The following is a 57,671-nucleotide window of genomic DNA, read 5'->3' as shown; positions in this document are numbered from 1 at the left end:
ATACTCACGAATGTTAAGCTATTGTGAATCGATTGATGTGAGAGAGAGAAAGCAGTTATTTTTTAAATTGATTATTTTGGCTATTTACTTTATTTTTAGTTTCTTCAACACCGGGACCTGCATTGCCTTTTACGCTTGCTGCGCTAATGCCAGCTCTCGAAGGATTCTTTTTCATTTTTGCCATTTCACATCACCTCCAATGTTAGGTTATCCAAATCATTTATTTTTACTGTGCTTTTCTATGGAAAATTAAATTTAAAAAATTTTCAATTTTCGATGGTGAAATGATTGATTAAATTTTTTAAATATTTTATTATTGTATATAACAACAACATACTCATTCTTCAGATATTTTTTTTTAGGAAAAATGAATGAGTATTCATTCAAAATTGAAGGAGGAAATAAAGTTGATCCAACAAATTAAAAAAGCTGCTGTCCTTGGGTCAGGAGTCATGGGTTCAGGTATTGCGGCTCATTTAGCTAATATTGGAATACCGACACTACTATTAGATATTGTTCCTCGCGAATTAACAGATGCTGAAAAAGCAAAAGGGCTAACCCTTGAAGATAAGCAAGTCCGCAACAAAATCAGTGAAGCTGGAAAACAAAAATTATTAAAGCAAAAACCAGCACCGCTAACCTCCAAAAAGAATATCGCACTAATTGAAGCAGGTAACTTTGAGGATGATATGGAGCGTTTAAAAGAGGTTGACTGGATCATTGAAGTAGTTGTTGAAAACCTTGATGTAAAGAAAGAAGTGTTCTCAAAAGTTGACCAATATCGCCGTCTTGGAAGCATTGTAAGCTCGAACACATCAGGAATTTCGGTTGAAGCAATGGCAGAAGGGCGTTCTGAAGATTTCAGAAAGCATTTCCTAGGTACACATTTCTTTAATCCTCCGCGTTACTTAAAATTATTAGAAGTGATTCCAACATCTGCGACCGATGCTAAAGTCCTTACATATATGAAGGAGTTTGGTGAGGATGTACTTGGAAAAGGTGTTGTAGAAGCGAAGGATACACCCAATTTTATTGCAAACAGAATAGGTACCTATGGCTTGTTAGTAACTGTACAAGAAATGCTTAAAGGAGGATACAGCGTTGGTGAAGTAGACTCAATTACTGGTCCTTTAATTGGCAGGCCGTCAAGTGCTACATTTAGGACATTGGATGTTGTTGGATTAGATACATTCGCACATGTAGCTAAAAACGTATATGACCAAGTTGAAGGAAAGGAAAAAGACGTATTTGAAATCCCAGATTTTATCCAAAAAATGCTTGATAAAGGCTGGCTAGGCAGTAAATCTGGCCAAGGTTTTTTCTTAAAGCAAGGGAAGGAAATTTTAGAGCTTGATCCAGAAACTTTAGAATACGGGCCTCGTAAAAAGTTGAAAACACAAGCAGTTGAACTTGCAAAACAGCAAAAAGGGACTGTTAATAAAATGAAAGCGCTTGTATATGCGGACGATTGTGCAGGCAAATTACTATGGAATGTATTAAGTCCGGCACTGCTTTATTCCGCTGAGTTATTTGGCGAAATTGCGGACGATATAGTGGCGATTGATGAAGCAATGAAATGGGGATTCGGCTGGCAGATGGGCCCATTTGAAACATGGGATGCAATCGGCGTTGAGCAATCGGTTGAAAAAATGAAGTCTGAAGGAGCAGAAATTCCTTTATGGATTCAAGAAATGATCGACAATGGAATCCATTCTTTCTATAAAGAGGAAGAAGGGAACCTTTACTTCTATAGCAATGGTGAATATCAACAAATGAAGCAAAACATGAAAGTGATTAACCTTAAACAGATTAAGCAGCAAAAGGGAGTAATTAAGAAAAATACAGGGGCTAGCTTAATTGATCTTGGCGATGACGTCGCTATCTTGGAATTTCATTCAAAAAGCAATGCGATAGGTCTTGATATTATTCAAATGATAAACTTTTCCATTGACGAGGTCGAAAAGAATTATAAAGGACTTGTGATTTCTAACCAAGGCAAAAACTTCTGTGTCGGTGCAAATATCGGCATGATGTTAATGGAAGCACAAGATGATAATTTCTATGAGCTAGACATGGTCATTCGTCAATTCCAAAATGCGATGATGAAAATTAAGTACAGCTCGAAACCAGTTGTTGCTGCACCATTCGGTATGACGCTAGGCGGAGGAGCAGAGGTTTGCTTAAGCGCGGCTCATATCCAGGCTTCAAGTGAGACATATATGGGATTAGTTGAAGCAGGAGTCGGCCTGATACCTGGGGGAGCAGGAAATAAATCATTGTATCTAAAACATTTAGCAGGACTGCCGGCGGGTGTTACATTTGACCTTCAAAATGTAGCAAATAAAGTTTTTGAGACGATTGCAATGGCAAAGGTATCAACTTCTGGCGCAGAAGCACGTGATAATAATTTCCTAGGAGCTGCAGATGGCATCAGTATAAACGGTGATCACTTAATATATGATGCGAAGCAAGCTGTATTATCGCTAGCTGATAGAGGCTACAGAGCACCTGCAAGAAGTCAATTTCCAGTCGTTGGAGAGACAGGTTATGCGGCATTATTATTAGGCGCACAAGCAATGCATTTGTCAGGCTATATTTCTGATCATGACTTAAAAATAGCAAAAGAACTTGCTTATGTCATTGCAGGCGGAAAAGTGCCTCATGGAACTGTAGTGGATGAGCAATACATGTTAGACCTGGAAAGGGAAGCATTCTTAAGGCTTATTGCAGAACCAAAATCTCAGCAACGTATGCAGCATATGCTTTTAAAAGGAAAACCACTCCGTAACTAATAGATTAATAGATTAAGGGAAACAGAAAACTTAACAAAATAAAGGAGAGGGAACGAGATGAGAGAAGCGGTAATCGTCGCAGGTGCCCGTACACCGGTCGGAAAAGCGAAAAAAGGTTCACTCGCTAACGTCAGACCTGATGATTTAGGAGCACTAGTAGTAAAAGAAACATTAAAACGAGCAGGAAATTATGAAGGAAATATAGATGACTTAATTATTGGCTGTGCAATGCCTGAAGCAGAGCAAGGCTTGAATATGGCAAGAAATATTGGTGCACTAGCTGGTCTGCCTCATACAGTCCCGGCGATTACAATTAACAGATACTGTTCATCAGGTCTGCAATCGATTGCCAATGCTGCTGAGAAAATCATGATTGGCCATGCAGATACAATCATTGCTGGCGGAGCAGAATCTATGAGCTTAGTACCGATGATGGGCCATGTTGTACGCCCAAATGTAAAATTAGCAGAATCTGCACCTGAATATTATATGGGCATGGGCCATACAGCTGAAGAAGTTGCGAAAAAATATGGCATTTCCAGAGAAGACCAGGATGCATTTGCTGTACGCAGCCATCAAAAAGCTGCCAAGGCAATTAGTGAAGGCAAATTTGAAGATGAGATTGTGCCAGTAGATGTGACTTTGCGAAATATTGGTGCGGACAATAAAGTGATGGAAAAAATCTTCCAATTTAGTCAAGATGAAGGTGTGCGTGCAGATTCTTCAGTTGAAACATTAGCAAAGCTGAGACCTGCATTCAATATTAAAGGCTCTGTAACTGCTGGAAACTCTTCGCAAACAAGCGATGGTGCGGCTGCAGTGATGGTTATGGATAGAGAGAAAGCCGAGTCAGCAGGCTTGCAGCCGTTAGTGAAATTTAGATCTTTTGCTGTCGGTGGTGTGCCTCCTGAAGTGATGGGCATTGGTCCAATCGTTGCGATTCCAAAAGCATTAAAGCTTGCAGGATTAGAGCAATCGGATATCGGATTATTTGAATTGAATGAAGCTTTTGCTTCTCAGTCAATACAAATCATTCGTGAATTAGGACTCGATGAAGAAAAAGTAAATGTGAATGGCGGCGCCATTGCTTTAGGTCATCCGCTTGGGTGTACAGGAGCAAAGCTAACATTATCGTTGATCCATGAAATGAAGCGGAGAAACCAACAATTTGGTGTTGTCACGATGTGTATTGGTGGAGGAATGGGCGCAGCCGGCGTATTTGAATTACTGTAAACTGCATGCCTTGTATCTGCTTAAGTTGGAAAGTAATAAGAAATTTCATAATTTTAAAAAATGGAGGAAAATAACATGTCAAACCAAACTGAAAAGTTTATTAAGGGTGGGAGCTTTTTAATCGAAGATATTTCATATGAACAAATGTATACGCCAGAGGATTTTACTGAAGAACAAATCATGATTGCAAAAACAACAGAGGATTATGTTACAAACGAGGTTGTCCCTCAAGTGGAATATTTAGAGCAGCATGAATTTGATCGTTCTGTTAAATTATTGAAAAAGGCAGGCGATCTTGGGTTGCTTGGCACAGATGTACCTGAGGAATATGGCGGACTAGGCTTAGACAAGGTCAGCTCAGCATTAATTGCCGAAAAGATGGCAAGGGTAGGAGGCTTCTCCATTTCTCATGGTGCACACGTAGGAATTGGTTCACTGCCAATCGTTTTATTTGGCAACGAAGAGCAAAAACAAAAATACTTGCCGCTGCTTGCAACCGGTGAAAAGCTTGCAGCCTATGCGCTAACTGAGCCAAGCTCAGGATCTGATGCACTAGGAGCGAAAACAACAGCCAAATTAAACGCTGAGGGTACACACTATATTTTAAATGGTGAAAAACAATGGATTACAAATGCTGGATTTGCGGATGTATTCGTTGTTTACGCAAAAGTAGACGGTGATAAATTTACAGCTTTTATTGTAGAAAGAGAATTCCCAGGTGTATCTACTGGAGCAGAAGAAAAGAAAATGGGTATTAAGAGCTCTTCCACGCGTACATTAATTTTAGAAGATGCTGAAATACCAAAAGAGAATCTGCTAGGTGAGCTTGGACGCGGTCACGTGATTGCGTTTAATATTTTAAATATCGGTCGTTATAAGTTAGGTGTAGGTGCAGTTGGCGGATCAAAACATGCATTTAAATTAGGTGTTGAGTATGCGAATCAACGTCAACAATTTAAAACACCAATTTCTCAGTTTAACTTAACTAAAGAAAAATTTGGTACAATGGCTTCTAAAATTTATGCGGCTGAAAGTTCTGTATACCGCACTGTAGGATTATTCGATGAGCGTATGAGCCTCCTTTCAAATGAAGAAGTGAAAGACGGTAAAGAAGTCGCAAAATCGATTGCTGAATATGCTATTGAGTGTTCTTTGAATAAGTTCTTCTCTACTGAAGTATTAGACTATGTAGTTGATGAAGCTGTGCAAATTCATGGCGGTTATGGTTTCATGGCTGAATATGAAGTGGAAAGATCTTATCGTGATTCCCGTATTAACCGCATATTTGAAGGAACTAATGAAATCAATCGACTTCTAGTGCCAGGCACATATTTGCGCAAGGCGTTCAAAGGTGAACTCCCGCTATTTGAAAAAGCGCAAGGCCTGCAGGAAGAGCTAATGATGATGATGCCAGAAGAGCCTGGCGATGAGCCTTTAGCACAAGAAAAATATTTAGTGAAAAATGCGAAGAAAATTGCGCTATTAGCAGCAGGATTAGGTGCTCAAAAATATGGTAAAGCACTGGATAGCGAACAAGAAATCCTTGTGAACATTGCTGACCTTGTATCTTACGCCTACTCAATGGAATCTGTTATTCTGCGTACCGAAAAAGCCATTGCCAAAGATGGAGCAGAAAAAGCCAATCAGAAACTTCTATATACGCAAATTTTCTGTCAAGAAGCATTCAATCAAATTGAGCTTATCGCAAAAGAAACGCTTGTGGCAGTTGAAGATGGTGATGCACTTCGCATGATGATGTCAGCTCTTCGCAAATTTACTCGTCATACACCAATCAACGTAATTGCGAAAAAACGCGAAGCAGCTGAGAAAATTATCGAAGCTGAGCGTTATGTATTATAATTAATTAAAATGCTCCCTTCGATTAAGAAGGGAGCTTTTATTATATCGGGAAAATTTCTGTCGATTAAATTATGTTCTTTTTTAAATAAGAATTATTATAATTATTATTATGAAAAAGAACAAAAATGTGGTATTCTAGTGCAGAGCAATAGTATTAAATTATCTGGATATGATAAAATAGGGTGGTGAAAAACATGGCGCTTACTTTTTATTGGTATCCGAAATGCGGAACTTGTCGAAAAGCTAAAAAGTGGCTGGACGAGCAACAAATTTCTTATGAAGACATACATATTGTCGAAAATCCGCCATCTCGTGAAAAATTAGAAGAGATCTATAAAAACAGCGGATTAGAATTAAAAAAATTCTTTAATACAAGTGGGCAAAAATATCGCGAACTTGGCTTAAAGGATAAAGTAAAGACTGCATCTGAAGATGAGCTATTAGACTTGCTATCTACTGACGGGATGTTAATCAAACGTCCATTAACAACAGATGGCGCGAAGGTAACAGTTGGCTTCAAAGAAGATGAGTTTGAAAAAGTATGGAAGTAATTATGATGTGACCAAGTCCGTCATAGACCCAAAGAAGGTCGATCAATCGATCATAAAATAAAAATTCCTTAATGGAGGTATGAGTAATGAACACACCTAAAGAATTACGTTATTCTGAAGAGCATGAGTGGGTAAAAACAGAAGGAGATAAAGTCCGCATTGGTATTACAGACTTTGCACAATCTGAACTTGGCGATATCGTTTTTGTTGAACTACCTGAAGTTGGCGATGAAGTAACTGCTGACGAGCCTTTTGGAAGCGTTGAATCTGTAAAAACAGTATCTGAGCTTTATGCCCCAATCAGTGGAAAAATCGTTGAAATCAACGAAGAACTAAGCGACAGCCCTGAGTTTGTTAACGAATCTCCATACGAAAAAGCATGGATGATCGTTGTTGAGCCATCTGATTCAAGCGAAATGGACAACCTAATGTCAGCTGAGCAATACGAAGAAATGGTAAAAGAAGACTAAAATAGTCTGCAAGAAGGCCTGAGCTATGAGTGCCGTAGCTTAGGCCTTTTTTATGTGGAAAAGTAGAAGTTGTCCCCACAAATAGGCAGCATGTGCATATATTTGTGGGTAAAGTGGCCATAATCTATATTCGTGCGGACTTGTCCCCAGGAAGAAAAAGTGAGATCAAGCCATATCCACAGGATAGTAAAGAATTTGTGGGTACGGATAACCTAGTTAAAGATCAAGTTATGAACAACAACTGAAACTTAAAGAGAGGAAAAGTCTGAAAAAATAGTAATAGAATGAAAACTTGAAACCAAAAAAGCGGTAAAGCGGAAAAAGTGTTTATAGAATGCAAAACTGAAACCAAAAAAGCGGAATAAGCAGAGAAACTGGTCATAGAATGCAAAACTGGAACCAAAAAAACGGAAAAGGCAGAGAAACTGGTTACAGAGTGCAATGGTGATACCAAATTTTGAATCCTCAAATGAACCTAAAATCGACTGCTTTATTACTCAGCAAATCAAATCAATCTTTAGGCAAGCCAACAAATAAAACAGCGGACTTATCAACCACATTTATGCAGGAGTTCAACACCGTTCAGGCGAATAATGAATATAGTAAGGAAAAGAATATCTGGAAATAATAAATAGTTCAAAATGTATCACTATACTACATTCGTTTAGGTGATGAAAATGACAAGAGAGCTGACGGAAAAGGTAATCATTGTTGAAGGGAAATCAGATAAACGGAAGGTCAAAAGCATAATAAGAGAACCTGTGGAAATCATTTGCACGAATGGTACAATTGGATTATCTAAGCTAGACGAATTGATTGACACGTTAATTGATAAAGATGTATATATATTGGTGGATGCAGACTCAGCTGGCGACAAGCTGCGCCGGCAATTTAAGCGGGAGCTCCCAGAGGCCGAGCATTTATATATAGATAAAATGTATCGAGAGGTAGCGACAGCACCAGAACACCATTTAGCAACGGTCTTAATCGGAGCAGATATTGATATTTATACCGAGTATTTAGATAGAGGATGATTTTATGCACGAGTGGTCACAACAGAAATTAAATGAAGTCATAGAAAGGAAACAATCAGCATTATTTTACTTATATACGCCAATGTGTGGAACTTGTCAGGTAGCAAGCAAAATGCTAGCTGTAGCTGAAGAGCTGCTGCCTGATGTTACGATGGGCAAAGCGGATTTGAATTTCCTTCCTGAAGTAGCCGAAAACTTTGAAATTGAAAGTGTACCATGCTTAATAATGTTAAAGGAAGGAATGCCTATAGAAAAAATCTACGCTTTTCAATCTGTCCCTTATTTATTGGATAAAATAAAAACGAACCAATTGGCATAGTGAGTGTCAGAAAGTCAGTTAATTTAATGGCTTACTGACTCTTTTTTTATTTTTATGCAGTCCTCAGCCACTAGAAAAAACTTATATTCATGTAATTCTGACAATCTCTGTAAAACAGGGATTAATATATGAGTCGAAATGAACGCGATCATGACATATTTCTCGGGAAATGAAAAAAATGCTGGTGAAATATTGCCTTGTCTTCTGATTTTTTAAAAGAAAAGTCGAAAGAAAGTGGCAGGAAAAAAGAACATTTCCTCAGAATTATTCATATAAAAAAGAAAGCTGTGGTGACGAAAATAGAGAAGCTAACTGCCGAATTTAATCAATCGTTACAGAATAACGCCCATATTCATCAGCTTGTACAGCATTCCTTAACGATTTTAATCGAAACAAATGGGGTAAAGAAGTCGTTGGCACTTACTACAAAACAGAAATTAGTCATCAATCAAAAGCCTCCTAATACCCATGATGTTTATTTAAGAGGACAGGATGATGAAATTCAATCTATTCTATTAGGTAGTAAAAGTTTAAAAAAGGCTGTTGAAAATAAAGAAATAGAGCTTAAAGCGTCCTTTCGCCATATATTGCTATTGGATTCAATTTTTTTGTTAAATCGGCGGAGATAATAATTTTGAAAATTTAAATAAATATGTTGACTTTCTAGTATTTATTTTGGTAATATCAGGCTATGCAATAAACATAAAACTAAATATTCTTATCCAGAGCGGCGGAGGGACTGGCCCTATGAAGCCCGGCAACCGGTTATTACACGGTGCTAATTCCAGCAGAGTAGTTTAACTCTGAAAGATAAGAAGAGATGATACAGGCCCTCTTCTTGGTAAAGAGGGTCTTTCGTCGTCTTTTCTTTTCAACACAAAAAAGGAGAGATGTTCAATGTCAGAGAAACAAAAGAGCTTACGATTTGAAACAATTGGTGTACACGGCGGTTTACAGCCTGATCCGGTCACTGGCGCAAGAGCAGTTCCGATTTATCAAAATAATGCGTATCAGTTCCAAAACACCGAGCATGCCGCAGACTTATTTGGTTTAAAAGAAACAGGATATATTTATTCCAGAATCCATAATCCGACAGTTACTGTTTTTGAAGAGAGAATCGCACTGCTAGAAGGCGGTTCAGGTGCGTTGGCAGTATCGAGCGGGCAGGCTGCTATCTATTTATCATTGCTAAATATTGCGCAGGCTGGAGATGAAATTGTTGCTGCGTCTAACCTATATGGAGGAACATATAATTTATTTACAGTGACTCTCCCTAAATATGGGATAAAAGTAAAGCTAGTAAACCCAAGTGATCCAGAAAATTTCCGTGAAGCTATTACAGATAAAACTAGAGCGGTCTTTGCAGAGACAATTGGAAACCCTAGCTTAAAGGTTTTAGATATTGAAGCTGTTGCAAAAATAGCGCATGAGAACGGAATCCCGCTTGTTGTCGATAATACTTTTGCAACACCATATTTGTGCAGGCCGATAGAACATGGCGCTGATATTGTTGTTCATTCAGCTACAAAATGGCTGCTAGGAAATGGAACAACGATGGGCGGGGTAATTGTAGACGGTGGTAAATTTGATTGGAATTCACCTAAATTCCCGGGCTTAAGCGAACCTGATTCAAGCTACCATGATATTGTTTATAGTGAGGCTCTTGGACCAGTAGCATATATTACAAAGGCAAGGGTGCAGTTATTGCGTGATTTAGGACCGGCATTAAGTGCGCAAAGTGCTTTCCAATTTACATTAGGGTTAGAAACATTGCATGTCAGAATAAAGGAGCATGTAGCTAATACAAAGCGTATCGTTGATTACTTACATTCACATCCGGCGATAAACTGGGTTCTATATCCTGGAGATGATCAACACCCTGATAAAGCACTGGCTGAAAAATATCTTCCTAAAGGAGCCGGCTCAGTCGTTGTATTTGGCATTGAAGGCGGTCGTGCTGCTGGTGCAAAATTGATCAATAGCCTGGAATTATGGGCACATGTAGCTAATGTAGGCGATGCGAAAAGCTTAATTATTCATCCAGCAAGTACAACTCATCAGCAGCTAGATGAAGAAGGTCTAAAAACAGCCGGTGTATCTGAGAATTTAATCCGCCTGTCAATCGGAATAGAAAATGCCGAAGATTTAATAGAAGACCTTGAGCAGGCAATTGAAACTGCGACAGGGCAGACGTCTTTAAAAGCTGAGGTTTAAGCATCCTTATATGGGAAAACATTGTAATTGACACTCTCTTCTTTTCCATGATAATATAGCACAGATATACAAAGTTAAAGAATAATAGCATAATAGATGACTCTTATTAAGAGAGGTGGAGGGACGTGCCCTATGAAGCCCGGCAACCGTCATTTTTATTTTGAAATGGTGCCAATTCACTCAAAGCTGATGCTTTGATAAATGAGAGAAAGGATTTCAAGAATACATACCTTTCTGTTCATTTCAGAAAGGTATTTTTGTTTTTTGGAAACGATAAAAGAAAACTTTGACTAGTGCTTTTTGGATAGAAGAGGTGAATAACTAATTGATTTCAATAAAAAATGCAAAGAAAATTTTCTCCACTAAAAAAGGTCAAGTGCGAGCTGTTGATGATGTCAATCTTGATATTAGTGAAGGTGAAATATTTGGTGTCATCGGTTATAGCGGTGCAGGAAAAAGTACATTAATTAGAATGCTTAATGGCTTGGAGCTGCCGACAGAAGGAAATGTAATTGTAGCAGATAATGAAGTATCAACGATTAAAGGTAGTAAGTTAAGAAAGGCAAGACAAGAAATCAGCATGATTTTCCAACATTTTAATCTTCTTTGGTCAAGAACGGTGAAAGAAAATATTGCTTTTCCGCTTGAAATAGCTGGTGTATCAAAAAATGAAAGAATAAAAAGAGTGGACGAACTGATTAAGCTTGTTGGATTAGAAGGCAGAGAAGATGCTTACCCTGCTCAATTAAGCGGTGGACAAAAGCAGCGGGTGGGCATTGCGAGAGCGCTTGCAAACAATCCGAAGGTATTGCTGTGTGATGAAGCGACATCAGCGCTTGACCCGCAAACGACGGACAGCATTCTCGAATTACTCGTTGATATCAATGAAAGATTGGGCTTGACAATTGTCCTAATTACACATGAAATGCATGTCATTCGAAAAATATGCCACCGTGTAGCTGTGATGGAAGGCGGAAAAATTGTAGAAATCGGTCAAGTTTTGGATGTGTTCCAGAAACCGCAGGCTGAGATTACAAAACGTTTTGTTCAGCAAGTGACAGAACCTGAAGAAACGAAGGAAACTGTGCAGCAATTATTGAGCTTATACCCTAACGGCCAGATTGTTCAATTAGGCTTTGTTGGCGGTTCTGCTGAACAGCCATTAATAACAAATTTAATTCGAAACCATAATGTAACGGTCAATGTCCTGCAAGGTAAAATATCACAAACACAAAGTGGATCCTATGGAACATTGTTCATTCATTTAGATGGGGAAAAGGAAGAGGTCGCTAAAGCAATCGATTTCATTCATTCTCAAAAGGTTGGCGTGGAGGTGATTTCCCATGCTTAATGAATGGCTGCCAAATGTAGACTGGGAGAGAATGTGGGAAGCAACAAGAGAAACATTGTATATGACAAGTATTTCAGTTGTAGCAACGTTTGTTTTAGGAATTATTTTAGGATTATTATTATTCCTAACTTCAAAAGATAATATATGGGAAAATGCGTTAATCAATAAAATCATTGCGGCATTTGTCAATGTATTCAGATCCATTCCATTCTTGATTTTAATCGTCCTTCTCATTCCTTTTACCAAATTAATTCTTGGAACGATGATTGGAGAAAACGCAGCATTGCCAGCGCTAATTATCGGAGCTGCTCCGTTTTATGCAAGAATGGTGGAAATCGGCTTACGTGAAATTGATAAAGGTGTCATTGAAGCAGCAAAGTCGATGGGCGCAAAAACAAGCACGATCATTTGGAAGGTATTAATTCCTGAATCGATGCCGGCTCTTGTATCTGGGATTACAGTAACCGCTATTGCATTAGTTGGCTATACCGCAATGGCTGGTGTCATTGGCGCTGGCGGACTTGGTAATCTAGCCTATTTAGAAGGATTCCAAAGAAGCCGTACAGATGTAACAATTGTAGCTACAATTGTTATCCTTGTTATCGTTTTTATTATCCAATTTATTGGAGATTATATAACATCAAAACTAGACAAACGATAGGAGAGATTTACGATGAAAAAATGGTTATCCACACTGTTGATTGTTGCTATTGCGCTTGTTATCGCAGCCTGCGGTACTTCTAATGAAGATGAGGGCGGAAGCGGCGAAGGCTCAGAAGGTACGAAAACATTAAAAATCGGCGCATCCAACGTACCTCATGCTGAAATTTTAACTGAAGCAAAACCACTGCTTGAAGAAAAGGGAATCGAGCTAGATATTACTACTTTCCAAGATTATATTGTTCCAAATCAAGCGTTGGAATCTGAGGATATTGATGCTAACTACTTCCAGCACATTCCGTATCTTGAATCTCAAAAGGAAGAGCATGGATATGATTTCGTAAATGCTGGCGGCATTCACATTGAGCCAATTGGCGTTTATTCAGAGAAATATGACAGCCTAGATGATCTTCCAGAGGGAGCAACAATTATCATGAGCAGCTCTGTACCGGATCATGGCCGCATTTTAACAATGCTTGAAAAAGAAGGGTTAATCACTTTAAAAGCGGATGTTGAGAAAACAGTAGCAACAATTGAAGATATTGAAGATAACCCCAAAAAATTAAAGTTTGATACAGAATATGAAGCTTCACTTCTGCCGCAAATTTATAATAATGGCGAAGGTGACGCAGTCCTTATTAATTCTAACTATGCAATTGATGCAGGTCTAAACCCGCTGGAAGATGCGATTGCACTTGAAGCAGAAGAATCTCCATATGTGAATGTCATTGCTGTCCGCAACGGAGATGAAGATAAAGAAGAAATTAAAGCATTAATTGAAGTGCTTCACTCTCAAGAGATTCAAGATTTCATTCTTGAAAAATATAATGGCGCCGTTGTGCCCGTTAAAGAATAACCTTCATAAACTGAGGTCCCTATCTGCTGAAGATAGGGACTATTTATGTTTTCGGCTTGCAATATTTATCATATTTATAATTCTGAAAGAGTAGGAAATGAGAGCGTCGACTAAAATAAATCCTATATATAGAAAAAGAGGATGTTCACAGAGATAAAATCCATATATCTTCATAAAAGACCACAAAAAAAAGAGCACTCACAGAAATGACGTAAAATCTCTGCTGTCGACTTCCTCAAGTACAAGCAGCGCCCACAGTTCCATCAGCACTTCCACAGATTGCTTCTCATGGTTTCGTGAAAAGATAAATAAATGTAGATGATCATATTATTTTATTCCATTTGCTTTGATCAATTTTACTTAGAATGCATAACGGCAAGGATACGGTCTTAATTATAAGAAAATAAGCGGTGGAGCGAAGCATTCCCTACTGTCAGGGTGTTAAGTGGATAAATGAAGTTTTATCGCGTTTGTGGAGGGTAGTGTTAAAGTGGTACGATTTTTATTGTATTAAATACATCGCTTATTAAAGCGACAATATTGAAAGGATTGGTTCATTATTAGTCAGCTACAGCTGAATTACACAAGTGAAATGGAAAAAGCCATGCACGGAGCATACGGAGTAGGTTATGAAACGTATTGCAGAAAACAAGATGTGAGGATGCAGGTAGAGAAGAAACGCGAAGAAGACCATTTGAAAAGCCAGAGAATTGTTGCCGACATCGAAAGAAAAGCACATTCTTAAATATTAAAAGGAAAAAAGGGCATTCGGCTAATCCAGCTGATTGCCCTTTTAATATAATGAAAGTTAAAGGAACATACATGAAAAAAGTTTTGCTGGAAAAAATAAAAGGAAGTTTGTAAAACAACGGTCGATATAGTGTAGAATAATGGGGAAATACAGTTTACAACATAGCCATAGTGGAAATATAGTCTAATGTGCGTAAAGAGTTGATATCACTTTTAATTTGTTATAAGATTGTAATGAGAATAAAGTGAGAATAAAACTAAGAAATAGAGATTTGGGCTCCAATAGAGGTACAAATCTTTTTTATTACGGAGGTATTATTATGGCATCTACATTAACAATTAAAGACCTTCATGTTGAAATTGAAGGTAAAGAGATTTTAAAAGGTGTAAACCTTGAGATAAAAGGTGGAGAAATTCACGCAATTATGGGACCGAACGGAACAGGTAAATCAACTTTATCTTCCGCAATCATGGGACATCCGAAATATGAAGTAACAAAAGGCAGCATCACTTTAGATGGTGAAGATGTACTAGAAATGGAAGTTGATGAACGTGCTCGTGCGGGCCTATTCCTTGCGATGCAGTACCCAAGCGAAATCAGCGGCGTCACAAATGCCGACTTTTTACGTTCAGCTATTAATAGCCGCCGTGAAGAAGGCGAAGAAATTTCATTAATGAAATTTATCCGTAAAATGGACAAAAACATGGAATTCCTTGAAATGGATTTAGATATGGCACAACGTTATTTAAATGAAGGATTCTCTGGCGGAGAGAAAAAACGCAATGAAATCCTGCAAATGATGATGATTGAACCAAAAATTGCTATCTTGGATGAAATTGACTCTGGTCTTGATATCGACGCTTTAAAAGTCGTTTCAAAAGGAATTAATCAAATGCGCGGCGAAGAATTTGGTTGCTTAATTATCACTCACTATCAACGTTTACTTAACTACATTACACCTGATCATGTTCATGTAATGATGCAAGGACGCGTTGTGAAATCTGGTGGACCGGAACTAGCTCAACGTTTAGAAGCAGAAGGTTATGACTGGATTAAACAAGAACTAGGTATTGAAGACGAAACAGTTGGGCAAGAAGCGTAAGAGTTAGGAGGATCACTATGTCAATAGAAACGAAGTTACCATTTGAGAAGGAATACGTTCATTCCTTCTCAAAAGATATGGGCGAGCCTGCATGGATGACTGAACTCCGTGTCAATGCGTTGGAAAAAGCGGAAGAGCTCCCAATGCCTAAGCCTGATAAAACAAATATATCTAAATGGAATTTTACACAGTTTGAAAAGCATATCGTAGGAAGTGTGGATTATTCTTCTTTAAACGACCTTCCGGAAGATGTTCGCAGCTTAATTGATCTTGAATCTGCAGACCAGAACCTTTATATCCAACGCAATAATAGACCGGCATATATTTCTTTATCAAAAGAAGTAATGGATAAAGGTGTGGTGTTTACTGATATTTTCACAGCAGCGAGAGAGCATGGCGACCTGCTGCAAAAATATTATATGAAAGACGGAGTTAAAGTTGATGAGCATAAATTAACCGCTTTGCACGCTGCTTTATTAAATGGCGGAGTATTCGTCTATATTCCTAAAAATGTTGAAATTACAGAACCAATTCAGGCTGTATTTATTCATGATGATAAGGAAACTAACCTTTTCAACCACGTACTTGTGGTTGCTGATGATAACAGTTCAGTTACTTATGTTGAAAACTATTTTTCAACTGTTGAAGAATCAGCTGGCATTTTCAACCTTGTATCAGAAGTGATTGCCAATGCCAATGCAAAAGTGACTTACGGCGCTGTTGATACACTAGCAAAAGGCACAACTGTTTATGCTAATCGTCGCGGGGTAGCTGGCAGAGATGCGAGAATTGAATGGGCTCTTGGATTAATGAACGATGGCAATACAATTTCAGACAACCTGACAAATCTTATGGGTGACGGTTCTTATGGCGACATTAAAACAGTTGTTGTCGGCCGTGGAAATCAAACGCAAAACTTTACAACAAGTGTAGTCCATTTCGGAAAAAACTCTGAAGGTTATATTCTAAAACACGGTGTCATGAAAGAGGCTGCCACTTCAATCTTTAACGGTATTGGTAAAATTGAACATGGTGCGTCAAAATCAAATGCAGAGCAGGAATCACGCGTACTTATGCTAAGTGAAAAAGCACGCGGGGATGCCAACCCAATTCTTCTAATTGATGAAGATGATGTAACTGCAGGTCACGCTGCATCAGTCGGCAGAGTGGATCCATTGCAGCTTTACTATTTGATGAGCCGCGGTATTTCGCAAACAGAAGCTGAGCGTCTTGTTATTCATGGTTTCCTTGCACCAGTTGTTAATGCTCTCCCAATTGAAGGAGTTAAAAAGCAGTTAACGGCTGTGATTGAAAGGAAAGTAAAATAATGAACGCACGGGAGATTCGCCAACTGTTTCCAATCTTAGATCAAGAAGTCAATGGCCATCCATTAGTATATTTAGATAGCGGCGCTACCTCTCAAAAACCAATTCAAGTCATTGAAGCGGTGGAGAATTATTATCGGAAAAATAATTCTAATGTTCACAGAGGTGTGCATACGCTAGGCACAAGGGCTACTGACGGCTATGAAGGCGCCAGAGAAAAAGTCCGTAAATTTATAAATGCGAAATCAACCGAAGAAATTATTTTTACTAGAGGAACGACGACTAGTTTGAATACTGTTGCTGCAAGCTATGCAAGAGCAAACCTTCATGAGGGAGATGAAATCGTCATCTCCTACATGGAGCATCACAGCAATGTGATTCCGTGGCAGCAAGTAGCTAAACAAACTGGGGCAACGTTAAAATATTTGCCGCTTCAAGAGGATGGAACAATTTCTCTTGAAGATGTTAGAGCTACAGTAACAAACAATACGAAAATTGTATCTGTTACATTAGTCTCGAATGTTCTTGGCGTGATCAACCCCATTAAAGAGATTGCACAAATTGCACATGCAAAGGGTGCGGTGATGGTTGTGGACGGTGCGCAGGGAACACCGCATATGAAAGTGGATGTTCAAAATTTAGATTGCGACTTCCTTGGCTTTTCAGGCCATAAAATGTGCGGACCAACAGGCATTGGTGCTTTATACGGTAAAAAGCAATTATTAGAAAACATGGAGCCAGTCGAGTTCGGTGGCGAAATGATTGATTTTGTTGGACTATATGAATCTACTTGGAAGGAGCTTCCTTGGAAATTTGAAGGTGGAACTCCAATCATTGCAGGCGCAATTGGCTTAGGCGCTGCAATTGATTTTTTAGAGGAAATAGGCCTTGAAGAAATAGAAGCACATGAACATAAGCTAGCGGCTTATGCTTTGGAAAGACTGTCTGAAGTAGAAGGCATGACAATTTTTGGTCCTAAGACAGCCGCAAATCGTGCGGGTATCGTTACATTTAATATCGATGATGTACATCCTCATGATGTAGCCACTGTTTTGGACGCTGAAGGAATTGCCATTCGCGCGGGCCATCACTGTGCACAGCCATTAATGAAATGGTTGAAACAATCTGCAACAGCTAGAGCAAGCTTCTACTTATACAATACAGAAGAAGATATTGATAAGCTTGCAGCAGGGCTTGTCAAAACGAAGGAGTATTTCAGCGATGTCTTTTAATAATTTAGATACCCTCTATCGCCAAGTCATCATGGATCATTACAAAAACCCTCGCAATAAAGGGGTGCTGGAGGATGATAGCTTAACTGTTAATATGAATAACCCCACTTGTGGAGACCGTATTCAATTAACGTTTAAGCTCGAAGATGGGAAGGTCGCTGATGCCAAATTTGAAGGTGAAGGCTGTTCAATTTCCATGTCATCTGCATCAATGATGACGCAAGCGATTAAAGGGAAAACGGTTGAAGATGCATTAAAAATGTCCACAATTTTCTCTGATATGATGTTGGGAAAAGATTATGACGAATCTTTAGATTTAGGTGATATTGAAGCACTTCAAGGCGTATCCCAGTTTCCGGCACGAATCAAATGTGCTACACTCGCCTGGAAGGCAATGGAAAAGGGAATGAAGGAAGAATAAGTTTGGTTCATAATTGATCTGTGAAAGATATAAAATAACATGATAAAGGATAGCTTGTCCTTTTCATAAGAATGGAGGAATACGACGATGGCAAAAAAGATGCCTGAAATCGGCGATTATAAATATGGCTTTGCCGATAAAGACGTTTCCATTTTCCGGTCAAAACGCGGTTTAACGAAAGAGATCGTCGAAGAAATTTCAAAAATGAAGGAAGAGCCACAATGGATGCTTGACTTCCGTTTGAAATCTTTGGAGCATTTCTACAAAATGCCGATGCCACAATGGGGCGGAGATTTATCTGCATTAAACTTTGATGAAATTACTTATTATGTAAAACCGTCAGAGAAAACAGAACGTTCGTGGGATGAAGTGCCTGAGGAAATTAAACAAACTTTTGATAAATTAGGAATCCCTGAAGCAGAACAAAAGTATTTAGCGGGTGTATCTGCACAATATGAATCAGAGGTTGTTTATCATAATATGCAGGAAGATCTTGAAGAAAAAGGAATTGTGTTTAAAGACACTGATTCAGCTTTACGAGAAAATGAAGATATTTTCCGTGAGCACTGGGCGAAGGTGATTCCGCCAACAGACAACAAATTCGCAGCTCTAAACTCTGCTGTATGGTCTGGTGGATCATTCATCTATGTTCCTAAAGGAATAAAGGTAGATACGCCATTACAAGCGTATTTCCGCATCAACTCAGAGAACATGGGACAATTCGAGCGTACTCTAATTATTGTTGATGAAGGCGCACATGTACACTATGTAGAAGGATGTACAGCACCTGTTTATACAACAAACTCTCTTCATAGTGCTGTTGTTGAAATCATCATTAAAAAAGATGCTTATTGCCGTTATACAACCATCCAAAACTGGGCAAACAACGTTTTTAACCTAGTTACAAAGCGTGCTGTTTGTGATGCAAATGCTACAATGGAATGGATTGACGGGAATATCGGCTCTAAATTAACGATGAAATATCCAGCAGTCATCCTAAAAGGAGAAGGCGCTCGTGGTATGACACTTTCCATTGCTTTAGCTGGAAAAGGTCAGCATCAGGATGCAGGTGCGAAAATGCTTCACTTAGCACCAAATACTTCTTCAACAATTGTTTCTAAATCAATTTCTAAGCATGGCGGAAAAGTAACTTACCGCGGCATCGTTCAATTCGGCCGTAAAGCAGATGGTGCTCGTGCGAACATTGAATGTGATACATTGATTATGGATAATCAATCAACGTCTGATACGATTCCATATAATGAAATTATGAATGACAACATCTCATTAGAGCATGAAGCAAAAGTTTCTAAAGTATCAGAAGAACAGCTTTTCTACCTAATGAGCCGCGGTATTTCTGAAGAAGAAGCGACTGAAATGATCGTAATGGGCTTCATCGAGCCATTTACAAAAGAGCTTCCGATGGAATATGCTGTTGAAATGAACCGCTTGATTAAGTTTGAGATGGAAGGTTCTATCGGATAAACTAACAAAACCCTTGATATATCAACGTTTATTAAGAGGAATAAAGGAGAAAAAAATCGTTCGTGCCGATTTCGTGCCGATTCAGATTTTTTTCTCGCTTATTTTAGTGTAGAAGGCGAACTTTTTTAGTTCGTCTTCTTCTTTTTTTAGTTATTTTATGTGACCCTATATTCTGGTTACATCCAGTTGAGTTTCTTTCAAGTATTTGAGTATTTATCGACTTAGAATTGTACGAATGTTCTTGCGTTTAATGATAGTTAAGCATCAGACTCTGGAAATATATCATATAGGATCATTAGAAAAATCAATATAGGATTAGCAAGGGATAATGTGACATTCATATTGGAAGTTGTCACTCAATGCTTATTCAAATGAAAAGCCACCACATTATCCAGCTAAACTACAGCTTCCACAATTAGTTGCATCTTGCATAGAGTAAAGGATAGGGAGCATTAGTTAGAAAGAGGGACAACCGAGAAATTACAGACGCTTAATCATCGTTTAAGAATAAAACACAAAGCCCTTCTCAGCTGAGAGGGCTGTTAATTATGTTACAGCATATCTAATAAGAAAGAATTATTTATGCTTTAACTATTCTAGGGCAAATGTATATTCCTCGATTGGAGTATAAAAATAAACGTATCTGAATTAATTAACTTCGTCTACGATGGTTCTTATCCATTAATGAGTTTAATTCTTGAACCGATTTTCTAAATTGACGATCACTTAGACTACCAGTAGCATGCATGGTACATAGCATTGCATAAGCAATTGCCGTAGTTTCAATATGAACTTCTACATCAACATCAGCATTGCCACTATGTCCAACGATTGATTTTAAGTTATTTTCTACCGAATGTGAGCGCTTATCTCTCGATCTATACTTTTTATCTCTTGATTCTTTTGTCCAATTTTTTGGAAGACGCCTAGACAACTAATTCTCCCTCCTTTATAAAAATAGAAGGATATTAGAAAAATACTAATATCCTTTGGAAATACATATTTTAGCTATTGAATATTCCTTTATTGGTCTTGTTCTTGGTTTTGATCTTGATCTTGATCTTGATCTAATCTAGCGTTCACACGTACTCTACTATTTCCGCTATTGGACACTCTTGCAATATTGACGTTTTTATCTTTTACATCAATATCATTGTCATTGTCAATATCATTGTCAATATCGTTTCTAAAATCATTTCTAATATCGTTATCTCCCCTACGACTGTTAGAACGATTTGAACAATTTCTACTTCTACCCAAAGCCCATCTCTCCTTTTAATTTTATTCTGTTACAATGTCATTGTATTCAAAGGAAAAATTAATGAATAGACGATTGCTTGAGGGCAAAAGTGGATTTTTAGGGGATTATCCATCTCGAGATGGAAGGCTCTATTAGATAAAAAATGTAAAAGGCGTCCTTTTAAGGGGCGCCTTAGTTGTATGATTGAGTCGTAAATTGTTGGAAGACAGTTTTTTCGGGAATTGAAAAAATATCCTCACCAGCGATTGAATTAATAATTTTCTCGTTTCTTAATACAGAAAGGCCTAAATTTGTTGCGCTTGCTCCGTGGGAGTGTTCGATATTTGTGAGCGTGTATATATGGTTTTCTGAGTCATGTTTAAACGCGATCCGGTAGTCCTCTGTTACACTAAATCGTTTATCATCTTCCCATATTATATGATCAGAGAAGCGGGAAAGCCATTCAGGAATAGATGGTTTATATCCGGTAGCTAGCACAATTTTTTCAGTATAATAGGTAAACTCTTTGTCTTCCTGCCATTGACGGCAATGGAGATTATAGCCTTTATCGAGTTTTTCAATTTTATTCGCTTCTGTTAAAGGTTGAATTGTAATGTCAATATCATCACTATTAATTGAGCGGTGATATAATAAATCATAGATTTTTTTCAATGTTTCAGGATCAATGCCATTGCGCAGCTCATTTAAGCTATCCAAAGCTTCCGAGCGTTTATTAAATGGCAAAGAATGATAATAATCAATATATTCCGGTGAGAAAAATTCCTTTCCTAACTTTGCATCCTCTTTTTGAAAAATCCCTGCAGAACGAGTAAACCAGGTTATAGAATATCCCTTTTTATTCTGATCTTGCAAAAGATGATAGAAAATTTCAGCTGCACTCTGACCTGACCCTATAACTGTAATCATTTTACCGCTCTTCAGTTCATCTTCATTACATAAATAGTTGCTCGTATGAACGATATCATCTGCTGGCCAATCACCGTCCAACCCTTGAGGAATCATCGGTACGCTGCCGGTTCCAATGACGATATGTTTGGAATAATACTTTTTCTGTTCGTTCGTCGATAAATTTAATACATCAACCTTATAAATACCATCATCTAGGTGATCGACATTCGTAACTCGATGACTAAAGCGGCAGTTATCCAGCTGTTTTGAGACCCAGCTGCAATAGTCGCTGTATTCACGTCTAGGAATGGCAAAACGGTTGAAGAAATAAAAGGCATACAGCCGATTGTGTTTATGTAAATAGTTTATAAATGTATAAGGACTTGTCGGATCGGCAAAGGTGACTAGGTCAGCGAGAAATGGGGTTTGCAAGTCAGTCCCTTCGATAAGCATACCAGGATGCCATACAAATTGGCCCTCTTGTTCAAAGAACAGCCCTTCAACCGCAGTAAGTTCGTCAGTCAGTGCTGCGAGACTAAGGTTAAATGGCCCAATGCCAATGCCAATAAAATCATATACCTTGTTCGAATGTAACATTACAGATCATCCTTCTTCCTAAGTAATCTATGCAGATTATTTTCCCATTCTTGCATGCTTTTTAAACATATAGGAAAATCGCAGCAGTTTGGATAGGTTTACAAGGGGTATTTATGAGTAACGGACATTACCAATTCATTATAGAAAGGAAAATGAATATGTTATGGACACTGATTGGGATATTAATTATCCTATGGATTTTAGGGTTTAGTTTTGACATTGCCGGAGGGCTTGTGCACTTATTGCTTGTCATTGCATTAATCGTACTGATTTTCCAAATGATTACTGGGAGAAAAAGACCTTAGACAATGATCAAAATCCCACCTGTCTATTGACAGTTAAAAGACCGAAAGAGCCATCTAGCATTCAGTTAGATGGTTTTGTTATTTATGTGTATTGGAAGGTAACTTTCTACACGTCTACATAAAATCTAGGTTTCATAAGCCCTTTACTACAATAAATTTCACAGCTATATTATAATATTTTTAATTAAGGTTTTTGAGAGTGGAACGGAGGTGTTCGTTTGATTACGATTGGTTTAACAGGATGGGGAGATCATGATAGCCTGTATACTGCTCCCGTTTCTCCACGCGATAAATTACAGGAATATGCAGCCCACTTTCCAACGGTTGAGGTAGATTCAGCTTTCTATGCAGTTCAGCCGCAGCGAAATTCAATGAAATGGGTAAGTGACACGCCGGAAGGATTTAAATTTGTTGTGAAGGCCTATCAGGGGATGACGGGACATCAAAGAGGGGAAATTCCATTTAATTCAAAGGAAGAAATGTTCCTTGCATTCATTGACTCATTGCAGCCGTACATAGAAGATAATAAGCTAGCGTTCGTGCTATTTCAATTTCCGCCATGGTTTGATTGTAAAAAACAAAATGTTCAATACTTACGCTGGTGTAAGGCACAAATGAGAGAAATCCCATGTGCATTAGAATTCCGGCACCAATCATGGTTTAAAACAGGTTTTCGAGATGGAACGCTTCAGTTTATGAAGGAGGAAGGGTGGATTCATAGTATTTGTGATGAGCCTCAATCTGGAGAAGGATCGATACCGATTGTGCTGGATACTTTAGATGCGGAATGTGTCTTAGTTCGTTTTCATGGCCGTAACATCCATGGATGGCAAAAGAAAACCCATGATAATTGGCGGGAAGTTCGTTACTTATATCGATATAATGAGGCTGAGCTGAAAGAATGGGCTGGCTATTTAAAAGAACTTGAGAAGAAAACTAAAAATGTTTATGCTTTGTTCAATAATAATTCTGGTGGAGATGCAGCAGATAATGCGAAGCAAATGATTGAGTTATTGGGAATTGATTATGAAGGGTTGGCTCCGCGTCAGCTCGGTTTATTTTAACTGGAAAGTACACGCAACTTCTTTTCTCTACATAAATTGTATGTATGAGAAAGGGGGGAAAGCGGATGGTGGATTTAAAGCCTATTATCATTGAAGGACACACCTTTTTAACTGTTTCTGTGGAACTGCCAAAAACAAATTTGCTAGTTGTAACAAATGACAATGGCTATATAATGTGTGGAGCTTTGGATGTAGGATTGCTTAATGAGAAATTAAAAGATCGGAAAATCATCGCCGGCCGTGCTGTGGGTGTAAAAACGATTCAACAATTAATTGATGCTCCGCTGGAATCTGTAACTTATGCTGCAGAGGAGTTAGGGATTGAAAAAGGGATGAGCGGGCGAGATGCCCTGTTAAAAATGGTATAAAAAGGAGTCACCTCTTAAGCCACATGGATATCAAGTGGACTCATGAGAAGATTTCTCTAGTTAAAAAAGAAGATATTATTTGGCCTGATCTTTCAATTTATGTTGATAGATTAGGCTTTTTTCATTCATTAAGTGTCTAAAGTAAGCGGTGAGGTACTATTTAAGGTAATCCTTTCAAATAAAGAGGATATATGAGGAAAAGCTAATAGGCGGGGTAAAAATAAATTAATGATGAATAACATAATCGAATGGATATATGTCATTACTGGACTAGTTCATAGTTTTATACATGGATTTCTTAATGACGTAAGGTTATCCATTTTTTTCTATCGGGTATTTTTTCGGTATTAAAGGCTAAACTACTTGAATAAAAGCAGAATTTAAGGTGGTTTTCCATGAATCGAATGATTCAATCTCTACATATTTATGTTTTGCTGATTATGTCTACAGGATTCATGGTACATGTACTAGTTATCCCGACTTTATTATCAACCTCAAGTAGGGATTCCTGGCTAACAGCTATTCTCAGTATAATACCATTTACCCTTTGGATACTGCTTATATTTCATATTTATAAAAAGCTAAAAACTCATAATAATATTCTCGCATTACTTAAACAGAAATCATTTCCATCCTGGGTATTTAATATGTTTTCCTTTGTATTCGGATGCTATTTTCTAGTTTCCGCCTTAGTTACTCTAAAGCATACTTTTTTTTGGGCAAATGCAAATTATACTTTTGAAGTTCCTGATTTTGTTATTATCACATTATTCGCTCTTATTTGCTCATATGCATCTGCGAAAGGAATACGAACGATAAGTACAATCGCTTTGCTTGTCCTTCCTTTTGTTTCATTTTTTGGCTTTTTAGTCGGCTTTGGGAATACGCCACATAAGAATTATGAACTACTATTTCCGATATTCGAGCATGGTTATAAAGATTTTTTATACGGATTAGTTCAAACTTGTGCCGGTTTGTTTGAGATTAGCTTTTTGTTGTTTTTAACGTCGTTTATTAAAGATAGACTAAAGCTTAAATGGCTTATAATAGTTGGAATCATCCTTATGTTTCTTATTTTAGGACCACTGGTGGGAGCAATCACAGAATTTGGTCCTGAGGAAGCAGCGAAATTTAGGAATCCAGCTTATGAGCAGTGGAAGCTGTTGATAATTGGAGATCATGTTACCCGTCTTGATTTTCTTTCAATCTTCCAATGGCTTTCAGGGGCATTTGTCCGAATTAGCTTATTTTTATTTATTGCTGAAAGAACATTTATGTTAAAAAAGAAAACGAAATGGCTGCTTCCGTTCCTTTATTTCATTTTAATCATTGCAGCATGCATTCCTTGGAACGCCACATCGTTTTTTTATTTTTTGCAGAAATATTATTTCCCAATTAGCCTGATTTTTCAATTGAGTATGATGCTGTTTTTATTACTATTCATTCATATAAAAGGTGATTATCATGAAGAAAGTTCAAGTTAACGATGTCAATATAGATCAATTAAAGATTTGGTTTGAAGGATCTTCAGATATTGTCATAAGAGTGAAAACCTATCATGACTATACATTGGAATTTCTGTATTGCCCTAATCTAGTAGATATGAAATTCATGAATGAGGTCATCTTTCCTACTATTAATGCTGTGCTAGATAAGCATGGGGACTTAAGTTTTGAGACATTAAATAATGTATTAGAGGTCAGTCAGCTTAAAAATATTAATAACGCCAAAACAGAGATAGAAGACAAGTTATTTTCGGGTGAATTACTCATTTTTAATCATGATATAACTGCCCTTTTCTTTATACCAGTATCTCACATTCCAAAAAGAAGTCCAGAGGAATCTAATTTGGAAACCTCCATTAGGGGACCGAGAGATGGATTGGTAGAGAACATTTCAGATAATATGGCTCTCATTCGACAAAGGCTGAGAACATCTTCATTAAAAAGTATTGAATATACCATCGGTGAAAGAAGCCGGACGAAAATCTTATTACTTTATATAGATGATATTATGAATCCCTCTATTCTAGAAGATTTAAAAAATCGATTGAATTCCATAAAAATCGACATTGTGGCCAGCAGTTACGAACTTGAGGAGTACTTGTACGACAATGTTTTGTCGCTTTTCCCTCAGATGGAGAATTCAGGCAGGCCTGATTTCGCTGTTCAATCCTTAACACAAGGAAGGTTTGTCATTTTAGTGGATGGAAATCCAACTTGCTTGATAGGACCGACAAATTTAAATCAAATATTATATTCACCTGAAGACGCACAGGATAGTTTTTATTACGTAAGCATGATGCGTCTGCTTAGAATCATTGCTATCATTACAACGATATTTTTACCAGGATTTTATATTGCATTAATAAATTTTCAACTAGATCAAATTCCTTATTCACTTGTAGCAACAATCTCTAATTCTAGAATTGGCTTACCTTTATCTGCTCCTGCTGAAGCCTTTATTATGCTTGTTCTATTTGAATTATTTAAAGAAGCAGGGGTGCGTCTTCCAAAAGCGGTTGGGCAGACTGTTGCTGTATTAGGTGGATTATTTATAGGTGATGCAGCTATTAGGGCTGGCTTAACATCTCCTTCATGTTTAGTCATAGTTTCGATAACAGTAATATCAGGTTACATCCTCTCTAATCAAAGCATGTCAGGAAATACGGTAATTTTGAGATTTTTTGTATTAGCATTTTCATCCTTTTTTGGCTTGTTTGGATTCTTTATTGCTTTTTTTCTTATTCTATCAATGGTCGTTTCATTAGAAAGCTTTGGGCAGCCTTATATGTCTTATCTATCTAGGCCTAATAAGGCAGATATTATAAAAAATATCGTGAAGCTGCCTTATCAATTTATGAAAAAGCGAAATCAAGCATATCAGCCGGTTGATAGAAAAAGTCAAAAGGAGTAAATTATGAGAAGGATTTTACTAATAATCATGATAAGCAGTCAGTTCGTTTTCCTCTCCGGTTGTTGGGGGGCAAGAGAAATACAAACTCAAACTTTTATTACAGCTATAGGTCTTGATTACGCTGATGGAGAGTTTACGGTCTATATACAAGCGTTGAACTTTGCTAATATTGCAAAGCTAGATGGTGATTCTTTTTTGCAGCATTCCCCCGTTTTAATTGGAGAAGCAAAGGGGAAAACCATACAGTCAGCTTTTAGTAAATTAGAACAAAATGTGGCACTACCCCTTTATTATGACCATGTGTAAACCATTCTGTTAAGTGAGAATGTAATTAAGGATCAAATGAAGGCAGTCACAGAATTTATTGGACAGAATTCTTTCTTAAGATACAACTGCTGGTTATTTGGCACTGAATTCGATATAAAAAGTATTTTTAGAGGAGAGAGCTTTCTTAATAACTCATCTTTATATTCAGTTGTTCATAGTCCGGATACTCTAAATAAAAACAACTTTTTTATCCCAATTTTAAGGTATAATAAATTTATCTCGTCCTATCATCAGCCAGTGGGCACCATAATTATTCCTTCATTAGGAGTGAATAATACACACTTTGCAGAGGACGAAAAAAAGAAAAACGTTGTTGTCATTACAGGAGGATTTGCTGTTTCACAGCAACAATTAAAGGGATGGGTAAGTAAAGAAGAACTTGTCGGTCTAAAATGGTTATCAAAAGATGCAACCAACATCCCTATTTCCCTATATGATGAAAACGTCAGTGTGATTGTACAAAAGCCGAAAAAAACGATTAAAGTAGTAAATGGCAATAAACCTTCATACTTGTTAATTGTAAAATCTGATGCAGTTTTGACTCAAAATGAGGACGATAAGAGCATAGATGAAATTAAAATAGAATTAGAAAAGAAAATTAATAATGATATATTAAAGACGATAGAGAAAAGTGAAGAAATTAAAGCGGATTTGTTAAATCTAAGTGAAAAAACATATCGGTATCATTATAATAAATGGGATTTGAATACAATTCATTCGATTGATAAGGAGTCTATAAAAAATCTTCAAGTGAAAATGCACATAGAACAAAATATAAACTACAAACGTTAAAAGGCGATTGAATAGGTATAGACAAGATTAAACTTTTCACAACGTTTTAAATACTTCAGGAAAATTTATTGTAATTCCGAAGTTCGGATAGATATTTGCGGATTGTATACTATTTTGATATAATGATTGTTAATTGAATAAAACCTTATCATATCCGATGGGGTAGAGGTGCAGGATTTATTAGTAAGCTGTGTGAGGATGACAACGGTGATCATAGCTGAAAGGAGATTCTGCCGAAGTAAAATACATTCGTCAAAAATATATTTTACTGGGGTTACTTTGAATAAGAGTAACACTGTCATTATGGGGTATAGAATCATACCGGCATAATGGGGAGCTACAGTTCGTGATGGAGAATTGACTTACTTTAATTATTAAGAGTAATGATAGATCCCCTCTATCATTACTCTTTTTTATTTTGGCTCTGTTAAAAGTTTGTTGCTATTTAATCATCTGTATTATGGATACACTTCGCTTTCCAGGGTAACTCGGTCTCTTCTGGGGCTTACCATTGTTACTTCTCCTGAAGAAGTCTAAGTGTATTCATGATTAGTTTTAAGCGTGGAATCGACAATCTTTTAGTAAACACTAGGTTCTCTGTGAACATAAGCCAAGGATCATAGAAAAGTTACCAACGTTTCTGTGATCGTTGTCTTATGCATAAGAAATGTACTATTATCATCCTAGTATTCAAGCAGATCGACAAGCCCATAGTTTGAGCCAGTCAGATTCTTCATCATTGTCCTAGTTCCTATTAAAAATAGACGGAGGGACAATTACATGACAGATTCAATTTTTTCATTGCTGCCACCGCTCGTAGCGATAGCAATGGTGATTTTAACAAGAAAAGTAATATTATCCTTAGGAATAGGGAGTATCACAGCAGCGATCTTACTCGCTGACTTAAGTATGAAAGAGACGTTTATCTATCTGTATGAAGCTGTTAAAGGAATCTTCTTTGTAGATGGCGCATTAAATACATGGAATATATTTATTTTACTGTTTTTATTGATTTTAGGCATCATTACTGCATTTATATCGCTTTCTGGGGGCAGTCGCGCTTTTGGTGAGTGGGCAATGACACGGGTAAAAACAAGAATCGGCGCTCAATTGCTTACTGTGGTTCTTGGCATCATATTATTTATCGATGATTATTTTAATGCATTAACTGTGGGACAAGTTTCTAGGCCAGTAACTGATCGTCAAAATGTATCACGAGCGAAGCTTGCTTATTTAATTGATTCAACCTCAGCGCCAATCTGTGTTGTTGCACCAATTTCTAGCTGGGGCGCATCGATAATTGCTCTGATCGGTTCCATTTTAGCCACTCATAGTATTACTGAATACTCAGCTTTTTCGGCATTCATACAAACGATTCCAATGAACTTCTATGTGTGGGCTGCGCTGGCAATTGTTCTGTTAGTCACTTTTGGAAAGCTCGATTTTGGCCCGATGAAAAAACATGAAAAACTAGCTATTGATAAAGGTGTGCTATATGATCCAAATAAGCCGATGTCAGGTGAGTTGCAAGATGATCTTCCTACGAGTGATAAGGGATCGGTTAAGGAATTAGTATGGCCGATTATTGTTCTTTTTATCAGCACTGTAGGGACAATGTTCTGGACTGGTTATAAAGGAACAAATGAAAATATAACGATATTTACTATTTTGGAAAATACGGATGTTGCTTTGTCATTATTGCTTGGAGGTTTACTAGGCTTAGCTACAGTCTATCTTCAATTTTGGCTTCAAATTACTCGTCACAAGCATATGCCTAAAAGCCTATTTATAAAAGGAACAATAGCTGGTGTCAAGTCAATGCTTACTTCTGTCATTATCCTTATATTTGCCTGGGTTTTGGCAGATTTAATTAGCCAGATAGGCACTGGTAATTACTTAGCAGGTGTTATTGCTCAATCTAGCTTAAGTCCCGCTGTCATTCCTGCTTTGCTATTCATCATTGCAGGCGTAATGGCATTCAGTACAGGGACTTCATGGGGTTCCTTTGGAATCCTTCTTCCAATTGCGGGAGATATTGCAGTAGCGACAGATGTGAGTTTATTAATTCCAGCGATGGCAGCAGTATTAGGAGGAGCGGTATTCGGAGATCATGCATCGCCGATTTCAGATACTTCTATCCTATCAGCCACTGGTGCCGGCAGTAATTTAATAGACCATGTCATCACTCAGCTGCCATATGTATTAGTATCAGCAGTAGTTGCAGCCATTGGCTTTTTAGTGGTTGGTTTTACAGGAAGCACTATCTTATCCCTATTAACGGTTGCTATTCTTATTGCAATTTTTGCTATAGTAATTAAATGGTTTTCAAAAGAATAATATAAAAAAGAGAAGGCATCCTGTCTTCTCAGAGTGCCTTCGAAAGTGAAAATAAAAAATTTAGTTGGATTTGGAGAGGTGTCCGCTCGACTCCTGCTCAGTGTAGCGAGACAGTAGAGACACTAAAGGCGCGTAGCGCCGAACCGGCTCGACGCTCGCCCCGCGGAGGAAGCGAGCGGTAAGCCTCGTAAAATCCCAAACCTCATCATTTTTGGAATGAGTTTCTCTACAGCCTGAGAAGACCCCGTGTCTTCTCTTTTTTTATTATAATTAACTATTAATAGGAATTATTTCTAAATAATATTAGGAGTTACAACAAATAAAAAGTTATCCTTTAATACTGTAATTGGTTAATAAATTTTAGAAAATTAATATTATTCATAAAAGATTGTTTTGACAGATTAATAAAATGGTACTATACTATTTTTAGATTTAATGGAATTATCAGAGAAATCATACTATTCGTTAGGAAGTTTGACATGTTTTTTGCTTTAAGGATATGAAAGATTTAATGTAGGGTCTAAATAGGCAAAACTGACCATATCCTAAATTATTAGAATAGTCTAAAAAGGGGGATCTACCATGTTGTTTAAAAAGAAACTGACGTCTGTTTTGCTAGCTTCTACATTAGCTGCCGGGTTTTTAGCAGGTTGTGGAGGCGAGAGTGCTGGAGGAGGGTCTAAGGATGACGTAATTAAAATTGGAGCTAACTTAGAGCTTTCAGGTCCAGTTGCTTCATACGGCCAAGGAATTGCCGAAGGTATTGACCTTGCAGTAGAAGAGATTAATGAGGCTGGCGGTATAGACGGTAAAGACATTAAAATTGTCAAAGTCGATAATAAATCAGATGGTCCAGAAGCGACAAACGCTGCCATAAAATTAACTGAAAATGATCAAGTAACCGCTATCATTGGGTCTGCTACTAGCGGTAACACGGTAGCGCAAGCGCAAGTTGCAAATGGAGCTGAAACCATCTTGCTCTCACCATCAGGTACAAGCCCAAATGTAACGATCAACGAAGATGGAAGCTTGAATGAATTTGTGTTCCGTACATCTTTCATTGATCCGTTCCAAGGAACAGTAGCTGCAAACTTTGCAGCAGGTGATTTAGGAGTTAAAAACGTAGCTATTTTTGCAGATAATGCGAGTGATTATGCGAAAGGATTGGCTGCTTCATTTAAAGAAACTTTTGAAGGTGCCGGCGGTAAGGTAGTAGCAGAGGAATCTTATGTAGCAAAAGATACCGATTTCCGCTCGACACTTACTCGTATTAAATCAGCTAACCCAGAATTTATTTTTATCCCTGGCTATTATGAAGAAGTTGGCTTAATCGTTAAGCAAGCTCGTGAAATGGGGATTGATGTTCCATTAATGGGTGCTGATGGATGGGATTCGCCTAAACTGGTTGAGCTTGCTGGTGCAGACGCTTTGAACAACACATTTATCACAAACCATTATTCATCAGGTGACCCGGATGAAAAAATCCAATCATTTGTCAAAAAATTCGGTGAAAAGTATGATGGGAAATCTCCAGATGCGTTCAATGCATTAGGATACGACTCTGTTTACTTATTAAAAGATGCAATGGAGCGTGCAGGCGATACAAGTGATGCATCAAAAATTAAAGATGCGCTTGCTGAAACAAAAGACTTATCCCTTGTAACTGGTATTGTAACAGTAGATGAAGACCATAACCCAATTAAATCAGCGACTGTTTTAGAATATAAAGATGGGGAGCAAGTCTTTAAGTCTAAAGTGAATCCTTAAGTGTAAGCTGTTTTGAAATGGGGGGATTTTTTCTTATCCTCCCATTTCTTTTTGGCTATTTTAAAAGTTTCGCTTCACTAAAGCTAGGCAATTGCCAGAGAAGAAGACATGGTGAACGCATAAATTTTTAATCAAATATATTAATTTTTAGTTGAAATAGCGCTAATAAGTTCGTTTTTACGCCTTTTCTACAAATTTATAAGAGACTCGGTCTGCGGGGTTCGAAGAGGAGTGAGAATTCATGGAATGGGTTCAGCAAATAGTGAATGGTATTTCATTAGGAAGTATCTATGCGCTCATCGCTTTAGGCTACACAATGGTATACGGAATCATTAAATTGATAAACTTTGCTCATGGCGAGGTTTTTATGATCGGTGCTTTTGTTGGCTTTTATTCAATTGCCGGCTGGGGATTTGGCTTTTTCCCAGCATTACTATTAGCGATGACTGTTTGTGCCATTATGGGGATGGTAATTGAACGGGTAGCATATAGGAGATTGCGCAATGCAACAAGAATTGCTGCGCTGATCACGGCAATCGGGATATCTCTCTTTATCCAGTATCTTGTTATCTATTTTAGGGGAGCGCAGCCAGAAGCGTATCCCAATGTATTATCTAATAAAACATTTGATTTTTTCGGTGCACAAATAAGCAGTCAATCGGTAATGATTTTATCTACTTCCATTGTCTTAATGTTACTTCTTCAATTTATTGTCCATAAAACAAAAGTTGGAAAAGCGATGCGTGCCGTATCACATGACATGGATGCAGCAAGATTAATGGGGATCAATGTAAATACAACCATCTCTGCAACTTTCGCCATTGGATCTTCTCTCGCTGGAGCGGCAGGTGTATTCTTTGGTGTTTATTATACAAAGATTGAACCATTGATGGGCGTCATTCCGGGGCTAAAAGCTTTCGTTGCAGCTGTACTTGGCGGTATTGGAATTATTCCAGGGGCAATGGTTGGGGGTCTTGTACTAGGTCTTGTAGAAACAGTGGTAAGTGCTTTTGGCTATTCTTTATGGAGAGATGCCGCAGCTTTTATTATTTTAATATTAATCCTCTTATTTAAGCCGTCGGGTATCTTCGGTAAAAATGCTAGAGAGAAAGTGTAGGTGAGGATAATCATGAAAAAAATTAAGGGGTTTTGGCTGTTTCTAGTCCTCTCAATCATTGTTTATGGAACAGTGCAAGTTCTAATTAATGCCGGAATCTTAAATAATTTTTATTCCAATACGCTCATCTTTATCAGCATTAATATTATTTTAGCTGTCAGTCTGCATTTAGTTATTGGAATCACCGGTCAATTTTCAATTGGACATGCAGGGTTTTTAGCGGTTGGTGCTTATATTTCGGCCATCGTAACAATGAAGCTGTCTCTACCTTTTCCTATAGCTATATTAGCAGGCGGTCTAATCGCTGCACTTGCAGGACTGGTTGTTGGAATACCGACTTTGCGTTTAAGAGGCGATTATTTAGCGATTGCCACGCTCGGTTTTGCTGAGATAATTAGAATAGTTTTCTTAAATATTGATGCAGTTGGCGGAGCTGCTGGCATGCAAGTAACAAAAATGACTACATGGACATATACATTTATTTGTTTATTTATCACGATAGCGGTCATTACGAACTTTACAAAATCACGGCATGGCCGGGCGTGTATATCGATTAGAGAAAATGAAATTGCAGCAGATGCTATGGGCATAAATACAACGTATTATAAAGTTGTCGCTTTTGCTATTGGTTCATTTTTTGCAGGTATTGCAGGCGGATTGTATGCTCATAACTTCTATATCATCCAGCCAAGCCAGTTCGGCTTCCTCAAGTCATTCGACATATTGATTTTCGTAGTTTTAGGCGGATTAGGAAGCCTGTCAGGAGCGGTTATATCAGCGATATTATTAACTGTTGTATCAACCTTCCTGCAAGGGTATCCTGAAACACGCATGATTATTTATAGCTTGGTTCTTGTTCTTGTCATGCTATATCGTCCACAAGGATTGATGGGAACACGTGAAATTACCGACCTCTTTAAACGTAAAAGTGTAAAGGGAGGCAGTTAAAATGACAGAACAACCATTATTGCAAGTTAAAGAAGCCGGGATACAATTTGGTGGCTTGAAAGCTGTTTCTGGATTAAATATTGAAATCAATCGCGGTGAGCTAGTTGGGTTAATCGGTCCGAATGGGGCTGGAAAAACAACAAGCTTCAACTTATTAACCGGTGTTTATGTTCCAACAGAAGGGGAAATTTTACTCGAGGGTGAACGGTTAAACGGGATGGCTCCCTATCAAGTGACAAGAAGAGGGATTAGCCGGACGTTCCAAAATATTCGCCTATTCAATGAACTGTCTGTGCTGGACAATGTTAAAGTAGCTAATCATTCCAAAGCAAAGCACTCAATTGTCAGCTCGGTTCTCCGCCTTCCTTCTCATTTTTCAGGGGAGAAAGAAATGGAAGAAAAGTCATTAGAGCTGCTTGAAATATTCCAATTGCATAAGCTGAAGGATGAAGTCGCAAAAAATCTGCCATATGGACAGCAAAGACGGCTGGAAATTGCCAGAGCGCTTGCAGCAGGACCGAAGCTGTTGTTACTTGATGAACCTGCGGCAGGTATGAACCCACAAGAGACGCATGAATTAATGAATCTCATCGCTTTTATCCGCGAAAAGTTTGATCTAACGATACTGCTGATTGAACATGATATGAACCTTGTCATGGGAATCTGTGAACGAATATACGTATTGGATCATGGACAGCTTATTGCGGAAGGATTACCGGAGGATATTCGCAATAACCCTAAAGTAATTGAAGCCTACCTTGGAGAGGAGGTTCCAAAGGATGCTTAAAGTAGATGGCATAGATGTCTTTTACGGAAATATTCATGCGTTAAAAGGCGTTTCTATAGAAGTGCTTGAAGGAGAAATTGTTACATTAATTGGAGCCAATGGTGCAGGGAAAAGCACTTTGCTTAAGACATTGTCGGGATTATTAAAACCGAAAAACGGCACAATTTTATATGAAAATATGTCGATTGCAGGTAAACAAGCGCAAACAATAGTAAAATCAGGCATTTCTCATGTTCCAGAGGGACGAAGGGTTTTTGCCAATATGACGGTAGAGGAAAACTTGGAACTTGGGGCATTTGTTCGAAAAGACAAAGAAATCCAAAAAGATATTCAAAAGGTATATGATTTATTCCCAAGGCTATATGAACGGCGCAAACAATTGTCAGGCACACTGTCAGGCGGAGAACAGCAAATGCTTGCAATGGGAAGGGCAATTATGGCTAGGCCTAAATTGCTTTTATTAGATGAACCATCTATGGGGCTTGCACCTATCATGGTAAAAACCATTTTCAGCATTATTGAAGAAATAAACAAAACGAATGGGACAACAATTCTTTTAGTTGAGCAAAATGCACATATGGCATTATCTGTAGCAAAAAGAGGCTATGTAATTGAAACGGGCAGGGTTGTACTAACAGGATCGGCTCAAGACTTGCAGTCAAGTGATGAAATAAAAAGCGCTTATTTAGGCGGTTAAGTAATCAGAGGAGAAAACTCCTCTGATTTTTACTTTGCCCGCTCTTGTCTTTCCCATAGCTTTAAATGCGGATAGGGGTCATATGACCATTCTGTATAGCCATTATCCTTATACATGCCATAATGTAAATGCGGCGGGAATTTTCCAGAAGTACCTGGGGGTCCATAACCAGAGCTGCCGACTCCCCCGATGACCATGCCTGGTTCAACAATTTGTCCAAGCTTTAAGTCTTTTGAAAATCCGCTTAAATGTGCGAAATAGTGGTAATTATTATTAATATCACGGATGCCAATTCTCCAGCCGCCGAACTTATTCCAGCCTTTCATCTCAATGATGCCATAGCTTGTTGCTCTGACAGGAAGACCATAATCAGCAAAAATGTCGGTCCCTTCGTGCATTCTTCTTCCACCCCATCCCCGGGCACTTCCCCAAGTATCCCGATAACTGTAATGGGTACCAATTGGAACAGGAAATGCATGTTCTTCAAGGTTTAAACGGCCAAAATGTTTATATAATTGTGCCTTTCCGACAATAATCCCCACTGCTTTATCTCTCTGATAATAGTCCCATAAACCAATTTTTAAATTATCCTGATCTGTACCATATTTAAGAAGAAAGTTGGCAAATGCATGCACCACATCCTCATCACTATGAACACTGGCTTTGCCATCACCATCTCCGTCAAATCCAATACCTTCAAAAAATTGAATCGTCTCTGGATTTTCATCATCTAATTTAGGATTTAATAGCCCTACCCATTCTTCAGGTTTAAAATAGATGCCTGTAATCCCCTCTGCTTTTGGTAAATCCCGGCGTGATTGCCGAACATTTCTTTCATATTGGTCAACTGCTGCTAGGAAGTACCAGGGGATATTTGTTACTGATTCAACTTGTTTATAGAGAGCCATCCGCTCTTCATAGATATCCTCCGCCTGGTTTTCAGCATGTACAGGGATTTGTATGGATTGAATAAACAATATAAGTGTGAATAAACCTATGATGACTCGCACGATAACCCTCCGTTCTCTTTTATTTACTTCTATAGTTTGTGAAATAAAAGAAATATCATAGATATAAAATTATGGTAAAGAATTTTTTGTCAATCCTTGTTCAACTCTTCCACTTATGTTAAAGTTGCTTCAGTGAGGCTTGTTCTAGATTATAATAATTATTAAAAAGAGCTTCTTTTGATTTTCAGAATGGAGTGAATCTGATGAGTGAAAAAAAAGATGAGTACTTGCGTAAACCGGAATGGTTGAAAATAAAGCTAAATACAAATGAAAACTACACAGGCTTGAAAAAAATGATGCGTGAAAAAAGCCTTCACACAGTATGTGAAGAAGCAAAATGTCCCAATATTCATGAATGCTGGGCTGTAAGAAGAACCGCAACATTTATGATTCTTGGTTCAGTATGTACAAGAGCTTGCCGGTTCTGTGCTGTAAAAACGGGGCTTCCGACAGAGCTTGATTGGGAAGAACCGGAAAGAGTAGCTGATTCTGTTGCATTAATGAACCTGAAGCATGTTGTAATTACAGTCGTTGCCCGTGATGATTTAAAAGATGGCGGTTCAGCTGTCCTAGCTGAAACCATTCGAGCAATTAGAAGAAAAAGCCCATTCACAAGTGTAGAAGTACTTCCTTCTGATATGGGAGGCGTATACGAAAACTTAAAAACAGTCATGGATGCCAAACCAGACATTTTAAACCATAACATAGAAACTGTTGAACGCTTAACTCCAAGAGTAAGAGCACGTGCTACATACGCTCGTTCACTGGAATTTTTAAAACGAGCAAAAGAAATGCAGCCGGAGATTCCAACGAAATCAAGCTTGATGATTGGACTCGGTGAAACGAAAGAAGAAATCATTCAAACGATGGATGATCTTCGAGCGAATGATGTCGACATAATGACAATTGGACAGTACTTACAGCCATCCAAAAAACATATTAAAGTGGTTAAGTACTATCACCCTGATGAGTTCAATGAATTAAGGGAAATCGCCATGAGTAAAGGCTTCAGCCACTGTGAAGCCGGGCCGATGGTACGTTCATCCTACCATGCAGACGAGCAAGTTAATGCCGCTGCAAAACAAAGACAAAAAATGGGCGAAGTAAACCTTAAAGAAGCATAATTGAAAGAGAGGCTTTCTCAAAAGGTCTTTTTAAAGAATAACCACGAGATGTATTGAAGCATCGCGTGGTTTTTGTTTTATTAGACAAATATATCTCTTGGAGTGGCGATGATCTCTTTCTTTTGTGCGTACGTCACCTTTATTTGCTGTTTAAAGCGACGATTTCGTCTTTTTATTATGCATTTGTCACTTTATTTGCTGTTTAAAGTGATGATCTCTTCTTTCAATCATGAGTCCGTCACTTTATTTACCAGTTAAAGTGACGATTCCTTAAGCAAAACTTCATTTCCTAGTAAAAAGAGGCTGCCCCAATAGGTGTCATTTTCATGACCCTTTTGGGACTGCCCTTTTCGCCATTCACTTACATATTATTTTCATTTGAAGTTGGTTCTTCTGGCTTTCCAGAATTATTGTATCCTGACTTTTCCATTTCATTTATTAATTTTTCAATGCCGGAATGTGTACTTGTACTATCTGAATCCATTGTTGCATAACTCTCCACATAATCCCGCAAATGAGTGTCATCACTTGTATAAATATTGAACCAGCTCGGAACAACAGATTCGGCCATCTTTTGAACTTGTTCTGCAGTTGCTTGTGGATTTTCCGTATCAGTATCATATACAATCAGCACTTCTTGATCAGTGACTAATGTTGAGACATCATCCACATGAGGAACTTCCGTACAATATTTTCCAATGATATCGGCCACTTTTTCACGGTTTATTGAAGCATAGTGCTGATTTGAAAGATTCTCGCCTTGGACTGGGCTTTTCTGATGGCGGACATAGCCAAAGTCTTCACTATAGTTGGCTTTAGGCTGGTTATATATATCAGCGCGCTGGTCATTTACATTTATCGTGTTGCCGCTTTCAGGATATATGTCGTTTCTCGCTGTATCGTTGGCACCTTGGCATCCAGTTAAGGCTGCAATGCCGCAAAGTCCGATGAACATGACTGTTTTTTTCATCATTTACACCTCCTCATATATATATTTTCCTGCTATTTATTTTTTTTTCTTAGTAATTGATGGGGAATCAGTTATAATTTAAGTAAGTACATTGCCATTATTCCAATATTTATCATATAATCTTGATAAACCATGTTCGTGTTAGAAGAGGTGAAATGTAAATGATTTGTATTCAAAGCTCATGCTATGAAGTTGTTGAAGATCAACGCAGCGGGTTTAATGAAGAGGCATTCCGCGGACGATATAGCGAAATTTTAACTCGGTATGACTATATCGTGGGCGATTGGGGTTACGGTCAGCTCCGCCTCAGAGGTTTTTTTGATGATCAAAACCAAAAAGCAACTTACGATACGAAGATAAGTACTTTAACTGAATATTTATATGAATTTTGCAACTTCGGATGCCCTTATTTTGTCGTAAGAAAAGTTCATAAATAAATAAAGCTGGACAGTGATGTTCAGCTTTTATTTTTTTGGATACTGTTTTACTGGGAAAATCAACAAAACGGTAGCCAGCCATGAAAACTGACTACCTTAAGAGCAAAAACAGAAATGATCGAAATCTTATACTGAGAACATTTTAATCAGGTTACTCCTTAGCATAATCTTCTTCCTCAGAATGTGGAAGATGGGATCCCGGCATTTCTCTCGGAATATCTTTATGAAGCTCTTTATTTTCAAATACAAAGGCACTTGACTGGTGCTGTCCCTCTTGCCAAGGGGTACTTTTGTTTTCAACAGGTGTATCTTTCCGGATAGGTGAACCGTACGGACCTTCAGGCAAATCTTGAACAGCTAGGTCATTTCTTTGCGCCTCCACATTAGAGAAATCGGAATAACGCTTTTCTTTATCATCCATTAGCGGTCACTCCTTTTATCATTTAAAAAAGAGAGCCGATGATTAGGCTCTCTTTTTACTATTTGCAGTCAGTATCATATTTATCCTGTTAAATGACCTCATACAGGAATGAACGTAGCTCAGCGGCATCCTCTTCTTCCAGTTGGAAAACATGCTCTAAATATCCTTCTTCATCAAGGTCGTCAGTGCCAATGATTGCAAAGCGGCTCCCTTGAATATCTAGTACAAGCTGCTTGCCATAATAGCGATCTGAACGAATAAGTGCAAGGTCAAATCGCTGATTGTCCCCCATAAAGCTGACGAACCGTGTTTTCGTGTCTTCTAAATCATCGTATAAGAAAAATCTTTCACTCATCGTTTTTGCCCCTTTCAACGTAAACTGCTTCCTCTATCTTATCAAAATCAAATCGACAGCAAAATAATTTTTTGCCTAATAAGTAAGTGGTTAAATATGTTCTTGAACCGAAGTTAAGTTTTTCTAAACAAACTTTCACCCCGGGCATGAATGAGATACAATAGTAAAGGATACATAATGGATTGTAAATGGGAAAGGTGAGATAGATGTATTTTGTTGATCGTGAAAAGATTGAAGAAACATTAGTTTATTTAGAACAGCAGCTGACCCTTTTAGAACAACAGGAAACGTTTGAAACGCCGATTGAAAATATGGCGCTTGAGCGTATTGGACAAATGGTAATTGAATCCATTTTGGATGTAGGAAATGCGATGATAGATGGTTTTATTATGAGAGATCCTGGCAGTTATGAAGATATTATCGATATTCTTGATGATGAAAAAGTAATTAATCAAGAAATGAGTGTTAACTTTAAGAAAGTCATTGAATTCCGCAAACAGCTTGTACAAAGTTATACAGGAATTAATCATAGTGAACTGAATGACCTTTTTAAGGCTCAACTGCCATTGTTAAAAAAATTCCCAACGCATGTAAGAGATTACTTAACGAAAGAGCTTGGTCCTGTGTCAGCTTTTAGAAATTAAACTCAGGAGGTTTCACGTGACTCAATATAAAGGTTATTTAATTGATTTAGACGGAACAATGTATAAAGGAACGGAATTAATAGCTGAAGCAGTCGATTTTATTAATCAATTGATTGCTCGAGAAATCCCTTATCTTTTTGTCACAAATAATTCTTCCAGAACACCAAAGCAGGTAGCAGATAAATTACAGAAATTTGGAATTGCTGCAAGAGAAGAACAAGTGTTTACGACGAGTATGGCAACAGCTAATTATATATATGAGCAAAAAGAAAATGCGACTGTGTATGTGATTGGAGAAGAAGGTATCCAATCAGCTTTGAAAGAAAAGCATTTTTCCATTGTGGAGGAAAATGCTGATTATGTAGTCGTTGGCATTGACCGGGAAATTACTTATGAAAAACTAGCCAAGGCTTGTCTCGCGGTTCGAAATGGTGCAACATTTATTTCAACGAATGGGGATATTGCCCTCCCTACTGAAAGAGGGCTTTTGCCAGGGAATGGTTCGCTGACCTCTGTCATCACTGTCTCAACGCAAACAGCGCCAATATTCATTGGCAAACCTGAATCAATTATCATGGAGCAGGCATTGAAAGTTATAGGTACTGCGAAAGAAGAAACATTGATGGTTGGAGATAATTATGATACAGATATAATGGCGGGAATGAATGCAGGACTGGACACGCTTCTCGTTCATACGGGAGTGACAACGAAGGAATTGCTGGAAGGTTACGAGCAAAAGCCAACCTATATTGTCGATTCCCTTGATCAATGGAAATTTAAATAAAATAAAAAGGCAAATCGCAGGTTTATCTGTGGTTTGCCTTTTTTAGCTAGTAGGAAATTTAGAGATTATACTTGACGCGCGCAAAAGCCCTCTCGTCGCTACGCTACTCCCGCAGGAGCTAATCCAATTAAATGTTCTTATTATAATTTCTCAACACTATGATTTAAAGTTTACTTTGTATTATTTGCTCTATGGGCCAATCGGCTGGAAGCAGCGGCAGCGATTGCTCCAACAATATCGTCTAGAAAGGTGTGGCATCTATCTGAATTTTTATCATTTAATGCTTTTAAAATTCCCGGTTTAAGTTTATCTACATAACCAAAGTTAGTTAATCCGATGGATCCATATACATTCACGATAGATAAAGCGAGTACCTCGTCGACCCCGTATAGGCCTTCATCAACTTCTATTATTGTTTGTAGAGGCTCAAGCAATTTCTTTTCTTCTGCAAGAATGTCCAGTTGTATCCCCGTTAAAATTGCGTTTTGAACTTCCCGTTTTGATAAAACGCGTTCGACGTTCTCTATGCATACTTCGATTTTTAAATCTTGATGATATTTTTCTTGGAGAAAATATACTAAATCAGCAATATCGCGAATTTCAACGCCTCTTTCTTGTAGCCATCTACGTGCGGTTTGTTCTGTTAAATTAACTGCTTTTTCTTCGCTCATGTACTCACCTTTTCTCTATAAGATTCAGCCATTTTTTCTGCTCTTTACACTATATGATGTTAAGTATAGCTTGCGAACTTTCATTCCATCATATCCTCATAAAAGAAAATCAACAAGTTTAAAACTTTCTTTTCATATATATTTTTATAAGAGGTTTGATGAGGGAGGGGTAAGTGATGTTAATAAGATTATTGAAGGAGAAATACGGGATACAAGCTGATGAAGAATTTAGGATTGAAAAATATAATGCTTGTAAATCACAAAATGAAGTATACATTTTAGTTCCTGCCAGTCATATGGGCGAAGAAGAACTTGTAGAGTTGGACCAAATTGCAGAGCATTTGAAATTGAGCGGTGATCGGAATATTGCTGGCTTTAAAAAGACGACAGAAGGAACGCCTTACAGTGAATGGGAAGATGCACGCTATGCCGTGCTGGGCAATGACCGTCTGCAGCCGCGGAAAAACGGGCTATTTGGCAGGAAACTTGCTAAATTTCATTTTCGCGGCAGAGGCGTCTCGTTTTCAGTGGAAAAAACGAGTCGGATTGGACAATGGAAACAGCTTTGGGAAACGCGTCTTGATCAAATGGAAAGAGTATGGAATGATATGCTGTTTCAATTTGATGGCGAAAATGATTTTGATCGTTTGTTTTTAGAATCCTTTCCATACTATATGGGGTTAGCTGAAAATGCAATACAATATATAGTTGATACTGAATTTGATGAGGAACCGTTAATGAATGATAGCGGCACGGTTTGTCATGAGCGGTTTTTAATGAACAGCTGGGGGGAGCAATACTATATTAAAAACCCGTTTGATTGGGTTTTTGACCATGCGACAAGAGATTTAGCAGAATGGACAAGAGAAAAATATTTTAGCAATATAAAAACATATGAACCGGATTTAAGACAATTCATTAAGGAATATGAATCCATTACACCATTATCTCCTTTTTCATGGCGGCTTTATTACGCGAGAATTTTATTTCCGCTGCATTATTTTGAATGTGTAGAAAACTATTATGGAACATCCTCAGAGCAGCATCGAAATTTTTTGAAGGAAAAATTAGAAAAATATCTTCAGCAGTCAGGGGATTACGAAAAGTTTCTTAGCCAGTTTTTCGACCTAGCCGATAGACCTCTTCCTATACAGCAATGGAGTATTCCGATGCCGGAGTGGCTAACAAGTAAATAACTTTCTATCATTGGAAATATTCCCTATAATTAAAAGAAAAATGGGGAAGTGACATTACGATGACGCAAAGAATTTTCATTTCAAGAAAGCTGCCTGATGAAGTAATTGCTCCACTTAAAGAGAACTACGATGTAAAGATGTGGGATAAAGAGGATAGGCCCATTCCTTATGAAGAGCTTGTCAAAGAAGTAAAGGATGCAGATGCGCTATTAACTACGCTTTCTGAAAACGTGAATAAAGAGCTTCTAACAGCAGGAAATAAATTAAAAATTGTTGCGAATATGGCAGTTGGATATGATAATGTGGATATTTCCTCCGCAAAGGATTTAGGAATTACAATTACTAATACACCTGATGTATTGACCGAATCTACCGCTGACCTGGCATTTGCATTATTACTTGCAACGGCGAGAAGAATGATTGAGGCTTCCGAATATGTAAAGAATGGTGATTGGAAAAGCTGGAGTCCACTTTTGCTAGCTGGCCATGATGTCCATCGGAAAACGATCGGAATTGTTGGGATGGGAAGTATAGGAAAAGTTGTTGCCAAAAGAGCAACCGGGTTTGATATGAATATTCTCTACTATAATCGTTCAAGAAAACAGGATGCAGAAGATGAACTTGGAGCAAAGTATGTAGATTTTGATGAGCTGCTGGCACAGTCCGACTTTATTGTTTGCCTTACGCCATTGACTGAAGAAACAAAAGACATGTTCACAAGGGAAGCGTTTAAGAAAATGAAGCAAACAGCTGTCTTTGTTAATGCTTCTCGGGGTCCGGTTGTCAATGAGAAGGATTTATATGATGCTTTGGTGAGCGGCGAAATTGCTGGTGCTGGCTTAGACGTATTTGTAAATGAACCAATTGATGCTGATCACCCGCTGCTGAAGCTAAAGCAGGTTGTAGCTATGCCGCATATTGGCAGCGCAACAGGTGAAACACGAAATAAAATGATGAAATTATGTGTAGAAAATATAGAGGCTGTGCTTTCAAACAAGAAAGCGATAACACCAGTATTTTAATAAAGAGGGCTTGTTGATGTTTCTAAATCAACGAGCCTTTTTTGTCTTCTACAATTCATTCCTTATTTTATCTTTGTGTTTTAAAGATTGTTTTCTTTTAAAAATTAAAAAATCTCTTCTTACCTATTGTAAAACGATTAAATGAGGACTATAATGTCTACTATACAAAAACAAATGTACTTTTCAAGAGAACAGTTTAAGGGGGAACAGATAGTGGAAGCAATCTCGATCGGTTTATTAGGTTTAGGCACAGTAGGTTCTGGAGTAGTGAAGATTATTGAAAATCACCAGGATAAGCTTATGCATCAAGTAGGCTGCCCTGTTCATGTTAGTAAAGTTCTTGTTAAAAATATAGATAAAGAACGTGCGGTTGAGGTGGATTCCAATATTTTAACGACGAACCCTGATGATATTATAAAAAATCCAGAAATTAATATAGTGATAGAGGTAATGGGTGGACTTGAAGAGACAAGAGGCTATTTGCAGACAGCGATTGAAAATCATAAGCATATTGTTACAGCAAATAAGGATTTAATGGCTGTTTATGGACCGGAGCTATTGCTTGCAGCCTCTGCAAATGGCTGTGACTTATTCTATGAAGCAAGCGTTGCTGGAGGCATTCCGATTCTTAGAGGTCTAGTAGACGGTCTTGCGTCTGATCGCATTACAAAAATGATGGGAATTGTGAATGGCACAACGAACTTTATCTTATCAAAAATGAGCAAGGAAGGCAGTGCATACGAGAATGTGCTAAAAGAAGCACAGGAGCTTGGATATGCGGAAAGTGATCCGACAGCCGATGTCGAAGGCTTGGATGCAGCTAGAAAAATGGCCATACTGTCTACTTTAGGCTTCTCGATGAACATTGATTTAGATGATGTAAAAGTAAAAGGAATAACTGAAATTACAGAAGAGGACTTACAATATGCAGAACAGCTTGGATATACAATGAAGCTCATCGGTATTGCTCATAGAGATGGCGAAAAAGTTGAAGTTAGTGTCCAGCCGACATTATTAGCGGAAGCTCATCCCCTTGCAGGTGTCCAAGATGAATACAATGCCGTTTATGTATATGGAGAAGCAGTGGGAGAAACAATGTTTTACGGGCCGGGGGCAGGCAGTCTTCCAACAGCTACAGCTGTAGTGTCCGACCTTGTTGGTGTAATGAAAAATATGCGTCTCGGGGTAAACGGTAAGAGCGCAGCGACCCCACAATACGAAAAAATGCTCAAAGATGATAATGAAATTTTTTCTAAATATTTTTTGCGTTTGCATGTTAGCGATGAAGTAGGCGTATTTTCCAATATTACTAACATATTCTCAGATCATCATGTCAGCTTTGAAAAAATCCTTCAAGTTCCGGTAAAGGAAAGGGAGCTAGCTGAAATTGTGTTAGTTACACATCAAGCCTCACTTGAAGACTATGAAAATATTTTAATTAGCTTAAGAGATTTACAAGCAGTAAAAGATGTTAAAAGCTCGTATCGTGTTGAAGGAGGAGCAAAGCGATGAGATGGGAAGGCTTAATAAAAACATATAGAGATTTCTTACCTATAAATGAAAATACGCCGATGGTTACATTAAATGAAGGAAATACACCTTTAATTCGCCTTGATAAGCTTTCAAGGGATTGGGGAATTGATCTTTATGTAAAAACAGAAGGTGCCAATCCGACAGGTTCTTTTAAGGATAGAGGGATGGTTATGGCTGTTGCAAAAGCGAAGGAGGAAGGCAGTGATGCGATTATCTGCGCTTCGACTGGAAATACATCCGCTGCAGCTGCAGCTTATGCAGCAAGAGCTGGATTAAGATGCGTAGTTGTTATTCCTGAAGGGAAAATTGCGATGGGAAAGCTCGCACAAGCTGTTATGTATGGTGCGGAGGTTGTTTCGATAGAAGGAAACTTTGACCAAGCGTTAGCGATGGTAAGGAAAATTAGTGAAACTGAACTGATTACACTTGTGAACTCAGTGAATCCATATCGTCTTGAAGGACAGAAAACGGCTGCATTTGAAGTGTGTGATCAGCTAGGCGGTGCACCGGATATTCTTGCTTTGCCGGTTGGGAATGCAGGCAATATTAGTGCATATTGGAAAGGCTTTAAAGAGTACCATGAAGCAAAAGGAACAGGGTTGCCAAAAATGCATGGTTTTGAAGCTGAGGGTGCAGCTGCGATTGTCCATAATCGCGTATTCGAAAATCCAGAAACTGTCGCGACCGCCATTCGTATCGGGAATCCGGCTAGCTGGGATTTGGCAGTGAATGCAGTAAATGAATCAAAAGGGAAGATTGATGAAGTAAGTGATGAAGAAATTCTATGCATGTATAGAAAGCTGGCATCAACAGAAGGTATTTTTGCTGAACCAGCATCATGTGCGTCGCTTGCAGGTGTATATAAGCAACTGCGAAACGGAGAGATTAAACATAAAACAAGAGTGGTGGCGGTTCTTACAGGAAATGGGCTAAAAGATCCTAATACTGCGATTGATTGCAGCCCGATTAAACCAGTTCAATTGCCAAATGACGAAAAAGCAGTTGCTCGTCATATTAAAGGAGTTGTCCATGCATGAGTGATGGCGAAATGCTCATCATTGAAGTTCCAGCAAGTACAGCTAATCTTGGGCCGGGATTTGATTCGGTTGGATTAGCTTTAAATTTATATTTACGTATGGAAGTAACAAAGCAAGATCATTGGGAAGTAATTCCTCTTGCAGAATCGCTGAAAGTTTTTCCAGCCAATGATACAAATTTCATTGTCCAAATCGCTCAGGAGACAGCGAGGAAATACAATGCACAAGTGCCTCCGTGTCAAATAATAATTGATAGCGATATTCCCATTGCCCGCGGCCTAGGGTCAAGTGCAGCAGCGATTATTGCGGGAATCGAGCTTGCTGATTCATTGTGTGAGCTTAACCTACCTAAGGAAGAGAAGCTTCGTCTCGGTTCCGAAGTCGAAGGCCATCCTGATAATGTCGGCGCCTCCTTAATGGGCGGCCTCATTATTGGCAGTCAAGCAGAAAACGAAGTGGATGCCATTTCTTTTTACGGGTTAAATGTCGATATTGTTGCATGTATCCCTCAAACAGAGCTATTGACAGAACACTCGAGAGGGGTGCTTCCAGAAGTACTGTCCTTTAAAAGTGCCGTTCAGGCTGGAGCAAAGGGGAATGTGCTAATTGCTTCTTTATTAACTGGAAATTATGAATTAGCAGGAAAAATGATGATGCAGGATTTGTTTCATCAGCCTTATCGCAGAAGTATTGTGCCAGAGCTTGAACAAGTAGAAAACCGTGCATTAACATATGGTGCATTTGGCGTGGCCTTGAGCGGCGCAGGCCCAACAGTACTTTGCCTGGCTAAGCCTGGTTCAGGCCAAGCAGTTGCAGAAGGACTTGCCGCTGAGTTACCTCATATAGCGTTTACTTGCCTGCAAATTGACCAGGCAGGAAGTCGAGTTACTAAAAAATTGAATGTAGCCAATTGAAGAGGCGATGATGTTTATACATCGCTTTTTTTTTAGTGCAATCTGTCATATCTGGAAAAAGGAATTAGCACAAAGGAGAATGCCGCTTCTATATAGGTCACTCTAAGCGTTCTTTTTTGTTTGTTTTTCATTTATCGTGTGCAAATATTACCTTTCAAGTTAACTTATTAAATTTTTATGTTGAAAAGAATGGTATTTATTAGAAAAAATTTACAGAATTAAAATTATCATTTAATATTATATTGACCCTTCGTTATAATTTTGAGGTGATTGAATGATGGGTAATAAAGAGAATTCTAAGGAAAAATTAGTGAAAACAGCTTCTCGCCTCTTTCAGCTACAAGGCTATCATGGGACTGGAGTAAAGCAAATTATCGAAGAAAGTCAGTCCCCTAAAGGCTCATTATACTATTACTTTCCAGATGGAAAAGAACAATTAGCTATTGAATCTGTTAATTTAACGGCACATTTTATCAAAAATAAAATCAAGGAAAGTCTTGAAAAAGAAGATGATCCTGTTAAATCCATTCAATCTTTAATTTTTGAAATGGCTGAATTTTTTCAAAAAAAATTAAGAATTGAAGGGGTTCCGATAGCTGCTGTTGCATTAGAAACATCCTTAATTAGTGAGCCTTTGAGAAAAGTGTGCCAAGCAGCATATAATGATTTTCAAGATCAATTCACACAAAAATTACTTCAAGCAAATTTCAAGGAAGAAAAGGCGCGAGAATTAGGAATTGTAATCAATCTGATGATTGAAGGAGCATTCTTAATTTCTTTTACAAGTGGGGATGCTGAGCCTTTATTATTAGTCGCTGACCAAATTCCAATGCTTTTGCAGCAATAATTTCATTATGATTATTAGTGAGGGATTATTTATGAAAGTATTAGTAACGGGTGCTTCTGGTAATGTAGGAAGATATGTAACAAATGAACTGTTAAAAATGGGTGAACAAGTAGTTGCTACTGGCACAGATTTAGTGAAACTTCAATCCTTATTTGGAGAGACTGTTGATAAAGCGTTATTAGATTTTACAGATTCTACTACTTATTTAAAGGCGCTTAATGGTGTAGACCGAGTATTTTTGATGCGTCCACCACATCTAGGTAAACCAGAGGATTTATTTCCATTTATTGATGCAATGAAACAATGTGGCATTCGATTAGTATCTTTCTTATCTCTAATGGGTGTTGAGAAAAATACAATTCCCCCACACCATAAAATAGAGAAGTATATAGAGTCGGCAGGTATTCCTTATGCACATATTCGTCCGGGCTTTTTTATGCAAAATATATCAGGTATTCATTCGGTTGAGATAAAAGAAAAGAATCAAGTTTTCGTACCAGCTGGGAATAGCAAGACGAGTTTTATTGATGCAGAAGATATTGGACTTTCTATAGCAACTTTATTACACAGTCCGGAAAAATATCAGAATACAGCACATACCATTACTGGATCGAAAGCACTTGATTATTTTCAAATAGCGGATATTCTTTCAAAGGTAACAGGAAGAAAAATCACATATATGAAGCCAAGCTATTTAAAATACAGAAATTATTATATAAAGAATCGAGGTCTCGATAAAGCTTATGTGAATGTAACAGTGGCTCTGTATTTTATGACTTGTATGGGGACAGCAAAAGCGGTAACAACGGATTTTACTAAGTTAACAGGAAAACAACCACGAAGTTTCGAGGAATTTGCAGTAAAGCATATAAATTGTTTTAAATAACTCATATTTGCGATAAATGTATATAAATCCTAATTTATTATTAAATAAATCTGCAATTATGCTTTTCTTATTTATAGTGTTTTAATAAGAAAAAAATTAAAGCGATGTCAATATGACATCGCTTTTGCAAATTGGAAAGTAAAATTAAAATACTTGTTCAACTTCCACTACACCTGGTACTTCTTCTAAAAGAGCACGTTCAATACCAGCTTTTAAAGTGATTGTTGAGCTAGGACAGCTGCCGCATGCACCTAGTAAACGTAATTTAACAATGCCATCCTCAACATCTACTAACTCACAGTCGCCACCATCACGAAGAAGGAAAGGACGTAATTTATCTAATACTTCTTGTACTTGACCAGTCATTGTTGCTTGTTCTGCCATTTGAAATCGACTCCTTTCTTAATACTTATTATAATCAAGTTGTGAGTAAAAATCTATTATCTAAACAGGATTTCCACTCATAAGGAAACATTTTCTTGCCTATGAAGAAAAGAAAATGCTGGGTTCCAGATTAAAAAGAACATAAGAAAAATAAGACATTCTCTGTCGCAGTGCGATGAACGTCAAGTTTTTCTAATGACTGTTTATTATATTATATTGTAGAATAGAATGAAGAGTGAAACAATTCGTTTTAACAGCACAATATTGGATTGCGAAGACTGCATGATTGTATATAGAGGAGGAAGTCAAATGGATAAAGAACTGGAAATCACTGTTTATGGTGCAGAAGTACTTTGCCCAAGCTGTGTAAATTTACCATCATCTAAGGAAACTTATGAATGGCTTGAAGCCGCCCTAACTAGAAAATTTATAAATCAAGCCTTTAAAGTTACTTATGTAGATATTTTTAATCCTCCTGAGGATTCCCTAAAAAAAGAATTCGCTCAAAGAGTGATCGATGAAGATATGTTCTACCCAGTCGTAAAGATTAAAGATGAAATAGTAGGAGAAGGGAATCCAAAATTAAAAACAATTTATGCAGAGATGGAAAAATACGGATTTAAGCAAATGTAAAAGCACTTCCTTTATGGAGTGCTTTTTTGTTTAATTAAAAAGTATGGAAAAGTTGAGTAAATAGAACTTTTCCATGCTTCGATATTATCCGTTATGATACTTATACATCCAAAGGATACCTGACTTGATGAGCCGCGCAACACGGCCGGTAATTGGACGTTCGGCAACGAGACCGAAACCGTGTTTTTTTCCTAACGATCCCATGATTCCTTTTAGCTTTATGACTGGAAGTGATTCAGGAAGGGATTCGCCTTTCCAGCGCTTAAGCAAAACTTGAACAATTTGCTCTGCCTGTCCCTCTGCTAATTGAGCACTAGGTGCATGAGGAAGACTTGCACAATCACCGACAACATATACATGCTCATTATTAGGTATATTATGGTACTTTGTAAGAATGATTCGTCCTTGTTTATCCTTTTCAGCGTTCATTTCACGAACAACCTTATTTGGCTGTATACCTGCAGTCCAAACAATGACATCACTTTTAATTTGATCTTCATGATTATACAGGATGCCTTCTTCTACACGCGTGATGTTCGAGTTATTTATAACCTCTACACTGCGTGAATTAAACCAATTTTCTACATATTTACTAAGTCTTTCTGGAAAAGCAGACAATATACGGTTGCCGCGATCGAATAATTTCACTTTCAAGTCAGGGCGACTTTCATTTAATTCCGAAGCTAATTCAATACCGCTTAAACCAGCTCCAACAATGGAAACAATGGCACCTGATGGCAGGTTATTAAGTGTTTGATAAGTCTTGCGTGACTTTTCAATTGATTGAATACTGTGTGTGTAAATATCTGCTCCAGGAACATTATGATATTTATCCTCGCAGCCAAGACCGATAATGAGGTCATCATAGGTTACAGGTTCTTGGCCTTGCAGGTGAATTTGCTTGTCATCAATATTAATTTCCGTAATATCTCCATATTGGATTTTCAATCTTGGATGCTCCGGGTAGGATACACGGATATGCTGATCAGAAATTGTACCTGCAGCAAGCGCGTAGTATTCAGTTTTTAAGCAATGATATGGTACACGGTCGATTAAAGTAATAGAAACATCTTCTGGAAGCTGATTCGGCAAAAGTCGGGCTAGCACCCTCATTCCTCCGTATCCACCGCCAAGTATCACGAGATTTTTCATAGAACAATTCCCCTTTGTTTGTCCGTTCTAAAGAGCAATAAAAACAGCGAAGTAATTTGGAGCAGGTCGTTTATTTAAGGTTCCAAATTATCTTAATAAAATAAATATATTTATACAAAACAGCTTAATCCAATAAAAAGTATAACGAAAATATTATTAAATCACAACAGGTAGAACACGGAAACTTGACAAACCGTCATAGAGAATAAATATTCTGATATTTTAGTAAATAAAGTATTTGAATGGGTTGCCAAAAAGTAGGTGTTCACTGTAGGATTAAGAAATATGGAGAGGTGAAATAGATGATAAAGCCAATTATTGAGTTTTGTGTAAGCAATATTGCGGATGGATCGCATGAGGCATTCGTAATGCTTGAAAAGGATTACGACTTAGATGTAATTGAATATGGCTGTCTAGGCTATTGCGGAAAATGCTCTTATCATTTGTTTGCGCTCGTTAACGGGGAAATTGTGAAGGCCGAAACTGCCAAAGAACTCGTTGCCAATATTTATAAATTTTTAGATGAGAATCCGCAAGGTTAATATGCACCAACCATTACGATGTTGGCGTATAATAAAGGTAAATAAGTTTCATTTATTGAGAACTTTTTTATAGCTGTATATACTATAGGTAATAAAACATTTGGAGGGATAAAAAATGAATGATGTTGTAATAATTACTGAAGCGGCTGCCCTTCACATTAAAGATATGATGAAACAAAACGAAGAAGAGGATGCATTATTGCGCGTGGCAGTCAAAGGCGGAGGATGCAGCGGATTATCATATGGAATGGGGTTTGCCCATCAAGTGGAGGAAAGCGACATTCAGCTTGAACTTCATGGCCTGCAAGTGCTTGTGAGTAAAGAAGATGCACCGATCCTTCAAGGTACAAAAATTGATTATAAAGAATCAATGATGGGTGGCGGATTCACCATCGACAATCCGAATGCGATCGCCAATTGCGGCTGCGGCTCTTCTTTTAGAACAGCAACAAAGGTTGGAACGCCTGAAGAGTGCTAAGCGGTATATCAACGTTTTGAGTCGTTTATTATGTCGGGATATTATCTCGGTAATCTAAACGATAACTGATGCGCAGGGTTGCCGATTGCCTTGGTAAATCCGCACATATGCGTTAGTCGACGATACAAAAACAGCCCTTAAATGGGCGAATTGGGATTAATAATAACGACCTTTCTTAGCGATGAAAAAATTCGTTAGGGGAGGTCGTTTTTGTTTTGGTTTTAAAGAAACGAAATCGCATTAATAAACTTTCGCATACGACGAAGAATTTTCCGCAATTAACTTTCGAACAGGCAATCGATATAGTCGTTTCTGGAAAACGTGCGGAAGGTGTTCGTGACAGGACAGTTCGCGATTATGTGAAAATGTGGGGATATTTTACCGATTGGCTATTCGCATCATACGAAGTGAACACGGTGGACGAATTGGACGTGGATGTATTTCGCAACTACATAAATTACATGAAATACGATAAGCGACGATATGACGGCCATAAATACATCGATTCTAATAGGCAGGGGATCGGATTGTCAGACACCACGATTAACATCAACCTCCGGACCTTACGCGCTATATTCAATCATTTACAACGCGAAGAATTAATCGAAGTTAATCCGATGGAAAGAATCAAGCTTATCCGGCAAGATATCGACTTGACGAATTGTTTGACGGACGAAGAAGTGAAGGAAATACTGCGCCAACCTAATATGCGCGACTATGTAGGCTATAGAGACGCCGTGGCGATAAATTTGCTATTAGATTCGGGATTACGCGCAAATGAATTGATCGGCCTAAGAGCTGGCGATATCGACTTTAAGACGCGATTCATTACGCTGTCAGGCGATAGAAATAAGAATCGTAAGCCGCGCCTAGTACCAATATCAACGCACGTCGTCAAAATGTTGCTACAGCTAATAAACGAGAACGCAGCGCACTTCAAGACTGATCGCGTATTCTTATCGTGCTATGGCGAGCCTTTAGGTCAGAATCAGTTTAATAAACGGCTGAAATATTACGCAGAGAAAGCCGGCATTAATGATAAAAAGGTAACTGCGCACGTCTACCGTCATACCTGGGCGAAAAATATGATACTGAACGGTTGTGATGCTTTTACATTACAGAAAATTGGCGGTTGGGCAGATATCCGTACAATGCGTCGCTATATACAGATGGATACAGAGGAAATGCGTCGTAGTCACGATGATTATTCGCCAATCAATCGCTTAAAAAGAAGAATTTAAACAAAAAAAAATAGCGCACGGTTGCTCCAACAACCGATACGCCCTGATACAAAATCTAAGTAATTTAAGTATATCGAAAAAATAGCGTTCATGCAACGTTTATTTGAGTATGCTGTTATGGGCTTGCGCAGAAGGGAAACCCGATGCACTATTTAACCGATTATCAGACCTTCCAATCGAAGCAGCAATTAAACGAAGCCGTTGCGGACCATTTGTCTGCGCATCATTATGAATTATCCGAAATAGTTCGCGAAGTATTAAACACAATCGCTCGATATGCCGTCAAGTTTGCTGGCGCTGCACATCTTAAAGCCGCAACCTTGGCGGAACTTATCGGCAAGAGCGAGAAGACTATTAGGCGTGCAATCAACCGCCTGCATGAGTTGCGAATCATTCGAAAGGTGGCTACGACTCGAAAATTGTCCGGAGGTCAGGGCGCTAATATAATTCAAATATTGCCGGCTTCGAGTATAGATGACCAGGCGGAAGTGTCCATGCGCCAAGATGCCGTCGAGCCAGTCGTAGCAAGCGATGGGCATATCGAAAACGAGAACGAACCATTTATTTCTTTTAAACAAAATACTGTTATAAATAATAATACGTATTGCATGTTCAAACAATCCGTTAGCTATTTCGTCAATGATTCGCAATTAACAAATAAGCTGTACGGCATTTTCCTTGCGCAAACGTCATACATAAAGCATTGCTATGAATCTAGCGAACTATTAGACTGCGGCATCGAAGCCGTCATGACTACGTTTAAAGCGACTAAGCGTAAGCCTATTCGCAATATGGCTGGATACTATCACGGCGTGCTTGACCGTGTGCTTGATCGCTTAATGACCGAAGTGTTCCGATAACTTCCGAGAATATAGGATATCGCTAGGGTTTATTGTGTATTTCACCAGCCTGAGCTGCCTGCCGGACGAGGGGGCTGAAAACATCAGGGTTGGTTAATCGTTTATGCATTATCTTATTCATTGCGAATGCTTCGTAAGCAACGTAGGAATGCGGGTTCAACAACTGCATAATTGACATGTATGTGCGTAGGTACAACGGACAATGAGTGAACGTTGATATGACGACATTTGTGCGATTGGATGTAAGTAACATAATGCGTTTGTGTTACTAAATATATGCGCTATATTGAATGTGGTATGCAACGCAATTGATGGGCGGGGGCACTCCGAGTCTGAGCGCCGTTCCCTGGTGGGTAAACCGTCCAAGCGTCAAAATTGAACCTCGGGGGTAAAAATACGCTAGAAAATTTTTGAAACTTCGGGGTTGATTTATGCAATATGACCGTTATATAATTTATGTAACAAAACGAGAATAATCGGAGGTATGTTACATATGAACGCGGTCGAACCAATTAGCAAGAAATCGGACATTGAACGGATGAAAAAGGCGCTAGGCAATCCACGCGACAAGCTGCTTTTTATCTTCGGCATTAATTCAGCGCTACGCATATCGGACATTTTGTCGCTTAAGGTAGGCGATGTCCGCGGCAAGGATTCGCTCGCAATTAAGGAAACAAAGACGCGCAAGTCAAAGCGATTTAAATTGAATCCAGCGATACAGAAGGCCGTGCGCGAACTAGTGCCGGCAGAAGCCGATGACAACGCACCGTTATTTCCTTCGCGTAGACGATCAAAGTCAGGCGAACATAAGGCGATAACACGCGTCCAGGCTTGGCGACTATTAAACGAGGCAGCCGATCGAGCTGGCGTTAACGTGGAGATAGGTACGCATACTCTGCGAAAAACTATGGCCTATCATGCATATAAGTCCGGTGTAGATATCGCATTGTTAATGAACGTGCTGAACCACTCGAGCCAACGTGAGACATTGCGTTATATTGGAGTAACGCAGGACCAAGTTAATGACGTGTTCGAATCGATTAATCTTTGAATCTACTAGGCATTATATTCGGATTGGGTGAATAGTATTAAACGGAATACAACCGAGAGGGGAATGTCACCTATGAGCGATTATAAGACGGGGAATTCTGGATCACTTTACGATTATAATGGGCGCGACTCGTATGAATGCTGTGATTGCCGCCAAACTTTGAGCGATAATGAAACTTATGAAGCATACGGCCGTATATATTGCGGCTCTTGTTACCAAAATCAATAAATAAAATAGCGCCCTGACCTATACGGTTGGGGCGGAATTTTTTTTGTACATACGATTGACTGACGTTGTGCTATATAATTAGGTCGGGGATGGCGGAGGTAGCTTTAAGCCTAAGCAATTGAATACTATAATTTATGGTACTTTATACCTATATTTAGTAAATGGTATTGAAGAATGAGTAAACAATGTTTAAGATTTATAGTATAAAGATACAGAAATGTTAAAAAAGGGGAAAAATTATGAAGAATATTATTCCAAAACTCTTGCTTTTAACTGCATTAGTCCTAGTATTTTCAACTGTTTCGGAACCACTTCTGTCATATGCAGATACTGATCGGACAGAAACCTTCGAAGACGGCTTCTTTTCGGATACGGGAACTTTAGAAAATTTAACGTTTGAGGATTTAGATAAGTTAAGCGATAATGAACTTGAAGACTTAGGAATATACATAGGTAGTGACGCAGAAGAGTTTAATGAAGAGATTTTAGATGATGATTTTGATTTTGAAGGCGCAGTTGAGAAATTAGATATTTCTAAAATGGGTGAGGATGAAAAAGACAAATTTATGGTGCTTGTTAAAGAAACGGTGGCTATTTCTGGAACTGAAGAAGTAGAATTATTAGAAGAAGCATTACTCGGGCTTTTTGATAGTGCTTCGGAAACGTTTAACAACTTAGAAGCTACTCAAACACAGTTAGAGGAAAAGTATATTGAAAAGTTAGTTACCGAGGACAACTCCATAGTCTCCAAGGTGCAAACTGTCCTTTTTGGTGCGGAAGCAGTTTATGCCGCAAAGAAGAAGAAGAAAAAAGGAAAAATTGCTGTAGGTGTTAACGTAGCAGGAGTGGCTTTTAATTTAGCTATCAGTGGTGTAGTAGGTGGCGGTGTTTCTGCCGTAAAAGCTTATATAAAGAAAAAAGGGCAAAAGAAAGCAGTAGAAGGATTGTCGAGGGTTGCAACTGCACAAGCTAAAAAACTAAAAATTAACTCTATTAGAGGCGTTGCGATTGCAACTGTTATGCATACGGCAATTCAATTTGCTTTATCCTATTCTGACGTTGGCGGAGGCGTCGCTAGATTTATAGACGGCCGGGACTGGTATAAAAATAATGGATGGATTGATGTTACAAAATGAAAATTTTAAAGTTAAGTTTTCTAATCATAATATATTTTGTTATTGCTGTAACAATTGCTTATTACGCTAAGGAGTTATTGATAGATGATAACAATACTCCCGTAATGATAATAGGGTATATTGTTCAGGGGTGTACGGCTGCTTTACTAATATACTTTAGTTCTCGTTTAGTACAAAAAAACAAAAGCTGATAAATGATGTACATCAAAAAAATATTATAATCATTTCAATTCTGTATCTTTAAAAGAGTAGATAAATTCTACTCTTTATTTAAAGATAAGAAAGTAT

60 protein-coding genes, 2 pseudogenes and 3 riboswitches are annotated in these 57,671 nt (G+C 38.1%); of the genes and pseudogenes, 51 read left to right on the top strand and 11 right to left on the bottom strand.

Annotated elements, in window-relative coordinates; all coding sequences use genetic code 11:
* Positions 1–55: 55 nt before the first annotated feature.
* On the bottom strand, positions 56–184 hold the full coding sequence (locus CWS20_RS00725; protein ID WP_083957161.1) for a YuzL family protein: 129 nt from the start codon (positions 182–184) through the stop codon (positions 56–58).
* 223 nt (positions 185–407) lie between these two features.
* On the opposite strand from CWS20_RS00725, the gene CWS20_RS00720 reads away from it, so the two are divergent.
* The 18 genes from CWS20_RS00720 (at position 408) to sufB (ending at position 19,656) form a co-directional block, all read left to right on the top strand.
* On the top strand, positions 408–2,792 hold the full coding sequence (locus tag CWS20_RS00720) for a 3-hydroxyacyl-CoA dehydrogenase/enoyl-CoA hydratase family protein (RefSeq protein ID WP_066190395.1): 2,385 nt from the start codon (positions 408–410) through the stop codon (positions 2,790–2,792).
* A gap of 57 nt (positions 2,793–2,849) precedes the next feature.
* The gene (locus CWS20_RS00715; protein WP_066190398.1) at positions 2,850–4,025 is read left to right on the top strand and encodes an acetyl-CoA C-acetyltransferase; all 1,176 of its coding nucleotides are present in this window, start codon (positions 2,850–2,852) and stop codon (positions 4,023–4,025) included.
* A gap of 75 nt (positions 4,026–4,100) precedes the next feature.
* Positions 4,101–5,885, top strand: a complete 1,785-nt coding sequence (locus tag CWS20_RS00710) for an acyl-CoA dehydrogenase FadE (protein WP_066190400.1) — start codon at positions 4,101–4,103, stop codon at positions 5,883–5,885.
* A gap of 194 nt (positions 5,886–6,079) precedes the next feature.
* Positions 6,080–6,436: an arsenate reductase family protein gene (locus CWS20_RS00705; RefSeq protein WP_066190402.1), complete on the top strand. Its 357-nt coding sequence runs from the start codon at positions 6,080–6,082 to the stop codon at positions 6,434–6,436.
* Positions 6,437–6,522: 86 nt separating this feature from the next.
* The gene (gene gcvH / locus CWS20_RS00700; RefSeq protein WP_066190404.1) at positions 6,523–6,906 is read left to right on the top strand and encodes a glycine cleavage system protein GcvH; all 384 of its coding nucleotides are present in this window, start codon (positions 6,523–6,525) and stop codon (positions 6,904–6,906) included.
* A gap of 677 nt (positions 6,907–7,583) precedes the next feature.
* Positions 7,584–7,940 carry a toprim domain-containing protein gene (locus CWS20_RS00695; protein WP_066190407.1) on the top strand — a complete coding sequence of 119 codons (357 nt, stop codon included), beginning with the start codon at positions 7,584–7,586 and terminating at the stop codon, positions 7,938–7,940.
* A gap of 4 nt (positions 7,941–7,944) precedes the next feature.
* On the top strand, positions 7,945–8,259 hold the full coding sequence (locus CWS20_RS00690; protein ID WP_066190412.1) for a thioredoxin family protein: 315 nt from the start codon (positions 7,945–7,947) through the stop codon (positions 8,257–8,259).
* Positions 8,260–8,456: 197 nt separating this feature from the next.
* A complete protein-coding gene (locus CWS20_RS00685; protein ID WP_066190414.1) occupies positions 8,457–8,888 on the top strand; it encodes a hypothetical protein in 432 nt (143 codons plus the stop codon).
* An 86-nt stretch (positions 8,889–8,974) separates the two neighbouring features.
* A riboswitch (SAM riboswitch) is annotated at positions 8,975–9,076 on the top strand.
* An 80-nt stretch (positions 9,077–9,156) separates the two neighbouring features.
* Positions 9,157–10,473 carry an O-acetylhomoserine aminocarboxypropyltransferase/cysteine synthase family protein gene (locus CWS20_RS00680; RefSeq protein ID WP_066190417.1) on the top strand — a complete coding sequence of 439 codons (1,317 nt, stop codon included), beginning with the start codon at positions 9,157–9,159 and terminating at the stop codon, positions 10,471–10,473.
* Positions 10,474–10,573: 100 nt separating this feature from the next.
* Positions 10,574–10,681, top strand: a riboswitch (SAM riboswitch).
* A 117-nt stretch (positions 10,682–10,798) separates the two neighbouring features.
* A complete protein-coding gene (locus CWS20_RS00675) occupies positions 10,799–11,824 on the top strand; it encodes a methionine ABC transporter ATP-binding protein (protein ID WP_066190419.1) in 1,026 nt (341 codons plus the stop codon).
* Positions 11,817–12,485: a methionine ABC transporter permease gene (locus CWS20_RS00670; RefSeq protein ID WP_066190422.1), complete on the top strand. Its 669-nt coding sequence runs from the start codon at positions 11,817–11,819 to the stop codon at positions 12,483–12,485. Before CWS20_RS00675 ends, CWS20_RS00670 begins: the two co-directional genes overlap by 8 nt.
* Positions 12,486–12,497: 12 nt before the next feature.
* Positions 12,498–13,340, top strand: coding sequence for a MetQ/NlpA family ABC transporter substrate-binding protein (locus tag CWS20_RS00665; RefSeq protein ID WP_066190430.1), 843 nt, complete (start codon positions 12,498–12,500; stop codon positions 13,338–13,340).
* Positions 13,341–13,932: 592 nt separating this feature from the next.
* On the top strand, positions 13,933–14,085 hold the full coding sequence (locus CWS20_RS29475; RefSeq protein ID WP_368532329.1) for a YuzK family famiily protein: 153 nt from the start codon (positions 13,933–13,935) through the stop codon (positions 14,083–14,085).
* Between the two features lie 322 nt (positions 14,086–14,407).
* Positions 14,408–15,193 carry a Fe-S cluster assembly ATPase SufC gene (sufC, locus tag CWS20_RS00660; protein WP_101226183.1) on the top strand — a complete coding sequence of 262 codons (786 nt, stop codon included), beginning with the start codon at positions 14,408–14,410 and terminating at the stop codon, positions 15,191–15,193.
* A 17-nt stretch (positions 15,194–15,210) separates the two neighbouring features.
* On the top strand, positions 15,211–16,521 hold the full coding sequence (gene sufD, locus CWS20_RS00655) for a Fe-S cluster assembly protein SufD (RefSeq protein WP_066190436.1): 1,311 nt from the start codon (positions 15,211–15,213) through the stop codon (positions 16,519–16,521).
* Positions 16,521–17,750, top strand: a complete 1,230-nt coding sequence (locus CWS20_RS00650; RefSeq protein WP_066190439.1) for a cysteine desulfurase — start codon at positions 16,521–16,523, stop codon at positions 17,748–17,750. Before sufD ends, CWS20_RS00650 begins: the two co-directional genes overlap by 1 nt.
* The gene (gene sufU, locus CWS20_RS00645; RefSeq protein WP_066190442.1) at positions 17,740–18,171 is read left to right on the top strand and encodes a Fe-S cluster assembly sulfur transfer protein SufU; all 432 of its coding nucleotides are present in this window, start codon (positions 17,740–17,742) and stop codon (positions 18,169–18,171) included. Before CWS20_RS00650 ends, sufU begins: the two co-directional genes overlap by 11 nt.
* Before the next feature lie 87 nt (positions 18,172–18,258).
* On the top strand, positions 18,259–19,656 hold the full coding sequence (gene sufB / locus CWS20_RS00640) for a Fe-S cluster assembly protein SufB (protein WP_066190445.1): 1,398 nt from the start codon (positions 18,259–18,261) through the stop codon (positions 19,654–19,656).
* Between the two features lie 652 nt (positions 19,657–20,308).
* Here the strand turns inward: sufB and CWS20_RS00635 are convergent.
* The 3 genes from CWS20_RS00635 to CWS20_RS00625 all read right to left on the bottom strand — a co-directional run bounded on the left by CWS20_RS00635 (position 20,309) and on the right by CWS20_RS00625 (position 22,402).
* Complete coding sequence (locus CWS20_RS00635; protein ID WP_066190447.1) at positions 20,309–20,590, bottom strand: hypothetical protein; 282 nt, start codon at positions 20,588–20,590, stop codon at positions 20,309–20,311.
* 89 nt (positions 20,591–20,679) lie between these two features.
* Entirely contained in the window at positions 20,680–20,916 is a 237-nt protein-coding gene (locus tag CWS20_RS28525; RefSeq protein ID WP_066190452.1) for a hypothetical protein, read from the bottom strand.
* A gap of 172 nt (positions 20,917–21,088) precedes the next feature.
* On the bottom strand, positions 21,089–22,402 hold the full coding sequence (locus CWS20_RS00625; protein WP_066190454.1) for a lysine N(6)-hydroxylase/L-ornithine N(5)-oxygenase family protein: 1,314 nt from the start codon (positions 22,400–22,402) through the stop codon (positions 21,089–21,091).
* A 113-nt stretch (positions 22,403–22,515) separates the two neighbouring features.
* On the opposite strand from CWS20_RS00625, the gene CWS20_RS00620 reads away from it, so the two are divergent.
* From CWS20_RS00620 to CWS20_RS00560, 13 genes and pseudogenes are all read left to right on the top strand, one after another.
* Complete coding sequence (locus CWS20_RS00620) at positions 22,516–22,707, top strand: lmo0937 family membrane protein (RefSeq protein WP_066190456.1); 192 nt, start codon at positions 22,516–22,518, stop codon at positions 22,705–22,707.
* Positions 22,708–22,925: 218 nt separating this feature from the next.
* Positions 22,926–23,771 (top strand): DUF72 domain-containing protein, encoded by an 846-nt coding sequence (locus CWS20_RS00615; protein ID WP_066190459.1) that lies wholly within the window; start codon positions 22,926–22,928, stop codon positions 23,769–23,771.
* Positions 23,772–23,836: 65 nt separating this feature from the next.
* Positions 23,837–24,139 carry a YunC family protein gene (locus tag CWS20_RS00610; protein WP_066190462.1) on the top strand — a complete coding sequence of 101 codons (303 nt, stop codon included), beginning with the start codon at positions 23,837–23,839 and terminating at the stop codon, positions 24,137–24,139.
* 395 nt (positions 24,140–24,534) lie between these two features.
* Entirely contained in the window at positions 24,535–25,623 is a 1,089-nt protein-coding gene (locus CWS20_RS00605) for an endospore germination permease (protein ID WP_066190465.1), read from the top strand.
* The gene (locus tag CWS20_RS00600) at positions 25,604–27,055 is read left to right on the top strand and encodes a spore germination protein (RefSeq protein WP_066190468.1); all 1,452 of its coding nucleotides are present in this window, start codon (positions 25,604–25,606) and stop codon (positions 27,053–27,055) included. Before CWS20_RS00605 ends, CWS20_RS00600 begins: the two co-directional genes overlap by 20 nt.
* A 3-nt stretch (positions 27,056–27,058) precedes the next feature.
* Positions 27,059–27,634 (top strand): annotated as a pseudogene (locus CWS20_RS29470) (Ger(x)C family spore germination protein); the annotation flags it as partial.
* Complete coding sequence (locus tag CWS20_RS00590; protein ID WP_491523028.1) at positions 27,620–28,174, top strand: Ger(x)C family spore germination C-terminal domain-containing protein; 555 nt, start codon at positions 27,620–27,622, stop codon at positions 28,172–28,174. The pseudogene CWS20_RS29470 and the gene CWS20_RS00590, both read left to right, overlap by 15 nt.
* 155 nt (positions 28,175–28,329) lie before the next feature.
* Positions 28,330–28,522, top strand: a riboswitch (Lysine riboswitch).
* Positions 28,523–28,954: 432 nt separating this feature from the next.
* A complete protein-coding gene (locus CWS20_RS00585) occupies positions 28,955–30,511 on the top strand; it encodes a Na+/H+ antiporter NhaC family protein (RefSeq protein ID WP_066190476.1) in 1,557 nt (518 codons plus the stop codon).
* A 582-nt stretch (positions 30,512–31,093) separates the two neighbouring features.
* Positions 31,094–32,278 (top strand): ABC transporter substrate-binding protein, encoded by a 1,185-nt coding sequence (locus tag CWS20_RS00580; protein WP_180321489.1) that lies wholly within the window; start codon positions 31,094–31,096, stop codon positions 32,276–32,278.
* A 241-nt stretch (positions 32,279–32,519) separates the two neighbouring features.
* On the top strand, positions 32,520–33,395 hold the full coding sequence (locus CWS20_RS00575) for a branched-chain amino acid ABC transporter permease (protein ID WP_066190479.1): 876 nt from the start codon (positions 32,520–32,522) through the stop codon (positions 33,393–33,395).
* Positions 33,396–33,407: 12 nt separating this feature from the next.
* Positions 33,408–34,343 carry a branched-chain amino acid ABC transporter permease gene (locus CWS20_RS00570; protein WP_066190482.1) on the top strand — a complete coding sequence of 312 codons (936 nt, stop codon included), beginning with the start codon at positions 33,408–33,410 and terminating at the stop codon, positions 34,341–34,343.
* A 1-nt stretch (position 34,344) separates the two neighbouring features.
* Positions 34,345–35,130: an ABC transporter ATP-binding protein gene (locus CWS20_RS00565; protein ID WP_066190487.1), complete on the top strand. Its 786-nt coding sequence runs from the start codon at positions 34,345–34,347 to the stop codon at positions 35,128–35,130.
* Positions 35,123–35,827, top strand: a complete 705-nt coding sequence (locus CWS20_RS00560; RefSeq protein ID WP_066190489.1) for an ABC transporter ATP-binding protein — start codon at positions 35,123–35,125, stop codon at positions 35,825–35,827. Before CWS20_RS00565 ends, CWS20_RS00560 begins: the two co-directional genes overlap by 8 nt.
* A gap of 29 nt (positions 35,828–35,856) precedes the next feature.
* On the opposite strand, the gene CWS20_RS00555 is transcribed toward CWS20_RS00560, so the two are convergent.
* Complete coding sequence (locus CWS20_RS00555) at positions 35,857–36,807, bottom strand: M23 family metallopeptidase (RefSeq protein ID WP_241504118.1); 951 nt, start codon at positions 36,805–36,807, stop codon at positions 35,857–35,859.
* Positions 36,808–37,040: 233 nt separating this feature from the next.
* Here CWS20_RS00555 and lipA point away from each other — a divergent pair, with 233 nt between their 5' ends.
* Positions 37,041–37,961: a lipoyl synthase gene (lipA, locus tag CWS20_RS00550; protein WP_066190497.1), complete on the top strand. Its 921-nt coding sequence runs from the start codon at positions 37,041–37,043 to the stop codon at positions 37,959–37,961.
* 361 nt (positions 37,962–38,322) lie between these two features.
* Here lipA and CWS20_RS00545 read toward each other — a convergent pair whose 3' ends face one another.
* Positions 38,323–38,934: a YhcN/YlaJ family sporulation lipoprotein gene (locus CWS20_RS00545; RefSeq protein WP_241504116.1), complete on the bottom strand. Its 612-nt coding sequence runs from the start codon at positions 38,932–38,934 to the stop codon at positions 38,323–38,325.
* 158 nt (positions 38,935–39,092) lie between these two features.
* On the opposite strand from CWS20_RS00545, the gene CWS20_RS00540 reads away from it, so the two are divergent.
* A complete protein-coding gene (locus CWS20_RS00540) occupies positions 39,093–39,368 on the top strand; it encodes a YutD family protein (protein ID WP_066190502.1) in 276 nt (91 codons plus the stop codon).
* Between the two features lie 151 nt (positions 39,369–39,519).
* Here the strand turns inward: CWS20_RS00540 and CWS20_RS00535 are convergent, their stop codons facing one another.
* A complete protein-coding gene (locus CWS20_RS00535; RefSeq protein WP_066190505.1) occupies positions 39,520–39,789 on the bottom strand; it encodes a cytosolic protein in 270 nt (89 codons plus the stop codon).
* Between the two features lie 88 nt (positions 39,790–39,877).
* The gene (locus tag CWS20_RS00530; RefSeq protein WP_066192036.1) at positions 39,878–40,144 is read right to left on the bottom strand and encodes a DUF3055 domain-containing protein; all 267 of its coding nucleotides are present in this window, start codon (positions 40,142–40,144) and stop codon (positions 39,878–39,880) included.
* Between the two features lie 206 nt (positions 40,145–40,350).
* Here CWS20_RS00530 and CWS20_RS00525 point away from each other — a divergent pair, with 206 nt between their 5' ends.
* Positions 40,351–40,788 carry a DUF86 domain-containing protein gene (locus CWS20_RS00525; protein WP_066190508.1) on the top strand — a complete coding sequence of 146 codons (438 nt, stop codon included), beginning with the start codon at positions 40,351–40,353 and terminating at the stop codon, positions 40,786–40,788.
* A 16-nt stretch (positions 40,789–40,804) separates the two neighbouring features.
* On the top strand, positions 40,805–41,572 hold the full coding sequence (locus CWS20_RS00520) for a TIGR01457 family HAD-type hydrolase (protein ID WP_066190511.1): 768 nt from the start codon (positions 40,805–40,807) through the stop codon (positions 41,570–41,572).
* A gap of 170 nt (positions 41,573–41,742) precedes the next feature.
* Here the strand turns inward: CWS20_RS00520 and CWS20_RS00515 are convergent, their stop codons facing one another.
* Entirely contained in the window at positions 41,743–42,243 is a 501-nt protein-coding gene (locus CWS20_RS00515) for a phosphatidylglycerophosphatase A family protein (RefSeq protein WP_066190513.1), read from the bottom strand.
* 176 nt (positions 42,244–42,419) lie between these two features.
* Between CWS20_RS00515 and yutH the strand changes: the two genes are divergently transcribed.
* The 7 genes from yutH (at position 42,420) to CWS20_RS00480 (ending at position 49,678) form a co-directional block, all read left to right on the top strand.
* A complete protein-coding gene (gene yutH / locus CWS20_RS00510) occupies positions 42,420–43,439 on the top strand; it encodes a spore coat putative kinase YutH (RefSeq protein WP_066190515.1) in 1,020 nt (339 codons plus the stop codon).
* Between the two features lie 59 nt (positions 43,440–43,498).
* Positions 43,499–44,461: a 2-hydroxyacid dehydrogenase gene (locus CWS20_RS00505; RefSeq protein WP_101226180.1), complete on the top strand. Its 963-nt coding sequence runs from the start codon at positions 43,499–43,501 to the stop codon at positions 44,459–44,461.
* 174 nt (positions 44,462–44,635) lie between these two features.
* Entirely contained in the window at positions 44,636–45,973 is a 1,338-nt protein-coding gene (locus CWS20_RS00500) for a homoserine dehydrogenase (RefSeq protein WP_411814295.1), read from the top strand.
* Positions 45,970–47,031, top strand: coding sequence for a threonine synthase (gene thrC / locus CWS20_RS00495; RefSeq protein WP_066190525.1), 1,062 nt, complete (start codon positions 45,970–45,972; stop codon positions 47,029–47,031). The genes CWS20_RS00500 and thrC overlap by 4 nt, the downstream gene beginning before the upstream one ends.
* Positions 47,028–47,945: a homoserine kinase gene (gene thrB, locus CWS20_RS00490; protein ID WP_066190526.1), complete on the top strand. Its 918-nt coding sequence runs from the start codon at positions 47,028–47,030 to the stop codon at positions 47,943–47,945. The genes thrC and thrB overlap by 4 nt, the downstream gene beginning before the upstream one ends.
* Positions 47,946–48,219: 274 nt before the next feature.
* Positions 48,220–48,792, top strand: a complete 573-nt coding sequence (locus CWS20_RS00485; protein ID WP_241504115.1) for a TetR/AcrR family transcriptional regulator — start codon at positions 48,220–48,222, stop codon at positions 48,790–48,792.
* Positions 48,793–48,823: 31 nt separating this feature from the next.
* Positions 48,824–49,678 (top strand): SDR family oxidoreductase, encoded by an 855-nt coding sequence (locus CWS20_RS00480; protein WP_066190536.1) that lies wholly within the window; start codon positions 48,824–48,826, stop codon positions 49,676–49,678.
* Positions 49,679–49,822: 144 nt separating this feature from the next.
* Here CWS20_RS00480 and CWS20_RS00475 read toward each other — a convergent pair whose 3' ends face one another.
* Positions 49,823–50,062, bottom strand: a complete 240-nt coding sequence (locus tag CWS20_RS00475) for a NifU family protein (protein WP_066190539.1) — start codon at positions 50,060–50,062, stop codon at positions 49,823–49,825.
* 309 nt (positions 50,063–50,371) lie between these two features.
* Between CWS20_RS00475 and CWS20_RS00470 the strand changes: the two genes are divergently transcribed.
* The gene (locus tag CWS20_RS00470) at positions 50,372–50,695 is read left to right on the top strand and encodes a YuzD family protein (protein WP_066190542.1); all 324 of its coding nucleotides are present in this window, start codon (positions 50,372–50,374) and stop codon (positions 50,693–50,695) included.
* Positions 50,696–50,779: 84 nt separating this feature from the next.
* Here the strand turns inward: CWS20_RS00470 and CWS20_RS00465 are convergent, their stop codons facing one another.
* Positions 50,780–51,847 carry an NAD(P)/FAD-dependent oxidoreductase gene (locus tag CWS20_RS00465; protein WP_066190548.1) on the bottom strand — a complete coding sequence of 356 codons (1,068 nt, stop codon included), beginning with the start codon at positions 51,845–51,847 and terminating at the stop codon, positions 50,780–50,782.
* A 302-nt stretch (positions 51,848–52,149) separates the two neighbouring features.
* Here CWS20_RS00465 and CWS20_RS00460 point away from each other — a divergent pair, with 302 nt between their 5' ends.
* From CWS20_RS00460 to CWS20_RS00435, 8 genes and pseudogenes are all read left to right on the top strand, one after another.
* Positions 52,150–52,389, top strand: a complete 240-nt coding sequence (locus CWS20_RS00460) for a YuzB family protein (RefSeq protein ID WP_066190549.1) — start codon at positions 52,150–52,152, stop codon at positions 52,387–52,389.
* Positions 52,390–52,504: 115 nt separating this feature from the next.
* The gene (locus CWS20_RS00455; protein ID WP_066190553.1) at positions 52,505–52,867 is read left to right on the top strand and encodes a HesB/IscA family protein; all 363 of its coding nucleotides are present in this window, start codon (positions 52,505–52,507) and stop codon (positions 52,865–52,867) included.
* A 215-nt stretch (positions 52,868–53,082) separates the two neighbouring features.
* Positions 53,083–54,108, top strand: a complete 1,026-nt coding sequence (locus CWS20_RS00450) for a tyrosine-type recombinase/integrase (protein ID WP_066190555.1) — start codon at positions 53,083–53,085, stop codon at positions 54,106–54,108.
* Positions 54,109–54,251: 143 nt separating this feature from the next.
* Positions 54,252–54,491: pseudogene (locus CWS20_RS28520) on the top strand (helix-turn-helix domain-containing protein); the annotation flags it as partial.
* Between the two features lie 36 nt (positions 54,492–54,527).
* The gene (locus tag CWS20_RS28515; protein WP_241504119.1) at positions 54,528–54,968 is read left to right on the top strand and encodes a hypothetical protein; all 441 of its coding nucleotides are present in this window, start codon (positions 54,528–54,530) and stop codon (positions 54,966–54,968) included.
* Between the two features lie 493 nt (positions 54,969–55,461).
* Positions 55,462–56,019, top strand: a complete 558-nt coding sequence (locus CWS20_RS00440; protein WP_066190562.1) for a site-specific integrase — start codon at positions 55,462–55,464, stop codon at positions 56,017–56,019.
* Between the two features lie 72 nt (positions 56,020–56,091).
* The gene (locus CWS20_RS27830) at positions 56,092–56,247 is read left to right on the top strand and encodes an LIM domain-containing protein (RefSeq protein ID WP_158236984.1); all 156 of its coding nucleotides are present in this window, start codon (positions 56,092–56,094) and stop codon (positions 56,245–56,247) included.
* Between the two features lie 239 nt (positions 56,248–56,486).
* Entirely contained in the window at positions 56,487–57,383 is an 897-nt protein-coding gene (locus CWS20_RS00435) for a hypothetical protein (protein ID WP_066190563.1), read from the top strand.
* The last annotated feature ends 288 nt before the right edge of the window (positions 57,384–57,671 follow it).

Source organism: Cytobacillus horneckiae (genome assembly GCF_002835735.1).
Taxonomy (GTDB): Bacteria; Bacillota; Bacilli; order Bacillales; family Cytobacillaceae; genus Cytobacillus; species Cytobacillus horneckiae.
This window is presented reverse-complemented; position numbering and strand designations above follow the sequence as displayed.

Bases quoted from the DNA above. Each gene is read 5' to 3' on its own strand.
- CWS20_RS00435 (WP_066190563.1), top strand. From the start codon at position 56,487: ATGAAGAATATTATTCCAAAACTCTTGCTTTTAACTGCATTAGTCCTA.
- lipA (WP_066190497.1), top strand. From the start codon at position 37,041: ATGAGTGAAAAAAAAGATGAGTACTTGCGTAAACCGGAATGGTTGAAA.
- CWS20_RS00570 (WP_066190482.1), top strand. From the start codon at position 33,408: ATGAAAAAAATTAAGGGGTTTTGGCTGTTTCTAGTCCTCTCAATCATT.
- CWS20_RS00485 (WP_241504115.1), top strand. From the start codon at position 48,220: ATGATGGGTAATAAAGAGAATTCTAAGGAAAAATTAGTGAAAACAGCT.
- CWS20_RS00680 (WP_066190417.1), top strand. From the start codon at position 9,157: ATGTCAGAGAAACAAAAGAGCTTACGATTTGAAACAATTGGTGTACAC.
- CWS20_RS00710 (WP_066190400.1), top strand. From the start codon at position 4,101: ATGTCAAACCAAACTGAAAAGTTTATTAAGGGTGGGAGCTTTTTAATC.
- gcvH (WP_066190404.1), top strand. From the start codon at position 6,523: ATGAACACACCTAAAGAATTACGTTATTCTGAAGAGCATGAGTGGGTA.
- CWS20_RS00705 (WP_066190402.1), top strand. From the start codon at position 6,080: ATGGCGCTTACTTTTTATTGGTATCCGAAATGCGGAACTTGTCGAAAA.
- CWS20_RS00600 (WP_066190468.1), top strand. From the start codon at position 25,604: ATGAAGAAAGTTCAAGTTAACGATGTCAATATAGATCAATTAAAGATT.
- CWS20_RS00500 (WP_411814295.1), top strand. From the start codon at position 44,636: ATGTACTTTTCAAGAGAACAGTTTAAGGGGGAACAGATAGTGGAAGCA.
- CWS20_RS00455 (WP_066190553.1), top strand. From the start codon at position 52,505: ATGAATGATGTTGTAATAATTACTGAAGCGGCTGCCCTTCACATTAAA.
- CWS20_RS00610 (WP_066190462.1), top strand. From the start codon at position 23,837: ATGGTGGATTTAAAGCCTATTATCATTGAAGGACACACCTTTTTAACT.
- CWS20_RS00535 (WP_066190505.1), bottom strand. From the start codon at position 39,789: ATGGATGATAAAGAAAAGCGTTATTCCGATTTCTCTAATGTGGAGGCG.
- CWS20_RS00650 (WP_066190439.1), top strand. From the start codon at position 16,521: ATGAACGCACGGGAGATTCGCCAACTGTTTCCAATCTTAGATCAAGAA.
- sufU (WP_066190442.1), top strand. From the start codon at position 17,740: ATGTCTTTTAATAATTTAGATACCCTCTATCGCCAAGTCATCATGGAT.
- CWS20_RS00560 (WP_066190489.1), top strand. From the start codon at position 35,123: ATGCTTAAAGTAGATGGCATAGATGTCTTTTACGGAAATATTCATGCG.
- CWS20_RS00585 (WP_066190476.1), top strand. From the start codon at position 28,955: ATGACAGATTCAATTTTTTCATTGCTGCCACCGCTCGTAGCGATAGCA.
- CWS20_RS00545 (WP_241504116.1), bottom strand. From the start codon at position 38,934: ATGATGAAAAAAACAGTCATGTTCATCGGACTTTGCGGCATTGCAGCC.
- CWS20_RS00530 (WP_066192036.1), bottom strand. From the start codon at position 40,144: ATGAGTGAAAGATTTTTCTTATACGATGATTTAGAAGACACGAAAACA.
- CWS20_RS00670 (WP_066190422.1), top strand. From the start codon at position 11,817: ATGCTTAATGAATGGCTGCCAAATGTAGACTGGGAGAGAATGTGGGAA.
- CWS20_RS27830 (WP_158236984.1), top strand. From the start codon at position 56,092: ATGAGCGATTATAAGACGGGGAATTCTGGATCACTTTACGATTATAAT.
- CWS20_RS00575 (WP_066190479.1), top strand. From the start codon at position 32,520: ATGGAATGGGTTCAGCAAATAGTGAATGGTATTTCATTAGGAAGTATC.
- CWS20_RS00690 (WP_066190412.1), top strand. From the start codon at position 7,945: ATGCACGAGTGGTCACAACAGAAATTAAATGAAGTCATAGAAAGGAAA.
- CWS20_RS00565 (WP_066190487.1), top strand. From the start codon at position 34,345: ATGACAGAACAACCATTATTGCAAGTTAAAGAAGCCGGGATACAATTT.
- CWS20_RS00625 (WP_066190454.1), bottom strand. From the start codon at position 22,402: ATGTTACATTCGAACAAGGTATATGATTTTATTGGCATTGGCATTGGG.
- CWS20_RS00440 (WP_066190562.1), top strand. From the start codon at position 55,462: ATGAACGCGGTCGAACCAATTAGCAAGAAATCGGACATTGAACGGATG.
- CWS20_RS00460 (WP_066190549.1), top strand. From the start codon at position 52,150: ATGATAAAGCCAATTATTGAGTTTTGTGTAAGCAATATTGCGGATGGA.
- CWS20_RS00505 (WP_101226180.1), top strand. From the start codon at position 43,499: ATGACGCAAAGAATTTTCATTTCAAGAAAGCTGCCTGATGAAGTAATT.
- CWS20_RS00475 (WP_066190539.1), bottom strand. From the start codon at position 50,062: ATGGCAGAACAAGCAACAATGACTGGTCAAGTACAAGAAGTATTAGAT.
- sufD (WP_066190436.1), top strand. From the start codon at position 15,211: ATGTCAATAGAAACGAAGTTACCATTTGAGAAGGAATACGTTCATTCC.
- CWS20_RS00695 (WP_066190407.1), top strand. From the start codon at position 7,584: ATGACAAGAGAGCTGACGGAAAAGGTAATCATTGTTGAAGGGAAATCA.
- CWS20_RS00540 (WP_066190502.1), top strand. From the start codon at position 39,093: ATGATTTGTATTCAAAGCTCATGCTATGAAGTTGTTGAAGATCAACGC.
- CWS20_RS00470 (WP_066190542.1), top strand. From the start codon at position 50,372: ATGGATAAAGAACTGGAAATCACTGTTTATGGTGCAGAAGTACTTTGC.
- CWS20_RS29475 (WP_368532329.1), top strand. From the start codon at position 13,933: ATGGAAAAAGCCATGCACGGAGCATACGGAGTAGGTTATGAAACGTAT.
- sufB (WP_066190445.1), top strand. From the start codon at position 18,259: ATGGCAAAAAAGATGCCTGAAATCGGCGATTATAAATATGGCTTTGCC.
- CWS20_RS00725 (WP_083957161.1), bottom strand. From the start codon at position 184: ATGGCAAAAATGAAAAAGAATCCTTCGAGAGCTGGCATTAGCGCAGCA.
- CWS20_RS00715 (WP_066190398.1), top strand. From the start codon at position 2,850: ATGAGAGAAGCGGTAATCGTCGCAGGTGCCCGTACACCGGTCGGAAAA.
- CWS20_RS00620 (WP_066190456.1), top strand. From the start codon at position 22,516: ATGAGTAACGGACATTACCAATTCATTATAGAAAGGAAAATGAATATG.
- CWS20_RS00465 (WP_066190548.1), bottom strand. From the start codon at position 51,847: ATGAAAAATCTCGTGATACTTGGCGGTGGATACGGAGGAATGAGGGTG.
- thrC (WP_066190525.1), top strand. From the start codon at position 45,970: ATGAGATGGGAAGGCTTAATAAAAACATATAGAGATTTCTTACCTATA.
- CWS20_RS00580 (WP_180321489.1), top strand. From the start codon at position 31,094: ATGTTGTTTAAAAAGAAACTGACGTCTGTTTTGCTAGCTTCTACATTA.
- CWS20_RS00665 (WP_066190430.1), top strand. From the start codon at position 12,498: ATGAAAAAATGGTTATCCACACTGTTGATTGTTGCTATTGCGCTTGTT.
- CWS20_RS00480 (WP_066190536.1), top strand. From the start codon at position 48,824: ATGAAAGTATTAGTAACGGGTGCTTCTGGTAATGTAGGAAGATATGTA.
- thrB (WP_066190526.1), top strand. From the start codon at position 47,028: ATGAGTGATGGCGAAATGCTCATCATTGAAGTTCCAGCAAGTACAGCT.
- yutH (WP_066190515.1), top strand. From the start codon at position 42,420: ATGTTAATAAGATTATTGAAGGAGAAATACGGGATACAAGCTGATGAA.
- CWS20_RS00605 (WP_066190465.1), top strand. From the start codon at position 24,535: ATGAATCGAATGATTCAATCTCTACATATTTATGTTTTGCTGATTATG.
- CWS20_RS00525 (WP_066190508.1), top strand. From the start codon at position 40,351: ATGTATTTTGTTGATCGTGAAAAGATTGAAGAAACATTAGTTTATTTA.
- CWS20_RS00515 (WP_066190513.1), bottom strand. From the start codon at position 42,243: ATGAGCGAAGAAAAAGCAGTTAATTTAACAGAACAAACCGCACGTAGA.